This is a genomic window from Glaesserella parasuis (genome assembly GCF_002015085.1).
GTDB classification, from domain to species: Bacteria; Pseudomonadota; Gammaproteobacteria; order Enterobacterales; family Pasteurellaceae; genus Glaesserella; species Glaesserella parasuis.
The window spans coordinates 1-41,371 of sequence record NZ_MUXW01000039.1 but is presented as its reverse complement, the minus strand read 5'-3'; the positions used below and the strand labels follow the sequence as shown (position 1 = coordinate 41,371).

The 41,371-nt window shown below is 39.4% G+C and carries 45 protein-coding genes, 2 tRNA genes and 2 riboswitches; of the genes, 27 read left to right on the top strand and 20 right to left on the bottom strand.

The genetic code is table 11. The annotated features are described in order from the left end of the window. Window positions 1-18 precede the first annotated feature (18 nt). Window positions 19-234 carry a transcriptional regulator gene (locus tag B0183_RS09225; RefSeq protein ID WP_021113991.1) on the bottom strand — a complete coding sequence of 72 codons (216 nt, stop codon included), beginning with the start codon at window positions 232-234 and terminating at the stop codon, window positions 19-21. A gap of 142 nt (window positions 235-376) precedes the next feature. On the opposite strand from B0183_RS09225, the gene B0183_RS09220 reads away from it, so the two are divergent. The 3 genes from B0183_RS09220 to B0183_RS09210 all read left to right on the top strand — a co-directional run bounded on the left by B0183_RS09220 (window position 377) and on the right by B0183_RS09210 (window position 2,481). Next, window positions 377-1,045 carry an XRE family transcriptional regulator gene (locus tag B0183_RS09220; protein ID WP_021113990.1) on the top strand — a complete coding sequence of 223 codons (669 nt, stop codon included), beginning with the start codon at window positions 377-379 and terminating at the stop codon, window positions 1,043-1,045. A gap of 206 nt (window positions 1,046-1,251) precedes the next feature. After that, complete coding sequence (locus B0183_RS09215; RefSeq protein ID WP_078208699.1) at window positions 1,252-2,037, top strand: hypothetical protein; 786 nt, start codon at window positions 1,252-1,254, stop codon at window positions 2,035-2,037. Window positions 2,038-2,046: 9 nt separating this feature from the next. Beyond that, window positions 2,047-2,481 carry a hypothetical protein gene (locus B0183_RS09210; protein ID WP_021118903.1) on the top strand — a complete coding sequence of 145 codons (435 nt, stop codon included), beginning with the start codon at window positions 2,047-2,049 and terminating at the stop codon, window positions 2,479-2,481. A 28-nt stretch (window positions 2,482-2,509) separates the two neighbouring features. Here the strand turns inward: B0183_RS09210 and B0183_RS09205 are convergent, their stop codons facing one another. Next, entirely contained in the window at window positions 2,510-2,716 is a 207-nt protein-coding gene (locus B0183_RS09205) for a hypothetical protein (RefSeq protein ID WP_021112699.1), read from the bottom strand. A 383-nt stretch (window positions 2,717-3,099) separates the two neighbouring features. Beyond that, window positions 3,100-3,246 carry a hypothetical protein gene (locus B0183_RS12355; protein ID WP_021112693.1) on the bottom strand — a complete coding sequence of 49 codons (147 nt, stop codon included), beginning with the start codon at window positions 3,244-3,246 and terminating at the stop codon, window positions 3,100-3,102. A gap of 202 nt (window positions 3,247-3,448) precedes the next feature. Here B0183_RS12355 and B0183_RS09200 point away from each other — a divergent pair, with 202 nt between their 5' ends. Further along, on the top strand, window positions 3,449-3,685 hold the full coding sequence (locus tag B0183_RS09200; protein WP_021113986.1) for a hypothetical protein: 237 nt from the start codon (window positions 3,449-3,451) through the stop codon (window positions 3,683-3,685). Here B0183_RS09200 and B0183_RS09195 read toward each other — a convergent pair. From B0183_RS09195 to B0183_RS09185, 3 genes are all read right to left on the bottom strand, one after another. After that, complete coding sequence (locus B0183_RS09195) at window positions 3,682-3,948, bottom strand: CRISPR associated Cas2 family protein (RefSeq protein ID WP_021112128.1); 267 nt, start codon at window positions 3,946-3,948, stop codon at window positions 3,682-3,684. The two genes, B0183_RS09200 and B0183_RS09195, sit on opposite strands and share 4 nt — an antisense overlap. A gap of 243 nt (window positions 3,949-4,191) precedes the next feature. Next, complete coding sequence (locus B0183_RS09190; RefSeq protein ID WP_005715000.1) at window positions 4,192-4,524, bottom strand: hypothetical protein; 333 nt, start codon at window positions 4,522-4,524, stop codon at window positions 4,192-4,194. Window positions 4,525-4,633: 109 nt separating this feature from the next. Then, window positions 4,634-4,852, bottom strand: coding sequence for a hypothetical protein (locus B0183_RS09185; RefSeq protein WP_012621817.1), 219 nt, complete (start codon window positions 4,850-4,852; stop codon window positions 4,634-4,636). A gap of 567 nt (window positions 4,853-5,419) precedes the next feature. Between B0183_RS09185 and B0183_RS09180 the strand changes: the two genes are divergently transcribed. The 5 genes from B0183_RS09180 to B0183_RS09160 all read left to right on the top strand — a co-directional run bounded on the left by B0183_RS09180 (window position 5,420) and on the right by B0183_RS09160 (window position 8,223). Beyond that, the gene (locus B0183_RS09180) at window positions 5,420-6,220 is read left to right on the top strand and encodes a KilA-N domain-containing protein (protein WP_078208698.1); all 801 of its coding nucleotides are present in this window, start codon (window positions 5,420-5,422) and stop codon (window positions 6,218-6,220) included. Window positions 6,221-6,424: 204 nt separating this feature from the next. Beyond that, complete coding sequence (locus B0183_RS09175) at window positions 6,425-6,640, top strand: DUF7446 family protein (protein WP_021113983.1); 216 nt, start codon at window positions 6,425-6,427, stop codon at window positions 6,638-6,640. Then, on the top strand, window positions 6,633-6,926 hold the full coding sequence (locus tag B0183_RS09170; protein ID WP_021118448.1) for a hypothetical protein: 294 nt from the start codon (window positions 6,633-6,635) through the stop codon (window positions 6,924-6,926). The genes B0183_RS09175 and B0183_RS09170 overlap by 8 nt, the downstream gene beginning before the upstream one ends. Before the next feature lie 32 nt (window positions 6,927-6,958). Next, on the top strand, window positions 6,959-7,264 hold the full coding sequence (locus B0183_RS09165; protein ID WP_078208700.1) for a helix-turn-helix domain-containing protein: 306 nt from the start codon (window positions 6,959-6,961) through the stop codon (window positions 7,262-7,264). Then, entirely contained in the window at window positions 7,168-8,223 is a 1,056-nt protein-coding gene (locus B0183_RS09160; RefSeq protein WP_021118447.1) for a tyrosine-type recombinase/integrase, read from the top strand. Before B0183_RS09165 ends, B0183_RS09160 begins: the two co-directional genes overlap by 97 nt. 31 nt (window positions 8,224-8,254) lie before the next feature. Here the strand turns inward: B0183_RS09160 and B0183_RS09155 are convergent. Both B0183_RS09155 and B0183_RS09150 read right to left on the bottom strand, forming a co-directional pair. Beyond that, window positions 8,255-8,331 (bottom strand) — tRNA-Arg (locus tag B0183_RS09155). A 39-nt stretch (window positions 8,332-8,370) separates the two neighbouring features. Then, a tRNA-Pro gene (locus tag B0183_RS09150) sits at window positions 8,371-8,447 on the bottom strand. 178 nt (window positions 8,448-8,625) lie between these two features. On the opposite strand from B0183_RS09150, the gene folD reads away from it, so the two are divergent. The 3 genes from folD (at window position 8,626) to B0183_RS12350 (ending at window position 11,194) form a co-directional block, all read left to right on the top strand. Continuing rightward, a complete protein-coding gene (gene folD / locus B0183_RS09145) occupies window positions 8,626-9,480 on the top strand; it encodes a bifunctional methylenetetrahydrofolate dehydrogenase/methenyltetrahydrofolate cyclohydrolase FolD (RefSeq protein WP_005712159.1) in 855 nt (284 codons plus the stop codon). Window positions 9,481-9,607: 127 nt separating this feature from the next. Further along, the gene (gene mltF / locus B0183_RS09140) at window positions 9,608-11,029 is read left to right on the top strand and encodes a membrane-bound lytic murein transglycosylase MltF (protein ID WP_005712157.1); all 1,422 of its coding nucleotides are present in this window, start codon (window positions 9,608-9,610) and stop codon (window positions 11,027-11,029) included. A gap of 24 nt (window positions 11,030-11,053) precedes the next feature. Continuing rightward, window positions 11,054-11,194 (top strand): hypothetical protein, encoded by a 141-nt coding sequence (locus B0183_RS12350; protein ID WP_005712155.1) that lies wholly within the window; start codon window positions 11,054-11,056, stop codon window positions 11,192-11,194. A gap of 113 nt (window positions 11,195-11,307) precedes the next feature. Here the strand turns inward: B0183_RS12350 and B0183_RS09135 are convergent, their stop codons facing one another. Further along, on the bottom strand, window positions 11,308-11,526 hold the full coding sequence (locus B0183_RS09135) for a YgjV family protein (protein ID WP_005712153.1): 219 nt from the start codon (window positions 11,524-11,526) through the stop codon (window positions 11,308-11,310). 191 nt (window positions 11,527-11,717) lie between these two features. Here B0183_RS09135 and B0183_RS09130 point away from each other — a divergent pair, with 191 nt between their 5' ends. Beyond that, the gene (locus tag B0183_RS09130; protein WP_005712151.1) at window positions 11,718-12,653 is read left to right on the top strand and encodes an ABC transporter permease; all 936 of its coding nucleotides are present in this window, start codon (window positions 11,718-11,720) and stop codon (window positions 12,651-12,653) included. Beyond that, entirely contained in the window at window positions 12,653-13,444 is a 792-nt protein-coding gene (locus tag B0183_RS09125; RefSeq protein WP_021112700.1) for an ABC transporter ATP-binding protein, read from the top strand. Before B0183_RS09130 ends, B0183_RS09125 begins: the two co-directional genes overlap by 1 nt. Before the next feature lie 111 nt (window positions 13,445-13,555). Here B0183_RS09125 and ribH read toward each other — a convergent pair whose 3' ends face one another. The 5 genes from ribH to B0183_RS09100 form a co-directional block, all read right to left on the bottom strand. After that, window positions 13,556-14,017, bottom strand: coding sequence for a 6,7-dimethyl-8-ribityllumazine synthase (ribH, locus tag B0183_RS09120; protein WP_010786211.1), 462 nt, complete (start codon window positions 14,015-14,017; stop codon window positions 13,556-13,558). 92 nt (window positions 14,018-14,109) lie between these two features. After that, a complete protein-coding gene (locus B0183_RS09115) occupies window positions 14,110-15,309 on the bottom strand; it encodes a bifunctional 3,4-dihydroxy-2-butanone-4-phosphate synthase/GTP cyclohydrolase II (RefSeq protein ID WP_021113975.1) in 1,200 nt (399 codons plus the stop codon). Between the two features lie 88 nt (window positions 15,310-15,397). Further along, entirely contained in the window at window positions 15,398-16,042 is a 645-nt protein-coding gene (gene ribE, locus B0183_RS09110) for a riboflavin synthase (RefSeq protein WP_062924292.1), read from the bottom strand. A gap of 91 nt (window positions 16,043-16,133) precedes the next feature. After that, on the bottom strand, window positions 16,134-17,237 hold the full coding sequence (ribD, locus tag B0183_RS09105) for a bifunctional diaminohydroxyphosphoribosylaminopyrimidine deaminase/5-amino-6-(5-phosphoribosylamino)uracil reductase RibD (protein ID WP_075592957.1): 1,104 nt from the start codon (window positions 17,235-17,237) through the stop codon (window positions 16,134-16,136). Between the two features lie 270 nt (window positions 17,238-17,507). Then, a riboswitch (FMN riboswitch) is annotated at window positions 17,508-17,633 on the bottom strand. A gap of 72 nt (window positions 17,634-17,705) precedes the next feature. Further along, window positions 17,706-19,580 carry a SurA N-terminal domain-containing protein gene (locus B0183_RS09100; protein ID WP_021118439.1) on the bottom strand — a complete coding sequence of 625 codons (1,875 nt, stop codon included), beginning with the start codon at window positions 19,578-19,580 and terminating at the stop codon, window positions 17,706-17,708. 182 nt (window positions 19,581-19,762) lie between these two features. On the opposite strand from B0183_RS09100, the gene B0183_RS09095 reads away from it, so the two are divergent. Together B0183_RS09095 and rpsO are read left to right on the top strand one after the other, a co-directional pair. Continuing rightward, window positions 19,763-21,082 carry a cation:proton antiporter gene (locus B0183_RS09095; protein ID WP_042905784.1) on the top strand — a complete coding sequence of 440 codons (1,320 nt, stop codon included), beginning with the start codon at window positions 19,763-19,765 and terminating at the stop codon, window positions 21,080-21,082. A gap of 131 nt (window positions 21,083-21,213) precedes the next feature. Then, on the top strand, window positions 21,214-21,483 hold the full coding sequence (rpsO, locus tag B0183_RS09090; protein ID WP_005597777.1) for a 30S ribosomal protein S15: 270 nt from the start codon (window positions 21,214-21,216) through the stop codon (window positions 21,481-21,483). A 180-nt stretch (window positions 21,484-21,663) separates the two neighbouring features. Here the strand turns inward: rpsO and B0183_RS09085 are convergent, their stop codons facing one another. Continuing rightward, on the bottom strand, window positions 21,664-23,061 hold the full coding sequence (locus B0183_RS09085) for a cytochrome-c peroxidase (protein ID WP_021113969.1): 1,398 nt from the start codon (window positions 23,059-23,061) through the stop codon (window positions 21,664-21,666). Window positions 23,062-23,687: 626 nt separating this feature from the next. On the opposite strand from B0183_RS09085, the gene B0183_RS09080 reads away from it, so the two are divergent. From B0183_RS09080 to B0183_RS09070, 3 genes are all read left to right on the top strand, one after another. Beyond that, window positions 23,688-24,713 (top strand): Fe(3+) ABC transporter substrate-binding protein, encoded by a 1,026-nt coding sequence (locus B0183_RS09080; RefSeq protein ID WP_062924293.1) that lies wholly within the window; start codon window positions 23,688-23,690, stop codon window positions 24,711-24,713. A 211-nt stretch (window positions 24,714-24,924) separates the two neighbouring features. Then, window positions 24,925-26,577 (top strand): ABC transporter permease, encoded by a 1,653-nt coding sequence (locus tag B0183_RS09075; RefSeq protein ID WP_078208697.1) that lies wholly within the window; start codon window positions 24,925-24,927, stop codon window positions 26,575-26,577. Between the two features lies 1 nt (window position 26,578). After that, window positions 26,579-27,601, top strand: a complete 1,023-nt coding sequence (locus B0183_RS09070) for an ABC transporter ATP-binding protein (RefSeq protein WP_021113966.1) — start codon at window positions 26,579-26,581, stop codon at window positions 27,599-27,601. Window positions 27,602-27,667: 66 nt separating this feature from the next. On the opposite strand, the gene B0183_RS09065 is transcribed toward B0183_RS09070, so the two are convergent. From B0183_RS09065 to B0183_RS09045, 5 genes are all read right to left on the bottom strand, one after another. Next, window positions 27,668-28,414, bottom strand: coding sequence for a TPR domain-containing protein (locus tag B0183_RS09065; protein ID WP_078208696.1), 747 nt, complete (start codon window positions 28,412-28,414; stop codon window positions 27,668-27,670). Beyond that, complete coding sequence (gene nrfF, locus B0183_RS09060) at window positions 28,407-28,799, bottom strand: heme lyase NrfEFG subunit NrfF (RefSeq protein WP_078208695.1); 393 nt, start codon at window positions 28,797-28,799, stop codon at window positions 28,407-28,409. The genes B0183_RS09065 and nrfF overlap by 8 nt, the downstream gene beginning before the upstream one ends. After that, window positions 28,796-29,332 carry a redoxin family protein gene (locus B0183_RS09055; RefSeq protein WP_035495677.1) on the bottom strand — a complete coding sequence of 179 codons (537 nt, stop codon included), beginning with the start codon at window positions 29,330-29,332 and terminating at the stop codon, window positions 28,796-28,798. The genes nrfF and B0183_RS09055 overlap by 4 nt, the downstream gene beginning before the upstream one ends. After that, window positions 29,329-31,233 carry a heme lyase CcmF/NrfE family subunit gene (locus tag B0183_RS09050; protein ID WP_078208694.1) on the bottom strand — a complete coding sequence of 635 codons (1,905 nt, stop codon included), beginning with the start codon at window positions 31,231-31,233 and terminating at the stop codon, window positions 29,329-29,331. The genes B0183_RS09055 and B0183_RS09050 overlap by 4 nt, the downstream gene beginning before the upstream one ends. Before the next feature lie 117 nt (window positions 31,234-31,350). After that, entirely contained in the window at window positions 31,351-32,877 is a 1,527-nt protein-coding gene (locus B0183_RS09045) for a Na+/H+ antiporter NhaC family protein (protein ID WP_078208693.1), read from the bottom strand. Between the two features lie 128 nt (window positions 32,878-33,005). After that, a riboswitch (Lysine riboswitch) is annotated at window positions 33,006-33,175 on the bottom strand. A 213-nt stretch (window positions 33,176-33,388) separates the two neighbouring features. Here B0183_RS09045 and B0183_RS09040 point away from each other — a divergent pair. The 8 genes from B0183_RS09040 to B0183_RS13035 all read left to right on the top strand — a co-directional run bounded on the left by B0183_RS09040 (window position 33,389) and on the right by B0183_RS13035 (window position 41,274). Continuing rightward, window positions 33,389-33,793, top strand: a complete 405-nt coding sequence (locus B0183_RS09040; protein ID WP_021109841.1) for an H-NS family histone-like protein — start codon at window positions 33,389-33,391, stop codon at window positions 33,791-33,793. Window positions 33,794-33,887: 94 nt separating this feature from the next. Then, complete coding sequence (gene purU / locus B0183_RS09035; RefSeq protein ID WP_005712106.1) at window positions 33,888-34,724, top strand: formyltetrahydrofolate deformylase; 837 nt, start codon at window positions 33,888-33,890, stop codon at window positions 34,722-34,724. Between the two features lie 80 nt (window positions 34,725-34,804). Then, window positions 34,805-35,272 (top strand): ribonuclease HI, encoded by a 468-nt coding sequence (rnhA, locus tag B0183_RS09030; protein WP_021111127.1) that lies wholly within the window; start codon window positions 34,805-34,807, stop codon window positions 35,270-35,272. A 219-nt stretch (window positions 35,273-35,491) separates the two neighbouring features. Continuing rightward, window positions 35,492-37,075 carry an ABC transporter substrate-binding protein gene (locus B0183_RS09025; protein WP_078208692.1) on the top strand — a complete coding sequence of 528 codons (1,584 nt, stop codon included), beginning with the start codon at window positions 35,492-35,494 and terminating at the stop codon, window positions 37,073-37,075. A 176-nt stretch (window positions 37,076-37,251) separates the two neighbouring features. Beyond that, window positions 37,252-38,205 carry an ABC transporter permease gene (locus B0183_RS09020; RefSeq protein WP_021111125.1) on the top strand — a complete coding sequence of 318 codons (954 nt, stop codon included), beginning with the start codon at window positions 37,252-37,254 and terminating at the stop codon, window positions 38,203-38,205. Further along, window positions 38,205-40,160 (top strand): dipeptide/oligopeptide/nickel ABC transporter permease/ATP-binding protein, encoded by a 1,956-nt coding sequence (locus B0183_RS09015; protein WP_078208691.1) that lies wholly within the window; start codon window positions 38,205-38,207, stop codon window positions 40,158-40,160. Before B0183_RS09020 ends, B0183_RS09015 begins: the two co-directional genes overlap by 1 nt. Window positions 40,161-40,163: 3 nt before the next feature. Further along, entirely contained in the window at window positions 40,164-40,970 is an 807-nt protein-coding gene (locus B0183_RS09010) for an ABC transporter ATP-binding protein (protein ID WP_016527528.1), read from the top strand. A 136-nt stretch (window positions 40,971-41,106) separates the two neighbouring features. Next, a complete protein-coding gene (locus tag B0183_RS13035; RefSeq protein ID WP_078208690.1) occupies window positions 41,107-41,274 on the top strand; it encodes a dihydrofolate reductase in 168 nt (55 codons plus the stop codon). The last annotated feature ends 97 nt before the right edge of the window (window positions 41,275-41,371 follow it).

The window sequence follows — 41,371 nt, the reverse complement described above, 5'->3', positions numbered from 1 at the left end:
CACACTCCTTTGGGTAAATTAGGTTCGTGAAAGTAAATCTGCGTAGCTCAAGTCAAAATCTTCAGCTCTTACTTTTCCGTTAGTTGCTTTTTCTAGCTTTAAAGCATGCTCTAACGAAACCTTAGAAGAGCCATTTAGCCACTTACTCACAGCGTTTTGACTCACTCCGCAAGCATTAGCAACTTTCACTTGAGAACCTAACGTTTTGATAGCTAATTCAATGTTCTCATTCATAAAAACAACCCTGTTGTTAATTTTTATCTTGGCTAAGGTATTATATTATAGCTTTGGTTGTTTTAATGCAAGAATTTTATAGCTTTATGTTTTTGGTGATTTAAAACTTTGGTTTTAAAATGAGATAAAACTAGGAGTATTTATGAACACACTTTCTGAGAGATTAAAATTCGCTAGAACTCAAGCAAACTACACTCAAGTTAAGCTTGCTGAAGAAGTTGGTGTATCTCAAAACACCATTCAGAAAATTGAAAAAGGCGGAGAAACTAAATACGTCAACCAGTTGGCAAAAGCTTTGAAAGTTAATCCAGAATGGTTGCAATTCGGTATTGGTGAAATGGCTGCAAAAACAAGTGATGATGTAGATGTCATTGACAAGGATAAAGATTATAGCGACACACACATTAGTATTGATATGTATGACATTAAATTATCAGCAGGTAATGGAAAACCTGTGATTGAATGGGTTCCTCGAAAATCAGATGAACCACTTTTATTTCGTGAAGCTTGGTTCAAAGTAAAACGTTTATCTCCTAAAAACTGCAAGGCAATGTATGTTCGTGGGCATAGCATGGCTCCCGTATTAGAAGATTGGGATACTGTTATTGTTGATATTTCTGATACAGAAATTGCGGATGGTGAGGTTTATGCGGTTGTTTACAATAAGCATTTCTACATTAAACAAATTATTAGAACAGGCAAAGGCATTCAACTTGTGAGTTTTAATCCTGAGTACGATCCTATTGATGTAATGGATGATGATCTAAACAACTTACAAATCATCGGTAGAAAAGTTTGGCGTGGCGGTTGAGCATAGAAGCTACTTGTAGCAGCAGTTGAATTTTATTGGGTAACAGAAACGTGGTTTGGTGGTTTAAGTAGGTATCTTTTATACTATATTAAGGAAATAATAAATGTCTCAACTAAAAAAAACATACATTTAATATCCGTTACTATGCAAATAAATATGAAAAATATAATTTTCGTGATTTAGTAAACCATTTTAAAGAAGATTCAATGCCAGTAGTAACTATAGGTAACTACGCTCGAAGGGTATGTATTTACTCTGATAATTCTCAATTCGAAAACTCTATTTCCGGCTATTTCAGCACTTATAGGGACGATATTCTACATAAAGGAAATAAGCGAACAGGGAAAGAATCACTTATTGATTTAGATGAAGATGAATCTATTATTGAGAGAAATCATTTTATTCTCTTTTATGGCGAAAAAGAAGAAATCCTACTATATCAAAATAGTTCTTTATTTGGTAAAGTTAAACATCTAAATTCCTATTTAACTCACCTGACTAAATATCTATCATTAGATACTAAATTTAGTGATATTTCAATGTTAGAAATTGGGGCTGAAGAATTTATCAATGGTAAACAACACCCACCCCTTAAGCAACTTGAGTACAAGCTAGCAAGACCTAAACGCAAAACACCTAGAGAAGGTGAAGATCCTTGGATTCAAGAGCAATTTGATGAAATGACAAATCTTGGTGTAAATGTTCAAAAAGTTGTTTTATCTAATTATACCAAAACAGGCTTGCTTTCAAGCACATGGGAAACCATTAAGATTTTATTAGGTCATGATAAAACGAGAGCCTTAAAAATCACCTTATTGAATGCTGAGCAACCAATAGACTTACTGCATAATGTTCTGAAAGATCGATTTTCTTTAATTGCTCCATCAAGAAAAGAAGAGGACATTAACCAAATATTTACTAAAATGCGAGGCTTAAAACAACAGCGTAGTAATATACTAAAAGACTATTTAGATGAACCTCACGAAGAGTAGGAGATAATTATGCACATAAAACACTGGAAGAAAATTGCCTTTTTAGCCAGTGTCATAATGCATTATAGCCTATGGCACTTTAATGTATTAAAACTTTTTGAAGTCAATGAGCTTAGAGATTTGCTAAGTGATTTATTTACATCATCAGCAACCTTAATCGGTTTTATCTTTGCGATAATTGCTATATTAGTAACAATTAGTGAGCATTCTCTTATCAAAGTGATGAGAGAGAATGGTATGTATGCCCAAATAATGCAACATTTGAAATATTTAATCAGTGGATTTAGCATTTCTATGCTATTTAGTTATGTTGGGACATTCTTATCTGGTAAATGGTTAATATATTGTTTATTATTTACTTCGTTTGTTTTTATGTACAGTATGATTATGTTAGTTACTGATATGTTTAGAAGATTAACTCTAACCTTCACAAATCTAAAATAGTCAAACCGCCCACCGTGGCGGTTTTCTTTTATCCCCTACCCCATTTATGCATAAATTTCTTGTCAAACTCGAACTGCTCTTGGAATTTAGGCATAATCAGCTTTTCAACAAGAATTAACATCTGCTCTTCACTGAGTTTTAATTCTTTGTAGATAGGGTTTTGCTCTAAAAATTCATCAATAAATTGCTGTATGGCAATGCCAAATTCCTCTTTATTAGTCAGTTGCTTTTTCATAAATCCCCCTTTCTTAGATTCTCTTATTGTACTCTCTTAATTTGGATAAATCTTGCACCAAAAGGGCAACATTTTGCCCATTTACAATTCTACAAGCGGTCACATTCCATCATTTTTTTGCAAAAAACATCTTCCTGACACCAAGAAAATGATTAAAAAACAAGCAATCAAACACATACCGAAAAATTTTTTCCTATTTAAAAACAACCGCTTAACAACAAAAGCTATAAATAACTATAAGATAAAACAACTTTAGCTATTTACATAATACAACCAAAGCTATATTATACAGCCATCAAAACGAGCTACGGCTCAATGCTCTTTAAAAATTCAGACAAAAACACCTCAAGCGGTCAATAAGTGCAGTTGCTTAAACTAGCGGATTAAAAGCCCCGCTGGCTGATTGAACGTTTAGTCTTATGTGAAAAACTGCCGTGACGGCAGATTGGCAACAGAACCATTGAGGTGACGACTAACCCACTATCGCCAAGTTTGCCAGTGAGTGGAACGGATAGTGGGGACAGAACCACATTTTTTGGTCTGTTTTTTAGTTGGTGAACAATGAAAAAGCAACAGACAGCAAACGTTAGCTAAAAACGTGACAGCTCGGAGAGACGGCATCTAGCCATTCAAAACCGCTCTTATTCCCACAGCCACATATCAGCCTAGTTACCTGATATGCGTTACTAGAGAGCGGTTTTGAATGGCAACAAACAAAAGAGGTTAAACAAAATGAACACAGAAAACTACTCAAAAGCGGAAAGTATAACAAGCTCAACCGTTAATTCCGTGCAAAAACACCAAATTATAGAAGCGGTTCTAAGTTCCATCAAAATTACTCCGTATTATGACGGTTTGGAACTAAAGGCTTGCAAAGCCATTTCTGCGATCAACAAATACAGTGATGCTGAAGTAATAAGTGAAATTATCAACAATGAAACGGGAGAACGATTTCTAAAATCTGATTAATTTTCCCACAAGTCTGAAATTTTATTTATGGCTCTCATTGTTGCAAAATCGTTATTCGAGCAATCAAAAACACCCAACCTATCGTCTGTATCAATAAACTGATTTAAATAATCCCTGCATTGCGTTGCAGTGTGTGTTTTTGAACGCACATACCATACAGATTCAAACACTTTTGCATAAGTACCATAGCTTTTAATTGCATCATAGAGTTTTTGGTAGTCACGACTTTTTCGTAAATCATAGGTAATGATGAGATTAGGCATACTTATTCCTTATTTTGTGTTTGTGGTATAGAAATAATACAGCTCGCTCAAAATAAAATCAATTTCCTTTGCGTGTTTGTGGTGAATACCAAAGGCGAGTTCCCGATCTCGTCAAAATCGGACTGAACAAAAGTGTACACGGTAAGCACTTAAAACACCCGTAATCATAATGATGATCCGTTAGCCCACTGTAACAGGTGGGTGTTTTTCAATAAAGGAATAAAAATGACCTTAAAAAAATGTTTACTTCTCCTGTTGCTTATCAACCTTAACCCTATTGGCTTGTGGTTGAATAGCTTTGCATTTAACAATTTTTTCAATGATCAACCCCATTATATCCAAGAAGATAAAAAAGCCTTGCCAGAATGCAGTAGCAGCAGTCAAATAGAATAAATAAACAAGAGCATAAGAAGGTAATGCTGGCAATGGACGTGCTTCTAAGCCGTATTTAAAGCTTAAAGGCAAGTACAACCAACAAAGAATAAACGATAAGCACCAAGTCGTAATACGCATAATAATATGGTCGAAATGTTCTTTTAAGAGAGAAAAAAGAGATGCAATCAACGCTTCCCACATACTGAAATCTCCTTTTGTTGATGAATATAAATTGAGCACTTACATTCTAGCACAACTCAAGGGGATTTCAGTCTGTGGGATTGACACCACCCAAAATCAAAAAAGGGCATTACGCCCCTTTCTGATTAAATAACTCAACCGCTTGCACAATCACCTGCGTTTGTGAAATACCGTGTTGCTCGGCAAGGCGTTCAATAAGCTCAATCGTTTCTTGATGAAGTTTAAAGCCTTTGAGCTTAACACCACGCTTAGCTTCGCTTCTTGCTTGCAGTTCCTGAAGAGTTAAACCAGATTTTGGGCGACCACGAGAGCGTTTTTCAGTTTGCATAGAAATTCCTTGTTGATCTTTTAAGCCAAAAGGCTTATAGTTGGAGCCGTCAGGGGGACATCCGACCTTCCCCCTTCAGGAGTTACCTTAAACTACAGTACCTGAACAACAGGTTAGTAATACTACGGTAACTAGGATTAGAACTCTGAAAATCTTCATATCCTAGCTCCATTTAGTAGCCCAGTGAAAGCTGGGCTTCTCATTTTCAGAACCATTCCGAAAACAAACATATTTTAGGTTAAACTAAATAAATAATCAAGACCTTATTCAAGGTTAAACTAAAATAATTGATATTTTTATGTTTGACAACCGCCCCCCTTCGGATTAAGATAACCGCACAACAATTCTTCTAGCGGCAATCCGCACCCGATAGCATAGCGGTTTTTTTATGCCTAAAATTTGCAAAATCCTTAAAACCCCAGATCTGGGGTTTTCAATGGACGGGTCGAGAGAGCCAAATACAATACCTGAAAGGGAAATAAGCTCCGCCGTCTAGAAGCGGTTGTTGAAGCCCGTTCAACCCTACAAAAGTTGAACGAATACAAACAAACTTCTAGGGGCATAAAAATGTCAAATTTAACTATTCTTAAAACTTCAATCGGTCAATTAGACAACTTATTCAATCTAAAAGATCTACATCGTGTCAGCGGAAATGAAGCTAAACACGAGCCATATCGTTTCGTTCGCTTAGATACCACAAAAGAATTGATCGAAGAAATCCAAAAAGAAGATCCAACAACGCAACCACTTAAAACCCTACGAGGCACACAAGGCGGAACATACGCCTGCGAAGAACTCGCCCTCGCTTACGCAATGTGGATCAGCCCAAAATTCCACTTGGTCGTATTAAGAGCGTTTCTCGCAATGCATAAAGGCGAATTGCAAAATTCTGCACAAATCGCACCGCTTACAATTACCCCTGAGCAACAACGAGCTATACAGGAAGCGGTACAACAGGCTCACTATCGAACAGGATTACACTGGCAAGAAATCTACTCTCGGCTCAAAAGCACTTTTAACGTAGCGAAGTATGACCAACTACCGCAAACAATGTTTGAACACGTTATCAACTTCTTAAACACACTCGGCAATCAATACCGCCCGATTGACCGCAGTAAAAAAGACATCACCATTGCAGGTTTAGATGCAGAACAAATTGCCAAATACCTAGTAAGAGCCAGAGCCTTTGCAAAAGAAGTCGAAGTATTTCATCGTAAACTGTACGAAGATTTAGGCATTTCTCGCTATGTTAAAAACGATATTGCAGGAAAAGCCTACGACATCGCACACGAATTTAACGTATGGCTTGACCCTTTTATTGAACAAGTCTTACCCCAGCTTAATCAACAACGATTAGCAAGATTTTAACCACAACCCAACACCGACCGCACATTGCAAAAATCGTGCGGCGGTTCCCCACACCCAAATTAAGAGAAAATGACGATGAAATACGTAAAAATCCTACTATTTTTAACCGCTTTCTACCTCGTAGCCGACCACCTCGAGTTATACAACGACTGCGACGGCTACATCTGCGAAACCCGAAAATAACCCACTTATAGGAGAAAAACAATGAAAGAAATTAAATTAGGTGTATCACCATTGACTAATCAAATCTATGCTGGGCATCTCGAAAAAAATGGGCTTTATTGGAAAGAAAAGCAAGATGTAACGTTAATGGCATTATATTGTGTTGCTCAACATTGTATTGAACGTAATGAACCTGTTATTTTGTTAGAACACAATAAACCAAAATATGAAATAACAGTGAGAGTAATCAATGACTAAAACCGTCAGCGTAAACCACCGCACTTTTCAAACGCTCGCCATACAGTCATTACGCTACTGTATGGGGCGTAGAACCTTTGCCGTGAAAGATTGCGTAGAGCTTATTCGTGGACACTGGCAAGATCTTACTAAACACGCCAAAGACATCATCATTCGAGATTTAGATGAGGCTCTACAATCCCACGAAGACGACCTAAGAGACAATAGAGGATATTGCTACTTAGGCGACCAGTGCGACTACCAAAAATGGAAAAACCTAAGAGAATGGATCAACGAACAAGCCTAGCGAAAGCTAGGTTTTTTATTTTGGTAAAAAGTATGACACACATAGAACATTTAACAATTAACCAAGTTGCCAAAGAGTTAAATTGCCACCCAAACACCGTCCGCCAACATTTAGCAGATTGGGGATTTTTTAAAATGGCAGGATCTAGAATTTGGAGGGTTAAACGATCAGATCTTGACCGAGTGAAAAAACAAGCGAATAATGACCGTGGGGTATCTCTGTCGGTCGAGGAGAAAAGAAAATGTCGATCTACAGACGAAAAGCAAACGGTCCGTGGTGGGTTGATATCACAACCCCAAACGGCAAGAGAATTAAGAGAAGCACTCGCACGCTTGTAAAACGTGAAGCACAACAGTATCACGACAAACTCAAGCAAGAAATGTGGGCAGAAGATAAGCTCGAAACAAAGAGAAAATATATCTTCGAAGATGCCTTATTGCATTATGTCCGTTCAGCCGAAGAATTAAAGGATAAAGCCACGAAAAAGCGACACGCAGAGTACTGGCTATCTAAATTCGCAGGTCGAGAACTCAGCTCTTTAACAGCACAAGAAATTATCTTAAATATCCCCAAAAAGAATGCCAATACTAAACAGGCGTTATCTCATAGTACGCAAAATAAGTATGTTAAATCTTTACTAAGGGTATTAAATATTGCCTATAAGCTCGGTATGCTGGATTCTGTGCCATATGTGGAGAAAAAGAAAGAGCCACCAATTAGAGTGCGTTGGATCACGAAACAGCAAGCAAAACAGCTCATAGATAAATTGAGTTCCGACTGGATGAAGTCTATCTGCAAATTTGCTTTGATGACAGGAGCAAGACGGACAGAAATTTTAACAATGACTTGGGATAAGATAGATTTTGAAAGGAAAGTAGCAATCGTGACTAATGATGTTGCAAAGTCAGGTAAGGCACGATCGCTATTATTAAACCAAGAAGCCATAAAACTTCTTGAATCTATCCGCCACCGCCATTCTAAATATGTATTTGTGGGCAGAAACGGTAATCCTTTACAGGATATTAACCGAAAAGCATTTAATTTATCTACAAAAAAATGCTTATTATCTGATTTCCACTTTCACGATCTCCGCCACACTTGGGCGAGTTGGCACGTTCAAGCAGGAACACCACTTTTCACATTAAAAGAATTAGGCGGCTGGGAAACCTTAGAAATGGTTAAAAAGTATGCTCATTTAAATGCAGAACACTTATTGGAACACGCAAACAAGGTCGAAATTTACGGTACATTTACGGAACATTCGCAAAATGAGCCCAGATTAAGATTAGTTGCATAGCTTATAAGTGATTGATTTTAAAAGAATATAATGGCACGCCCTAAAGGATTCGAACCTTTGACCCACGCCTTAGAAGGGCGTTGCTCTATCCAGCTGAGCTAAGGGCGCATTGCACTATGATAAGACAGTAGTTTGAAAACGATAGAATGGTCGGCGAGATAGGATTTGAACCTACGACCCACTGGTCCCAAACCAGTTGCGCTACCAAGCTGCGCTACTCGCCGTCTTGTCCTGAAAAGTGCGTGCTATTATAAAAATTTTATTATTAAGGTCAATAAGTTTTTAAGTAATTGCAATTAAATGTTCGTTCTTTAAACATCTTCAAGATTAATGCTTACTAAAAAGCAATTTTTTTGAGAGAATACCGAATGTATACTGTCAATTACATAGGGAAAATTAGTCATGTCCGCACAAATTATTTCGGGTAATAAACTTGCACAACAAATTAAAACTCAAATTTTTGAACACATTGCGTCTTACGTGCAACAAGGATACCGTGCTCCTGGTTTAGCCGTCATTCTCGTTGGCTCAGATCCCGCTTCACAGGTATATGTTGGGAGTAAACGTAAAACGTGTGCGGAATTAGGAATTTATTCTGAATCTTATGATTTACCTGCAGACACAACGGAAACACAACTGCTCTCTTTAATCAACAAATTAAACAATGATGAAAAAATTGATGGTATTTTAGTTCAGCTCCCTCTTCCCGAGCATGTTGATACAACAAAAATCATTGAAGCCATCTCTCCAGATAAAGATGTCGATGGTTTTCATCCCTATAATGTTGGGCGTTTATGCCAACGTATTCCAACATTAAGAGCTTGTACCCCTTATGGTGTAATGAAGCTCTTAGAAACAACAGGGGAGAATCTTTATGGAAAACATGCCGTTATCGTTGGAGCATCCAATATTGTTGGGCGTCCAATGGCATTGGAACTATTACTAGGAGGCTGTACTGTCACTGTCACTCATCGTTTTACAAAGAATCTAGAAAATCATGTACGCCAAGCCGATTTATTAGTAGTCGCAGTTGGAAAGCCTAATTTAATTCCTGGGGAATGGATTAAAGAAAATGCCATAGTGATTGATGTGGGCATTAATCGTATTGAGGGAAAATTGGTAGGAGATGTTGAATATGAAGTGGCTTCCCAAAAGGCAAAATTCATTACTCCAGTACCAGGTGGTGTTGGACCAATGACCGTTGCTATGTTAATGCAAAATACGCTTCTAGCTTATCAACGACATATCAACCCCTAATTCCTCTTTTCAAACTGGGAATACTGGTTAAACTAAATTGATTTATTAAGAATATATTCATATTGAACTCATAATAGATTTGCTAAACTACAGCACTCTGTTGAGAGTGAAGGTTAGAGAGGAGAAATTGAAAGGCTTAGCTATCAGAATTGCATGTGGGATTGCATTATTGCTGTGGGCATGGGATATGGTATTTCCTTGGCAACAAGCAATGCAGGCAGAAGAAAATCGTTATACGCAGATCCAACAACGTAAAATACTGAAGGTGGGAATGATTAATCACCCCATCTCTTATTTTGAGGGAGCAGAAGGAACCGCAGGGATAGAATATGAGCTTGCTAAAGCGTTTTCTGAATATTTAGGTGTCGGGTTAGAAGTTAAAAACTACAATAATAGCGAACAATTATTTAATGGTTTGAAACTCAATGAAATTGATATTGCCGCTGCAGGATTGCTATATCAATTAGAAAATGCAGATAAATTCCAAATTGGTCCAAGTTATTATTCTGCCTCATGGCAGATTGTGTATAAAAAAGGAAGTCAGCGCCCTTACAGCATTGGTGATTTAAAAGATGAATTACTAATCCCTGCAGGTTCAGCTGTTATTCCAATTTTAACAACATTGCAAGAACAGTACCCCTCATTGAAATGGAAAGTAACAGACAATTTCACTCAAGAGGAATTATTAATACAAGTAGCCGATGGCAAAATTCCTTATACTGTAGCCGTGTCTATTGATGTCTCAGCTGCACAACATATTAAACCTGATGTTGCCGTTGGATTTGATTTAACCGATGAGGAGCCTGTTGTATGGTATTTACAAAATAGCGGGTATAGTGAACTGCAAGCTGCCGTATTAAGTTTTATGGATAATGCGAATGAAACAGGCTTAATAGCAAGAATTGAGGAAAAATATTTCAATTATTTAAATCGCTTTGACTATGTGGATAGCCAAAGCTATTTAAAAGCTATCGACACTGTTTTGCCTAAATATTTACATTTATTTGAAAAATACCGAGGAATATTAGAATGGCAGATGCTTGCGGCCATTGCTTATCAAGAGTCTCATTGGGATCCTACGGCAACATCACCAACAGGGGTGAGAGGCATAATGATGCTCACTAAAGATACCGCAGAAAGGATGAATGTGACAGATCGTATTAATCCTGAACAAAGTATTAAAGCTGGCTCAGAATATCTACATTTATTAATGAATCAGCTACCTCAAAGTATTGCATCGGAAGATCGTATTTGGTTTAGCTTGGCGGCATATAATATGGGAATGGGACATTTGATTGATGTGCGGCGTTTAACTAAACAACTTGGAGGAAATCCAGATAATTGGCTTGATGTAAAGAAAAATTTGCCTCTACTTGCTAAAAAACATTACTATACTCAACTAAAATACGGATATGCCCGTGGATTTGAAGCCTTTCAATATGTAGAAAATATCCGACGTTATTACAATAGCTTGATCAATCATCAGAGAGTGAAAGAGCAAGAAACATCAAACTCAAATAACACACAGGAAATCATAAAAATCAATTAAAAATAGAGTAAATAAGGAGTATTTATGATAAAACGTAAATTGAAACAGCGTGTTAAACGCTTAACCATCAGTAAATATCGCCGAATTTTGCAAGCTCATCGTTTAAAATCTTGCATCGCACAACGGCGCCGCATTGGCTTTGTGATATTAGGTCAGCAACATTGAAAATATAGAACTCTAGAAGAGCTCTACATGAATGACTCTTTACTATACATAAATAGGCATCTGATTACTTATGAAATCAAATGCCTATTATTTAGCAATTCTAAATGAACTCTTTATTTGGAACAGCGACTCTTCCAAATATAATACCCATTCACACACACCACAAAGATATTTAATCCTGTTACAGGGAATGAATTAATCAAAATACCATAAATCACGAAACATACAGCACCAAGTGCATTCACTAAACGAAGTTTTACTACGTCTTTTAATAAGAAAGAACCTGCGACTAAAATCATTGCAACATAGCCTAAAATTTCAATTGCGTTCATTGTATTTGTATCCTCTATTATTTGAAAAATCTATTGCTTATTTTACCGCTTATTTTTTCTCTTGTCGGCAACCCCTTGAAAAGCAAAGGTTTGCGTGAAAAAAATTTACAAAAATCTATTTTTTACTGTTTTTTTATCTGAAATAGCGTACAATGCAAAACATTGTTGTACTAGTAAAGTAGTATTTAAAGATGGATACCTTACTTCAATTTTTAACGACTTATTTCACCAATGTCACTTGGATCGGAGCTTTAGAGTTAGGCTTGATTTATGCCCTCGTTGCTCTAGGGGTGCTGATTTCGTACAAAATTCTAGATTTCCCAGACTTAACCGCTGATGGCTCTTTTCCTTTAGGTGGCGGTGTTTGTGTGCTTTGCATTTTGCATCATATCGATCCTTGGATCGCCACGTTGTGCGGAATGTTGGCTGGTGCTGTTGCAGGTATGATTACAGCAAGTCTGCATATTGGTTTTAAAATCGAAAAATTGTTAGCCAGCATTTTGATGATGATTGCACTTTATTCGATCAATTTACGAATTATGGGATCGCCTAATGTTTCTTTGCTGGGCGAAGCGACGATTTATGATGCGATAACTGCTCAAGATGATGTTCAATTAGCAATGGTGCGACTGTTAATGGCAATTTTTGTGGTGATTATTGCGAAGTTGATTTTCGATCTTTTCTTTGCGACACAAATTGGTTTAGCTGTGCGTGCTACAGGGACAAATCCCCGTATGGCAAAAGCTCAAGGTATTGCAATTAATAAGATGACCTTGCTTGGTATGGCTATCTCTAATGGATTGATCGCATTAGCAGGCTCGCTTTATGTACAGAGTAACGGTGGCTTTGATATTTCGATTGGGGTCGGTACTATCGTGATCGGATTGGCTGCAGTGATTATCGGTGAAGCGATTTTCTCTGCAAAACGTATTATTTGTCTAACTGCTGCGGTAATTATTGGCTCTATTCTTTATCGCTTTTTCATTGCATTAGCCTTAAATAATGAAACGCTGAGTGGTATCGGTTTTGGGCCTCAAGATCTTAATTTAATCACAGCATTATTAGTTGTAGCGGTTCTTACGTTACCTAAATTCAAGCACAAATTCACTGCAAAAAGAGGTCGATAATGATTGAGTTGAATAATCTATTTATTACGTTCAATAAAGGCACTGTGATTGAAAATCCTGTACTACGAGGATTGAGCCTGAATGTTGCCGAAGGGGAATTTGTATCGGTAATTGGCAGTAATGGGGCAGGAAAATCGACCTTACTTAATGCCATCAGTGGCGATTATCCAATAGATAGCGGTGAGATTTTTATTCAAGGTAAAGAAGTCAGTAAATTGACTAGCTGGCAAAGAGCTAACCAAGTTGCCCGTGTTTTCCAAGATCCAATGGCAGGAACTTGCGAAGCCTTAACCATTGAAGAAAATATGGCTTTAGCCTATCAACGAGGTCAAAAACGAGGGTTAGATTTTGCACTGAACCGCCAAGTCAGAGAGCTGTTCAAAGAGAAATTATCCTTACTTGGATTAGGCTTGGAGAATCGTCTGACTGACCAAATGGGCAGATTATCAGGGGGGCAACGCCAAGCGGTTAGTTTATTAATGGCATCGTTGCAACCTTCAAATATTTTACTGCTTGATGAACATACTGCAGCACTTGACCCGAAAACGACCGCTTTCGTGTTAGAATTAACGAATAAAATTGTTAGAGAGCAAAAACTCACTACGTTAATGGTGACGCACTCAATGCGACAAGCCCTAGATTATGGGGATAGAACTGTAATGTTGCATCAAGGTCAGGTGGCTTTTGATGTGGCGGGCGATGCCCGCAAGAAGATGGATGTACCAGATTTATTGCGTCTATTTGAGCAAAGTCGCCACGAGAAGTTGAGTGATGATGGGTTGTTGTTATAAACTCTTTTTATATGGCGAAGGTAAATTGTATTATCCAAAGTAGTTTATTGTGTTATTTGACGATCGCCATAATGTGACCATAAAAGGAGAAGGCTCTAGTGAATAAAAATATCAAAGTCCCTTCAACACATTCACCATCTCAATCGCACCTAACGCACATTCAGAGCCTTTATTGCCTGCTTTTGTGCCTGCACGTTCGATAGCTTGTTCGATATTTTCAGTGGTTAATACACCAAAAATCACTGGAACACCTGTTTGTAAACTCACTGCCCCAATGCCTTTTGCTGCTTCGTTACACACATAATCATAATGCGTAGTCGATCCACGGATTACTGTACCTAAGCAGATCACCGCATCATACTTACCGCTTTCCGCCATTTTTTTCGCGACCAACGGAATTTCAAATGCGCCTGGTACCCAAGCGGTATCAATATCGCTTTCGCTTGCACCGTGACGAACGAGTGTGTCAATCGCACCGCTTAACAGTTTATCGTTGATAAAATCGTTAAATCTCGCACACACAATGCCGAATTTTAACTCTGTTGCCACTAAATTACCTGTGATAATTGCCATTTTTGCTTTTCCTTATATTGAATGTAAATTGATATAAAACTGTCGTAGGGACACACTGCGTGTGTCCGTAAAATGAATGTTATTTAACAAGTTTAGAAATTAAACAGATGTCTCATTTTAACTTGTTTAACTTTAAGGTATTCCAAATCGTGTTTATTCGGTTCAACCATAATCGGCTCTCGTGCCACGATATTTAAGCCAACTTGCTGTAACCCCTCGATTTTCGCTGGGTTATTGGTTAGCAAGCGGATTGTTTTTACGCCTAAACTGCGAAACATCTGTGCACCGATATGGTATTCACGTTCATCTTCACCGAAGCCAAGAGCTAAATTTGCCTCGACGGTGTCCATTCCTTTATCTTGCAACTCATAAGCACGCAGTTTATTGATTAAGCCAATGCCTCGCCCCTCTTGACGTAAATAGAGCAACACGCCTCTACCCTCTTGCTCAATTTGGCTCATTGCAGCGGCAAATTGCTGACCGCAGTCGCAACGTTGTGAACCAAAGGCATCGCCGGTTAAACATTCAGAGTGAATACGGCACAGCACCTCTTCGCCATTGCCAATATCCCCTTTCACTAAGGCAACGTGTTCTTTGCCTGTGATTTTCTCGATAAAACTATGTGCGGTAAAGTCGCCATATTTGGTAGGCATTTTGACCACAGAAATCTGCTCAATTAAACAATCTTTTGCTCGGCGGTATTCTTGAAGCTGGGCGATTGTGATAAACGGCATATTGTGTTTTGTGGCAAAGGCTTGTAGTTCAGGCATTTTCATCATTGTGCCGTCGTCCGCCATAATCTCACAACACAGCCCTGCCTGTTTAAGCCCTGCTAAACGAGCCAGATCCACCGTTGCTTCTGTGTGTCCGTTACGCACCAACACGCCACCGTCTTTTGCAAGCAGGGGGAACATATGCCCTGGACGGCGAAAATCACTTGGTTTGGCGTTGTCGTCCACCACTTTCAGTGCAGTAAGCGAACGCTCAAAAGCCGAAATGCCCGTGCCTGTATCAATGTGATCGATAGCAACGGTAAAGGCAGTTTCGTGGTTATCGGTGTTGTAAGAAACCATCTGCGGTAAGTCGAGCTTTTTGGCTATCGCCGTTGAAATTGGCATACAAATCAAGCCCTTACCATAAGTTGCCATAAAGTTGATATTTTCAGGAGTGGCAAATTCCGCCGCACAGATAAAATCCCCTTCGTTTTCTCTGTCTTCGTCATCGCTGACGATAATAATTTTGCCTTGGCGTAATGCGTCTAAGGCTTGTTCTACGCTTGAAAATTGAAACATTTGCTTTCCTTTTCGTTTAATACTGTAGGGACACACTGAGTGTGTCCGTTATTCATTCATTTTGTGGACACACACAGTGTGTCCCTACTTAAAATCCAGCCCGCTTTAAAAATTCTTCTGTAATATTGCTCTGTGGCTCACTCTGTTTCGGCGACAGCAATTTTTCCACATATTTTCCAATCACATCATTCTCTAAATTCACGATACTGCCGACCTTTTTTGTGCCTAAATTCGTTTCGCTTAAGGTATGTGGAATAATCGACACTCGGAAGCTATTTTCATCACAATCGACCACAGTCAGACTTATCCCATCAATCGTAATCGAGCCTTTTTCAATGATGTAACGCATCAGCTTTGCTGTTGTTTTGATCTGACACCAGACTGAATTATTCGCAGGGGTAATGCTGACAATTTCACCTGTGCCATCAATATGCCCCGACACAATATGTCCACCGAAACGCCCGTTTGCCGACATTGCACGTTCAAGATTAACGGGGCTGTTCGGCTGTAATTCGCCTAATGATGTACGGGCGAGGGTTTCCGACATTACATCTGCAGAAAAATGGTTTGTGCCAAATTCGGTTACGGTTAAACAGACACCATTGACCGCAATGCTGTCACCTAAATGCATATCCGCAAAAATTTTGCTTCCCGTAATAGTTAAAACGGCAAATTCTCCTTGTTTGTGGATTTTGGCAACTTTGCCGACTTCTTCAATAATGCCTGTGAACATAATACATCCTTTGTAGGGACACACTGCGTGTGTCCGTTATTCATTCATTTTGCGGACACACGCAGTGTGTCCCTACCTTAAAAATTGGCTGTTACGGACACACACAGTGTGTCCCTACTTCATAATCAATCAGCAGATCTTCTCCAATTTGGCTGATCTTTGCATTTTTCAATTGCACCGCATTTGCCAACATACCGATCCCTTCGCCACCGATTGGCGTTTTGGCGGTTACGCCACCGACTAATTTCGGGGAGATATAGCAATGCACACGGTTTACAATGCCAGCGTTTAACGCACTAAAATTTAAACTTGAACCGCCTTCCAACAATAAACTGTCAATCCCTTGTTCACCAAGTTTTTGCAAAAGATCGGCTAAATCGACCCGCTTGTCTTTTGCTTTACAAATCAACACGTCCACCCCAAGCGGTTGGAATTGGGCGATTTTTTGCAAGTCATCTGAAACCGTCGCAATAATCGTGCGATAGGTTTTGGCAGTTTGGACTAATTGACAATCTAATGGCGTACGCAACTGGCTATCGCATACAATCCGCACTGGCTGTTTGGCATTCGGCATACGGATATTGAGCATCGGGTTATCCGCCAGCACCGTATCAACCCCAACCATAATAGCACTGTATTGATGTCGGGTACATTGCACATTAGCTCTGGCTTGTTCCCCTGTGATCCATTTGGACTCGCCTGTTGCAGTGGCAATTTTACCGTCTGCGGTCATCGCATATTTCATCAACACATAAGGGCGTTTGGTTTGAATATAGTGAAAAAAAATAGGATTTAACGCATCACATTCGGCTTTCATCACATTTTCAATCACCTCAATCCCAGCTTGACGAAGTTGTGCCACGCCTTTGCCTGCCACAAGGGGATTGGGATCACTTGAGCCGATAACAACAGTTTTAATCCCTCGTTCAATCAACAAATTTGAACAAGGCGGTGTCCGCCCGTGATGACAGCAAGGCTCAAGGGTGACGTAAGCCGTTGCTCCGCTTACATCTTCCTGACAATGTAAAATCGCATTGCGTTCAGCGTGCCATTCGCCGTAGAGTTGGTGATAACCTTCCGCAACAATGTTGCCGTCCTTGACAATCACACAACCAACCAACGGATTAGGATTTGTCCAGCCACGACCAAGTTCAGCCAGTTCAATGGCACGAGTCATAAAAATAGAGTGTGTCATTTGGTTTTTTGAATTACAAATTGAAGGGCAAGGAAGAAAGGCAACACCCTCCCGTTTAAGGGAGTGAGACCGCTTTGAGCAAAGTAACAGCTTTACGAAAAGCAGAGAGAGGCGTGTTTATTGTAAGCCCTCTCCTTCCGCAAATTCTACCGAATTTGCTCCACCCTCTCCCGCTTGCGGGAGAAGGAAAAATAAAAGCCTTGAAATCTCACGATCTCAAGTCGTTAAAAGCATAAGAAAAGCACTCGAAAATGTTCAAGTGTAGATATTCTAGCTCTTCTTCCATCCAGACTATTACTGTCGGTACTGGAATTTCACCGGTTCCTGCTTTGGCTTTCGCCGCCGCTCGCAGACTTTACTGCCGATCGGGAATTTCACCCTGCCCTGAAGATTAAAAAATTTTCGCGAATTTTGCGGAAATTTATAGGTAAAGTCAATTACAAATTTTTAACAAAACTCACATTTATATTATTTGCTGCTTTCGAGTTGGTCAAGGAAGTCTTGATTTACTTCTATTTTTGCACGTTCACGTAAATCTTTGAGTAAATCATTACGTAACACAACTCGCTCTGCTTGGTTAAACTGTGCTTGTAAAGGTTTAAACTCGTCAGCCGAACCATCGCTCACTTTATCTAAAGCGATAATAACCACGTCACCATTCGCATTACGAGCGGTCTGATATGTTGGTTTTTCTGCGGGTTTTGTTATTGAAAAGACTGCTTGTGCTAAAGTTGGTTCAGTAATTTGAGCTTGTGCAAAGACAAGTTCTTCAACTGCACCAAATGCGACTTCTACTTTTTCGCCTTTATTTAATGCTGTAATTTGTGTAGCCGCTTTCTCTTCTAAGGCTTTAACTGCTTTTTGTTGTTTTACTGCCTGTTCAACCGCTGATTTTGCTTCGTCAAAAGTTTGTACATTTTCAGCTTGATATTGACTTACGCGAACAAACATGGTTTTAGTATTTGTTGCATCGCTCACATCAATAGCTTCTGAATTTTGCCCATTTTGACGAACTTCACTATCAAATAAAACACGTAAGACTTTCTCATTATTGAGTTCAGCAGGTACAGTTTCACGTGTGAAAGCCTCTGTTTTATGAACTAGAACATTCGCTACTTTTGCAGCAGCTTCAAGTGAGCCACTATTTTCAAACGCTACGTTTGCCATTTCACGGGTTATGTTCGAATATTCCGTTAAAAGTAATTCATTATGAATTGTATCGGTAATTTGATCTTTTACTTTTTCTAATGGCACTACAGTTTCCGTATTACGCTCTAACACTTTTATAACATGAAAAGCATTATCTACTTTGATTGGTTGGCTTGTTTTGCCGATATTCAATGCATTTGCCGCACTCTCAAAGGCTTTCGGAAATACGCCCGCTTTCGCCCAACCTAAATCCCCGCCTTGAGCAGCAGATAATTTATCTTGCGATTTTGATTTTGCTAATTGTGCAAAATCTTCTCCTTTAGCGAGCGCTTGTACGATTTCATTTGCTTCCGCTTCAGTTGCTACTTGAATATGTGCGATTTTCGCTTCGCCTTTTGTCGTATATTTAGCTTTGTTTGTTTGATAATAAGTGTCAATTTGTTCGTTAGTGACTTGAATTTTATTAGACAAATCCTTTGGTTCAACAGAAATATATTCTACTGTCAATTTTTCTGGATTAACAAAATTCGCTTTATTTGCTTCGTAATAGGCTTGCATATCCTCTACAGAAGCAGTTTGATTTGCTGCTTCTTTTGCAATTGAATAGGTCGCTAAACGTACTTGGCGTTTTTGTAAAAGTAATTTCGCTAATAGTTCTTGTTGTGCTGGAACTGTAAAACTACTATTTACAATAGCCTCTTGAATTTGCGCAAATAACATACCTTCGTAAACAATTGCAGCATAACCATCTGCCGTTAAACCATTATTTCGTAATGCTTGCTGATACAAATTATTATTAAATTTACCATCTTGTTGGAAAGCTGGGCTGTTTACAATTTCTGATTTAATTTGATCGGCACTAATGTCAATTTTAAGGCTCTTAGCATATTGACGAAGAAGTTCATCATCAACTAAACCATTTAAAATACTATCGTGGAACTGTTTGACATAAACAGGATTATCCATTAAATCCCAAAAACGCTCGCCTAATTGAGCATTTAGGATATTCTGTTGCTGATTTTTTGCTCGATCAAATGCTTGTTGAGAAATTTCTTCTCCATTGACTTTGGCGACGGAATTGTCTGTAGCCATCAACCCGCCACCAATACCGCCTAATACAAACGAAAGAGAAATTAAGGCTAAAACAACTTTAAATAAGGGACCACTGGTTCTCTCATGCATTTTTTCGATCATTTTATTATTCCTAAATTATAAAAAATTGCCTTCAATTATACTGTAAAGCCATAAATTCTCAAACCTTTCCTTGCTATGCACGGTTCTTTATACAACTTTAGACTTTGCAATTTAAGTAAAAATTTGGTTTAATTTGCCAGTTTTCTACTCTTCAAATTAACTTATTTTTATAAGGATACCACATGGGTATTTATGCTTATATCTGCTTTCTGTCCGCTCTCTCCATTTTATTAGGCTTTGTGACTCATAAAATCAGCGACAAAATTCAGTCTACTATTGCTATTACTGCTGCGGCAATGATTGGCTCCCTCTTACTGCTTTTACTAGGAACTTTCGGTTGGTTTAACCTTGGTGCAGTAGCAACAGAAGTTATGGAGCAGATCGACTTCAAGAGCTTCTTACTTAACGGGATTTTAGGGTTCCTACTCTTTGCAGGCTCACTAGGGATTAAGCTCCCTGTTCTTAAAGATCAAAAATGGGAAATTACCATTTTTGCGTTATTCTCAACCTTAGCTTCAACCTTGATTATCGGTTTCTTCGTCTATGGCGTAGCCAACTTAATTGGGCTACAAATTGGCTTGATTTACTGTATCGTTTTTGGTGCATTAATCTCTCCTACTGACCCAATTGCGGTACTTGCAATTATTAAAAATTTACGCGCACCGAAACGCTTATCTATGCAAGTAGAGGGTGAATCGCTTTTCAATGACGGCGTTGGTTTGGTCATCTTTGTCACTATTTTTGCAGTCGCATTTGGTGGCCAAGAAGCAAGTTTCGGCGGAATTATGAGTTTATTCCTACACGAAGCGATAGGGGGGATCTTATTTGGCTTCGTTTTAGGCTTTCTTGCACATATTTTAATTTCATCGACTGATGACGGTAGCTTAGAAATTTTATTAACTCTAACCATTCCAACTGCAGGCTTTATGTTTGCAAACAATGTGTTGCACGTTTCAGGTGCGCTGGCTATGGTTGTGGCAGGTATTATGATTGGTAACTGGACTCGCCGTTCAGGTTTTTCTGAACAGAGTCAACGTTATCTTGATCACTTTTGGGAAATGATTGACCATTTCTTAAACTCGCTACTTTTCTTCCTTATCGGTTTTGCGATCTTACTTGTCGATTTTAATATCTACGGTATTATGATGATGATTTTAGCAATTCCAATTTGCTTAGCATCTCGCTATATCAGCTTATGGTTACCGTATAAAGTGCTACAACAATTCCGTACTTACAATCCATATACCTTAAAAATCATGAGCTGGGGCGGGTTACGTGGTGGTTTGGCATTAGCAATGGCGCTGTCTATTCCTGCTAAAACTGCTTATGCAAATGGTATTGATGTTAAAGATCTAATTCTGGTGATGACATATTCTGTTGTGATGTTCTCTATTTTGGTACAAGGTACAACTATTGAGCCAATGATTCGTAAATCAAAACAAGTTGATCCGAATCGAGAAGAGTATCTACAACCACAAAGTCAATCGGATGCCAAACATTAGTTTAAGCTATTCTGAGAGAAAAGCATTGCTCTTGACAGCTTTTCTCTTTAAAATACGCAACTTCGTGTCGTAGCTGAATTAGAGATCGGCTATTGATGAATATTAACTTAACTACTTTTTAGGAGTAAAAAATGTCTCTAAGCGTAGAAGCAAAAGCAAAAATCGTTGCTGAATTTGGTCGTGATGCAAAAGATACTGGTTCTTCAGAAGTTCAGATCGCTCTTTTAACAGCACAAATTAACCACTTACAAGCACACTTTGCTGAGCACAAAAAAGATCACCACGGTCGTCGTGGCTTATTACGTATGGTTTCACGTCGTCGTAAATTATTAGACTACTTAAAACGTACTGATCTTGCTAAATACTCAGAAACTATCGCACGTTTAGGTTTACGTCGCTAATGTTTTGAAAAATTCTTGTTTGATGAAAATTAAGCAAGGAAGGTTTGTATAAATCTAAATTATTAATCAAGGGCTGAAAACAATATTATATTGATTTCAGCCCTTTTAGTTTCTTATTCTTACGATATGTCAGAGATTAATTTCTCCTATATCGTTTTTGTGACGACTTAGCAATTTATGCTAATCCTGACGAGTTAATACTTTACCTTGATATTCACCGGTTAAGGCTTCTAGGAATGAAGTAATATCGTTCAACTCTTGATCGGTTAAGGTTTTACCACTTTGATAGTGAGCCATTACTCGAACTGCTTCTTTTAAGTCCTTAACGCTACCGTCGTGCATATAAGGGGCAGTTAAAGCCACATTACGCAAGGTTGGTACTTTGAAGCGGTGCATATCGGCAGGATCTTTGGTTTGTGAGAAACGACCGTGATCGTCAGCGGTAATCGGTGTGCCACGCGCTTTGAAATAATCATCATACAAGCCCATATATTCAAAGGATTGTCCACCCATTGCCGTACCCGTATGGCAAGTGTCACATTTCGCCGATTTAAATGCTTCATAACCACGTTTTTGTGCATCATTCAAGGCATTTTGGTCGCCTTTTAAGAATTTATCGAAAGCACTGTTTGGTGTGATCAAGGTTTTCTCAAATTCTGCAATAGCATCGGTTAAAGTGTCTGCGGTTAATTCAGGATAAGCCGCTAAGAACTCTTGCATAAAAGCGTGATCTTGTTTGAATTTCGCCAGAATTTCATCAAAGCTATGCGAACCCATTTCAACAGGATTAAGCGGTGGGCCTTTTGCTTGATCGGCTAAATCTTTGGCGCGACCGTCCCAGAATTGTAAGTGGTTAAAGGCTGCGTTATATACCGTTGGGGCATTGATACCGCCTTTTTGTCCATGAATACCTGTTGATGTGGTCAATCCGTCCACACCGCCTTTATCTAACTGGTGGCAGTTACTACAAGCCACTGTGCCATCGCCTGATAAACGCCCATCGTGGTAGATTTGATCTCCTAAGGCAACTTTGCGTGGATCTGTGGTTAATGCATCAGGAATAGGTTGAACTAAGCGAGTTGGATCAACACCAGCGGTATTTTTCGGCACAAAATGTTCCGCACGCTGTTGATGGATCCAGTCAAGCACCGTTTGCTTTTCTTGCTCATCAGGACGAGAACCCCAGTGAATATGAATAAAGCTCGCAATTGGCATTGTGTCGTTGCGTAACACTGTTTCTAATTTAGCCAGATCCGCTTCAGATAATTTAGTCGGATCTTTCATTCCTTCTAACATTTTATCCAAACGGAAAAAGCGGTTGCCTGTTGCAACATCTTTCTCAACCATCGAGCCAATAACAGGAAGATTAGCATAGAAAGGTTTATCTACATTTGGTGAGTGGCAATACTGACAGCCATTTTCAAAAAAGACTTTCGCCACTTCTTGTTGTTTGCCACTAAAATTAGTTTGTGCAAGTAGTTTTGCTGCTTGGTCTTGGTCAAAGGTATGCACATACCCAACCACCCCTAAAAATCCAGCAACGCCTAAGGCAATCGCTGATAACAGTAGTTTTTTCATTGGTAACACTCCATAAAGTAAAAAGCGGATACATTATCCCTATAAAAAACTACGGTTATTTTGATCTAATTCAATAGATTTAATTTATAAATGCTATTTGAATAATCGTTAAAATCTTTCTTTCATCTCTAAATATTTTTTAGACGCTAAATTTAATGTTTATCAATTAAATCTTGATTGCATTTTGTTTCTTTTTGCACAATTAAGTTAGTTTTTAACCTATCTTAATTTACGGAATAATTTAAATGAAAAAGACAATACTCTGCTTAACATGGGCTTTACAGTCTGTTGCTCTATTAATCACGAAGGCAGTACAAAATTATACGAGCAAACATTAACTTCATTGAAAGCAAAATTATTGCTAACAAAACAGCAGGTATTATGCACAGATTTTATTGAAATGAGGTATTTGTGCACTTGATTCATAATACCGGATAATATGCTGCGACTATAGGATGCCCCAAAAAGGTTTCACTTTTCATCTTATTAAGAATGAAATTAACTACCTATTAGTAAATAAAAATAGTTCTTATTGACATAAAAATTTAAACATTTTAAACTCACACTGTTTTGTAAACGCTCGCTATTTATAGTGAGTTTATCTCTTTCTTAATGAGGACATTTTTATGAAAAAATCTCTTTCTGTGCTTGCACTTGCATTATCTTCTGTTGTTTCAACTTCTGCGTTAGCTGCAAACGAAGTCAATGTTTACTCTTACCGTCAGCCGTACTTAATTGAGCCGATGTTAAAAGACTTTGAAAAACAAACAGGTATCAAAGTAAACGTGATCTTTGCAGACAAAGGTTTAGTTGAACGTGTACAAAAAGAAGGCGAATTAAGCCCTGCGGACGTGCTTTTAACGGTAGATATTAGCCGTGTAATGCAAATTGTGAAATCTGGTTTGGCTCAAAAAGTGGACTCAAAAACTTTAGAGAAAAACATTCCTGCACAGTTCCGTGATTCAAATGGCGAATGGTTCGGTTTAACCAAACGTGCTCGTGTAATCTATACTTCTAAAGACCGTGTTGGCAAATTACCTGCTGGCTTTGATTACTTAGACTTAGCTAAACCTGAATATAAAGGTAAAGTGTGTGTTCGTTCAGGCAAAAATGCTTACAACGTTTCTCTCTTTGCTGCAATGATCGAACACTACGGTGAAGAAAAAACGAAAGCATTCTTAGAGGATTTAAAAGCAAATCTTGCACAAAAACCACAAGGTGGCGACCGTGACCAAGTTAAAGCGATCAAAGAAGGCATCTGTGATTATGCGTTAGGTAACAGCTACTACTACGGTAAAATGTTAGATGATGAGAAACAAAGATCTTGGGCTGAGTCTGCGATCATTAACTTCCCTAACGGTCAATACGGTACACACGTTAATATCAGTGGTGTTGCGCTAGCGAAACATTCACCAAATAAAGCAAATGCAATTAAATTAATTGAGTATCTCAGCGGCAACCAAGCTCAAGGTTTATATGCTAAACTTAACCACGAGTACCCAGTAAAAGCTGATGTTGCACCTTCTGATCTTGTAAAAGGTTGGGGTACTTACTCAACCGATGCATTAAAATTAGAAGACATTGCGAAAAACTATGAAAAAGCCTTGAAATTAGTTGATGAAGTTAAATTTGATGATTTCGGTGCGAAATAATTAATGCTGAAATGCCCGTGGGGACACACGCAGTGTGTCCGCTAATTACGGGTTTTATGTAAAATTTAAACGAACACACGCAGTGTGTCTGCTAATTATAGATTTTATGTAAAATTTAAACGGACACACGCAGTGTATCCCTACAATCTCCCCCCTTCCTTACAAAAAGGGGGAATTTTGTTTTTTAATGGAATGAGATTTTGATCGATTTATGATAAACCGATACCTGACTTGGCAACTTTCCGCTCTTGCAACTACGCTGTTAATCCTTCTTCCGTTGCTTGCCATTGGCTATCACGCTTTTGAAGGTGAAATGGAAAATCTCGTTCATCTTTGGGATACAATGCTAGGTACTTATCTGCTTAACTCAAGCTTGTTAGTCTTAGGCACTGTAGTCCTTGCACTTTTTTTTGCATTACCGTCCGCTTGGATTGTTGCAAATTATCAATTCTGTGGGCAAAAAACGCTTCAATGGTTACTTTGCTTGCCGTTAGCAATGCCTGCTTATTTAATCGCTTATCTTTATACCGATTTGCTCGACTATTCTGGGGCATTTCAGGAAATGTTGCGTGGTATTTTCGGTTGGCAAACACCGCACGATTATTGGTTTCCGAAAATCCGCACCCTTTACGGTGCTTGCTTTGTACTTGCCCTTGTACTCTACCCTTATATTTTCTTACTGGTTCGAGTGGCATTATTAGAACAATCCGAAAACCTCACTCACAGTGCCAGAATGTTAGGTTCATCGCCGGCGGATATTTTCCGTAAAATTACTTTCCCTTTAATTCGCCCTGCAATTGCTGTCGGTATGGCGTTAGTCGCAATGGAAACCTTAGGCGATTTCGGCACCGTGTCCTATTTTGCTGTGCCAACTTTGACTACGGCAATCTACGACTCGTGGCTCGGCTTTCAAGATCTCGGCACTGCAAGCCGTATTTCCATTTTTATGTTGCTGATGATTTTTCTGTTTATCAGCCTTGAGCAATATAGCCGTCGTAAACAAAAAAGCTATCAGCGTGGCTATGAAAAGAAAACCTCGTTCAAACAGCTCACAGGTTGGAAACTGTGGCTTGCACAAGGTTGGTGCTGGGGCTTGTTGGCGCTGGCGTTCTTTATTCCATTCGGTCGATTAATCTACTGGTCTTTCCACTATTTTGAACAGTCGTGGAATTTAGATTTTGTGCAATTTGCCTTAAATAGCTTAAAAGTCTCTATTATTGCTTCGATTATTACCGTTGCCCTTGCTATGTTACTGCATTTTGCTCATCGTCTGTCGGTCAATCGCAGATTTTGGGCGAAATCAACCCGCTTATCGTTGCAATTTTCCTCATTGGGCTATGCCATTCCAGGGACTGTACTGGCAATCGGCTTATTGTCGCCATTGACCTTTGCCGATCATCAACTACACGCCCTGCTGAAATCCTTAGATCTACCCCCTGTCGGCTTAATTTTTTCTGGTTCACTGTTTGCCTTAGTCCTTGCTTATGTAATCCGCTTTTCCGCAATGGCAATCGGCAGTCTTGAAACCTCTCTCGGCAAAATTTCGCCGTCGTTAGATATGGCAAGTCAAACAATGGGAAAAACAGGCTTATCAATGTTTAGAAGTGTGCATATCCCTTTGATTACCAAAGGAATTATTACCGCAGGCTTGATGGTCTTTATTGAAAGTATGAAAGAGTTAAATGCGTCACTGTTATTGCGACCGTTCAACTTTGATACCTTAGCGACCCACGTTTTCACCTTTACCTCAGATGAACAATTAGAGCGTGCCGCCTTGCCTGCCATCGTGTTAGTGTTGGTTGGATTAATCCCTGTTATTTGGCTGACCCGTTCGTTAATCTCTCAATCGCAAAAAGAACGTTAATATGAAATTACTTGATATTCAAAATTTGAGCTGTCAATTTGACGACAATGTGGTACTAAAATCCCTCGATCTTGCCGTAGGCGAAAATGAGATCGTCTGTCTATTAGGGGCAAGTGGTTGTGGCAAAACGACGCTACTCAAAGCGATTGCAGGTTTACTTCCGATTAGTGAAGGTAAAATCTTTCTTGCAGGGGAAGATTTGCAGAAAAAACCGATTGAACAGCGTCAAATCGGGCTGATTTTCCAAGATTACGCCCTATTTCCGCATTTAACGGTAGCACAAAATATTCAATTCGGCTTATGCAAAATGTGTAAATCCGACCAACATTGTTGCACCCAACAGATGTTGTCAGTGGTGAAACTACAAGGCTTTGAAGGACGTTTCCCACACGAACTCTCTGGCGGACAGCAACAGCGTGTCGCCATTGCCCGTGCTTTAGCTTGTGAACCTGAATTATTACTGCTCGATGAACCTTTTTCCAACATCGACAGCCAAACCCGTTATGCGATGATCCAAGAGATTAAACAGATCTTAAAAAGCCAAAAAGTCCCTGCGATTTTCGTTACCCATAGCAAAGAAGAAGCCTTTGCCTTTGCGGATAAAATTGCAGTGATGGATCAAGGTAAGATCGTACAATTCAGTACGCCAACCGAGCTCTACCACGCCCCAGTGAATGCCTTCGTTGCTGACTTTTTAGGTGGTACAAACTACCTGCCGTGCAAAGTGTTAGAAAATCACTTCCTTGAAAGCCCGATTGGTACTTATCAATTCCCTGAAATCGAGTATCCGCTTGGTGATTATCATTGGTTGCTCCGCCCTGAGCAGATTACCCTGAAAGCCGATGACAACGGGCAAGGTGTGGTGGTTGAAAAACTGTTCTTAGGGCAATTCTACCGTTATCAAATTGCAATAAACGGCACAAATGTCACCGCTTACCAAACGGCGGATTTGCCACTGGAAGCAAAAGTATCGGTAAGTTTCCAGATGAGAGAGTTGGTGTTGTTTGTTATAAAGAAAAACTAAGATTAAAAATTTAGAATCTTTTAAAATATTATTGTGATGATCAATATCAAATAGCCATAAATGGCGCTATTTCTCACGTAACATCTGCTCCGCCATTTTTATACTTTGAATGATCTCTTTACGATCTAAGGCTTCGTTCTGGTTGTCTAATACTTTTTCCCAGTAATGAATTGCCTGTTTGAAATCGTTATGTAAAAAAGCATCGGAGGCAAGCAGAAGTAGGCTAGCACTCTCTTTGTCATCAATTTGTAACGCTCGTTCAAGCCAAGCCTTTGCTTGTGGGGAAAGTCGTTGTTTATTTAAATAGTAATCGGCTGTTGCCATTGCACCTAAAATACTCGCCTTTTCGCCTAGCACGGTCTGAGCATTGTGAAAACAGGTTAAGGCTGCTTCAAAATCGTTATTGAGCGAATAAGCCTGCCCTAGTTCAAACCAGAGTTTGCCATCATTGGCATTTTGGCGAAGCTGATGTTGAAGGTTGGTAATATAGTGATCATTACGCTGTTCGCTACTTTCTTCTGCACGTTGTTGTTGAAATTGAGCAAAAGCCTGCTCCCCTTGAATAGCAAGGCTATAACGCCCTGTCTGCCAATAATAGATAATGCTAGAGACAAGGGCAATCAACAAAACAGTCACTACAAGCGGGCGTTTAAGTGGATTTTTTTGCCATTGCGATACAACTTCATTTTGTTGTTCAAATGCTTGGCGACTTGCCAATTCGGCTAAATATTCAGTACGCTCTTTCTCTGCAAAAGTATCCGCAAATCGTTCCGCTTGTTGATAATAAGTCCGATTAAGCTCGTTCCTAATCATTTTGCTTTCTCCGTGTTCGCCAAAAAATTAGGCTAAAGAGTAGAATAAGTAAGCCAACAGGCATTCCCCATAATACCCACGTTTGAGGATTAAAGGGTGGCTGATAATGGACGAAGTCTCCAAAGCGCTCTGTCATTGTTTGAATGATTTCTTGGTCGCTTTTTCCTTGATTGACCATTTCATAGACTTCTATGCGTAATTTGTAGGCTTGAGAAGCGTTGGACTCTACCAGATTTTGGTTTTGACACTGTAAACAACGCAATGATTTCGCTAGGTTAATCGCACGAATACGTTCGCTATCAGAATGAAACTGAAAGGTATCTACCATTTCTGCCTGAGCTACGAGGGCGATAAAACTGAACAGTAAAAATAAGATCCGTTTCATTTATCCTGTTCCTTCAATGCTTGCAAACGAGGCATAAAATCTTGAGCAAAATTAGGGTTGTAGCCTTTTTGTTGGTAACGAACAATGCCATTTTTATCAATGAGATAACTTGAGGGGGCAGAAGAAATTCTGAGGGTTTCCGTTAAAAAACCTTTATCCCAATCATCAATCACTAGCTCAAATGGATTTCCCCACTGAGCAAGGGCTTGCCGTGCATTTTCGGGGCGATCTGCGTAGGTCAGCCCAACAATTTTTACCCCTTGTTGTTTCATCTCAAGTAAAATCGGAAACTCTTTAATACACCAAGTACACCAACTCGCCCAAACGTTTAAAATAAAAGGCTCATTTGGTAAACTTGCTTTACTGATAACCGCTTGATTATCCAGTAAATGTTTTAAGCTAAATTCAGGCAACGGCTTACCTTGCCAATCTTCGCTTAACGACACATTGTCTTTTTCTTTTAATTGCATTACTAAAAAAAGTACAACCGCAAATAAGATAACAAGCGGTAAAAACAGCAATCCTTTTTTCATTTTTTTCTCCGATAACCAACCAATGCCAATAGGCTCGCCAAGACCATTATTGCACCGCCTAGCCATAAAATACGAACATAAGGTTTGTAGTGCAGACGAAATGCGTACTCTTTATTACCAAACTTATCGCCCATCACAATATAAATATCATCTAAACCATAATGGGCTAGCCCCACTTCTGCCATTGTCATTGTACGGACATCATAGTAACGGCGTTCGGGCAACAAGGTTGCCAATTTTTGATGATGTTGATCATAAAGATGAAACTCTGCTACTTCGGCAGTGTAGTTTGCCCCAATTTCATTGTGGTGTTTGACATATTCAAAGTGTAGCCCTGCTAATTCAGCAGACTGCGTTGGTTTTAGTCTCACGCCAACTTCATCAGCATAATAGCTATTCATCATTGCCCCAATCACACTTATCGCAAAACCAATATGAGCCAGTCGCATTGCAAGCGGTCGGATTTGCCACATAAATCGCTGATAAGGTAGATGAGTTAGTACAACCCAAATCGCGAGTGAGATAAAAAGAGTAGGTTGCCATTGCAATTGATGCACATAGACTTGTGGCAAAACTTGATAACTGAAGCCTAAACTAAGTAGCACCGCAACGGGTAATAATGCCAGTTGCCATAAGATTTGACGTTGTGGAATATGCTTCCAACGTAGCACTATTGCAAATCCCATTAGACATAACAAAATCAATGCTAAAGGGGCAAAAATCGTGTTGAAATAAGGCGCACCAACTGAAATGGATCCCCAGCCCATCGCACTGAAAATCATCGGATAAAATGTGCCAAGAATAACCACCAGCGTGGCTAATGCAAATAAGCCATTAACCAATAATAATGCCGTTTCTTTTGAAAACAGATGAAAACGAACATTGCCTTGCCATAAATTCACTCGTAAAGCGAATAGAGCCAATGCAACAAAGCTCAAGCTAAAGAACAAAATAAGCAGAGCCATTCCTCGCTCTGCGTCCACTGCAAATGCGTGAACAGAAGTAAGAACCCCAGAACGAACAATAAATGTGCCTAACAGACTTAATGCAAAGGCAAAGATGGCTAATAAAATCGTCCAATAACTAAAAATGCCTCGCTGTTCGCTAACGACTAAACTGTGTAACAGAGCAGTACCAAGTAACCACGGCATTAAAGAGGCATTTTCAACAGGGTCCCAAAACCACCAGCCCCCCCCCCAGCCAAGTTCATAATAAGCCCACCAAGCACCTAACATTATGCCTGCGGTTAGAAATCCCCAAGCTACCATTGTCCAAGGGCGGATCCAACGAGCAATAGCATAATCAAACACGCCACCAAGCAACATTGCCATTGCCATTGCAAATGTGACAGCAAAGCCTACATAGCCTAAATAAAGCAGTGGTGGGTGAAAAATTAATCCGACATCTTGCAACATAGGATTAAGATCTCGCCCCTCTGGGGAAGGGGGAAAACTACGCTCAAATGGATTAGAGACCAAGAGAATAAACAAAGCAAAGCCTAAAATAATTAAGGCGAGAGAGGCTAGGGTGCGGTAAGTAAACAAGCGGTCGATTTTGCCTGAAAAAATGCAAAATATGCCTGTCCATAATGCCAATGCCGTTAGCCAAAACAGCATTGACCCTTCGTGTCCTCCCCAAGTGGCTGCAAATTTGAAGAATGAGGGTAGTTGACTATTAGAATGAGCAGCGACATAGGCAACGCTGAAATCATCATAGATAAAAGCGTAGGCTAAACAGCCAAAACATGCTAAGGCTAATAAGGCTTGAATTAAACTAAATAGGCGATTTCCACTCAACCAAAAGGGTTGATGGCGAATTTCTCCCCATAAGGAACATAAAACCTGTAACCCTGAAATACCAGCTAATAAGACTAAACAGAAATAACCCAGTTCGGGAAGCATAATCTATCCATAAAATGTAAAAAATCGAGCTATTTTAACCGGTTGCTATAAATAAACAAAGCGAATTACGAGGATTCGCTTTGTTTTACTCATATCTTACTATAAGAGCTGATATCACTATTTTTTACGCTTGAATAGGATAACAAGAGTAACTAATACCGCTGCTGTTACTGCAAAGCTGAGGAATGCAGAGGTAGTAAAACCAATCACTAAATAACCCACTGCTGAAGCCACCGCAACGACAAGCGTATAAGGTAACTGCGAAGTAACGTGATCCATATGGTTACACTGTGCACCTGTTGAAGACAAAATGGTGGTGTCCGAAATCGGTGAACAGTGGTCACCACATACTGCACCTGCCATTACCGCAGATAAGCAAGGTAATAATAATGCGGGTTCTGCGTTGGCAGCCATAGCTGCAGCAATTGGTAACATAATACCGAATGTTCCCCAACTTGTACCTGTTGAGAATGCCATTGCTGCTCCTAATGTAAAGAGGATTGCAGGTAAAAATGCAGGGTTAATGTTGCCAGCAACAAGGGTTGATAAATACTTACCTGTTTGCATATCGCTTACGATGCCGTTAATTGTCCAAGCAAAGAATAAAATGGTGATTGCACCCATCATAGATTTTGCACCGATACCGTACGACTTCCAGTAATCACTCATTGTTACTTTACGTCCTATTGCAATCATTAAAGTCGCTACAGCTAATGCACTCAAACTTCCTACAACCAATGAAATACCTACAGTAGTATTTTCAAATGCGCCTAATACATCAAATGGTTTGCCACTTTCTGCTAGAGCTTGGTCACCCGTGTACATCATCATTGCAAGGGTTGCCAAAATTAAGGTGATGATTGGTAAAATTAAGTTCATCACACTACCACTTGCTTCGACAATTTGTTGCTCTTCAACATCTGCAGCTTGCTCAGCTTGTTGTTCAAAACGAGCCATTGAGCCTAAGTTGATTGAGAAATAAGCAGCTACAAAGACTAAAATCATTGAGAAAATAGCGTAGAAGCTCATCGCACTCATTGCCATAAATGCCCCCAATGGAGTGTAGTTTGTAATGCCGTAAGTGGTTAATAGACCTGCAATTAAAGTGATGATGTAAGCACCCCAGCTTGAAATTGGCATTAACACACACATTGGCGCTGCTGTTGAGTCAAGAATATAAGCTAATTTGGCACGAGAAACTTTGAATTTGTCTGTTACTGGACGTGCAATTGCACCTACAGTAAGGCTGTGGAAATAATCGTCGATAAAGGTAACGAACACTAACGCCGCCGCCATTAATTTTGCACCACGTTTTCCTTGAATACGTTTTTGGGCCCAATTTACAAAGGCTTGGTTACTGCCTGAAATGCTTAATAAGGCGGTGAGTACCCCTAATAAAAGTAAGAAAAGAATGATGTGTACGTTATTTGAATTTAATCCTTCTCCGCCATAAATTAACGAAGTGATATTTTTCTTCAAATGTAAAAAGGCATCAATCGGGTTGCCACTGGTAAGCATTAACGCACCGACAATAATCCCGATACTCAATGAGAGTAATACTCGACGAGTAATAATGGCAAGTACCAATGCTAATAATGCAGGCACTACAGACCACAATGAACTTGAATAATCAACTAGATTCATAAAACCTCTAAGATTGTTTTTAATAAAATAACACGTCAAACAAAGAAAGAGATCTACTGGAATAAACTTACTTTTGATGAAGCAAGGTGTTTAGGGAAGGGAACAAAAGAAAAACAGAATAAACCCAGCCTAACAGTAGCACTCCATAGCCTCCGCTATGACAGTATCGTTCCTTTCGATAACGATACCAACCAATTAAGATGACGCTTAATTGATTTCGGCGAATACGCCTTTCCTCTTTCTTCATCGTTTTCCACTCTGAAAGAATACTTATCGCATTCGCACCTCTACAATTTGTAGGACACTAATAGCTTACCTGAAGAAACGGCGGTTGCCAATAGGGGAAAGATGGATTTTGATAAATTAATATGTCAGATTTATTCTAGTTTGCTTTAAGTTATTATCAAAATATAATAAGAATTTTATTTTGTGTATTTACCTGAAATAATTATTACGATAATATAAAAAAAAGTCTAAATTGATATGAACTAGTTACATTTAGGAGAAAACAATGACTGATTTATTAAAAACGCTTTCAAATATTCGTAGCTTGCGTGTAATTGCTCGTGAAGCTTCAATTGAACAATTGGAACTTATCGCAGAGAAAATTGCACTTGTTATTGAAGAAAAACGTGAAGAAATTAAAGTTCAACAAGAAGAAAAAGCAAAACGTCTAGAAAGCCTAAATAAATACAAAGAGTTACTTGCTCAAGATGGTATTTCAGCAGAAGAACTTGCGTTATTATTAGCAGGTACAACCAAAGTAGAACGTAAAAAACGTGATCCTCGTCCAGCAAAATATAAATTCATTGATGCAAACGGTAATGAAAAAACTTGGACAGGTCAAGGCAGAACGCCTCGTGAAATTCAACAAGCATTAGAAGCGGGTAAATCATTAGCAGATTTTGCAATCTAATTTGATATGAATACAGAGAAGCCCACAAGATGTGGGTTTTCTTTTTTATGATTGATATGAATTAGCTATTTTTCTAATAAATAGAGAAAACAAAATGATTGAAAATAAAATTTTATTAACGGAATGTCCTGATGATACGGGGCTTGTCGCTAAAATCACGAATATTTGTTATAAACATCAATTAAACATTATTAAAAATAGTGAGTTTGTTGAAAGTGATACTCGCCACTTTTTTATGCGTACTGAATTACAAGGTATTTTCAACGATCAGACCCTATTAGCCGATTTAGAATTTACCTTGCCAAAAGGATCTATTTATAAACTTGTTCCGCAACAACGTAAACGTATTGTAATTTTAGTCACTAAAGAAGCACACTGTTTAGGCGATATTTTAATGAAGACCTATTATGGTGGTTTGAATGTTGAAATTGCGGCTGTGATTGGTAATCACGATACATTAAGAAGTTTAGCAGAACGTTTTGATGTGCCGTTCCATTTAGTAAGCCACGAGGGTTTAACTCGTGTAGAACACGATAAACTACTAGCGGATAAAATTGATGAGTATGCCCCAGATTATATTGTGTTAGCAAAATATATGCGCGTATTAAATCCTGAGTTTGTGGCGAAATACCCAAATCGTGTGATTAACATTCACCATTCATTTTTACCTGCCTTTATCGGTGCGAAGCCTTATCAACAAGCCTATCAGCGTGGTGTTAAAATTATTGGAGCAACCGCACACTTTATCAATAATGAGTTAGACGAAGGTCCGATTATTATGCAAAATGTGATTAATGTGGATCATACTTATACAGCAGATGCAATGATGCGTGCAGGGCGAGATGTAGAAAAAACGGTATTGAGCCGAGCATTAGAATTGGTGCTTGCTGATCGTGTTTTTGTTTATCAAAATAAAACTATCGTGTTATAATCTTCCTCTCAGCCTTCGGCAGCTCCCTCGTAAGTAGGGGGAGCATAAGAGGGATAACCTATATAAAATCATTTCATAAAATGAAACTTGTCGATATTTTCACTGATGGTTCTTGCTTGGGAAATCCAGGTAAGGGGGGCATTGGTATTTTATTGCGTTATCAAGGCAAAGAAAAACGGATAAGTCAGGGTTACTACTTGACGACAAATAATCGTATGGAACTTCTTGCCGTGATCACTGCTCTAAATGCCTTGAAAGAACCTTGTAGTGTACATTTGCATAGCGATAGCCAATATATGCAAAATGGCATTCAAAAATGGATTTTTAATTGGAAGAAAAACAACTGGAAAACCAGTAATAATACGCCCGTTAAAAATCAGGATTTGTGGATAGCTCTAGATAAAGCCATAACACGCCATCAGGTTGAATGGCAGTGGGTCAAAGGCCATTCTGGGCATAAAGAGAATGAGATTTGCGATCAATTAGCAAAGGAAGGGGCAAATAATCCCGCTTTAGAAGATGTAGGTTATCAACCTAGTCAAAGCTAGATTATGTTCTGATTTCGTGAAGTAGATCACAAATGTAAATACTCGTCTTGTCAATATATTGACATCGCCTTGATTAGTGTTATGATGTTTTCAATTCATTTTTACCTTTCATTTTGATTAATTCACTTCAAAATGAAAGGTAAATACGAAACTTTGTGGTTGTTTTATGTGTCTAGCACATAACCATTTAACAAAAACGACACTATCAAGGAGTCTAATATGACTAAACATTTTGAACACAATGAATCTCGCCGTGGCTTTATGAAATTAGTTGTAGGTGTTGGTGCTGGTTTAGCATTCTCAGGTTCAATCGGTACTTTTGCTTCTAAAGCCTATGCAGCCCCAGCAAAAGGGACGACTATTGAGGCAGGTATTGCTTATCCGATTTCAACAGGTTTTGACCCAATGAGTTCAACTGGTGCATCTTCAATGGCGGCTAATATCCACATTTTTGAAGGTTTAGTTGATCTACACCCAGCAACTCGCCAGCCATATCTAGCACTTGCAGCAAAAGAGCCAGAAAAAGTTGACGATGTAACTTATCGTGTGACTTTACGCGATGGTGCTGTTTTCCACAATGGCACACCAGTAACTACTGCAGACGTTGTTTTCTCATTTGAACGTGTATTAGATCCAAATACCAAATCACTCTTTGCTCAATTCATTCCGTTTATTCAATCAGTCAAAGCGATTGATGACAAAGTGGTTGAGTTTAAATTGAAATATCCATTTGCGTTATTCAAAGAACGTTTAACCATTATCAAAATCGTACCAAAAGCATTAATTGAAGCCCAAGGTCAATCAGTCTTTGATGCAAACCCTGTTGGTACTGGTCCATATAAATTCGTTTCAGCAGTAAAAGATGACCGTATCGTATTTGAAGCAAACCCAGCTTATACAGGTCAATATCCTGCAACTGTTGAGAAAATGACTTGGTTCTTACTCTCTGATGACGCAGCGCGTGTTGCAGCACAAGAGTCAGGTCGTGTACAAGCAATTGAAAACGTACCCTACTTAGATGCAGCTCGCTTAAAACGTAAAGCCTCTGTAGAATCTGTTCAATCATTCGGCTTAATTTTCTTAATGTTTAACTGTGAAAAAGCACCGTTTAACAACAAGAAAGTACGTCAAGCATTACAATATGCGATTGATACACAAAAATTAGTTGATGTGGTGTTCTTAGGCAACGCAAAACCAGCGACATCTTATGTTCAAGATTCTCACCCAGACTATGTGAAAGCATCAACAGTCTATGATTTCGATCCGAAAAAAGCGGCTGCATTGTTGAAAGAAGCTGGTGTAGATAAACTTGAATTTACAACACGTTCAACTGCACATAAATGGGTTGTGGACTCTGTTCAAATGATCCTTGAAGATTGGAACAAAATCCCTGGCGTGAAAGTGACAAACATCGCTTCACAATCACCATACAATGACGGTGTTGATGCTGGTAACTTTGAAGTGTTAATTGCACCAGGTGACCCATCAGTATTCGGTAACGACTTAGACTTATTATTAAGCTGGTGGTACCGTGGTGATGTATGGCCGAAAAAACGTTTCCGTTGGTCAAATACACCTGAATATGCAGAAGTTCAAAAACTTCTTGACGCTGCCGTGGCTGCGAAAACTCCAGCAGAAGCTCGTGAAATTTGGGGTAAAGCGATTAACATCATTGCTGAAGAAGCAGCACTTTATCCAATTATTCACCGTAAACTTCCAACAGCTTGGAGTAACAAAGCATTAGAGGGCTTCCAACCACTACCAACCACAGGTATGTCATTCATTGGTGTAAGCCGTAAATAATCATAATATTGCCTTCACCTTCGGGTGAAGGCGTTTAAAGTAGCATCTTACTTAAGGTTTCTTTCAAGCGGTAAGATTGTTGTAAAAGTTGCAAACCTTTTCGGTAATCTCACCGCTTTTCTTATAAAAATTATATAAACCTATCCCACTAACCTTTCTTGTAGTCGGAGAAAAAAATGGAAATCGTACTTCGTCTGTTACTACGTCGTTTAATGGCATTACCACTGATGATGCTTGGCGTAAGTGCATTAGTTTTTATCATTCTACAGTTCACCCCTGGAGATCCAGCGTCTGTTGCATTAGGTGAAAGTGCAAGTGATGCTGCGAAAGAATTGTATCGTGAACAACACGGATTGAACGATCCTGTTATCGTCCAATACTTTCGTTTCATTGGTAACGTTTTGGTACTTGACTTTGGTCTAACCACACCGCCAGAACAGCCAATCACCTCATTAATTGCTAAAGCCTTCCCTCTCACATTACAACTGACTTTCATCGGGGTCTTTTTAGCAGCAATCGTATCATTCTCTTTAGGGATTATTGCGGCACTTTACCGTGACCGTTGGGCAGACCAAGTTATTCGCTTACTCTCAGTGGCGGCGGTGGCAACCCCATCATTCTGGTTAGGTATCTTATTAATTCAATACTTCTCTCTTGAATTAGATTGGCTTCCATCAGGTGGATTTGTGCCATTTAGTGAAGACCCAACAGAGTATTTCCGTTCAATGGCATTACCATCATTAGCATTAGCAATCCCAGTATGTGCGTCATTAATTCGTGTGGTGCGTACCACAATGGTAGAAGAAATGGACAAAGATTATGTGCGTACAGCGATTGGTAATGGCGTACCTTATGCAACAGTTATTCGTCATAACGTATTGCGTAATGCCTTGATTACGCCAGTTACTGTTTTAGGCTTGCGTGTCGGCTACCTACTTGGTGGTGCAGTGGTTATCGAACAAATCTTCGACTTACCAGGAATGGGTAAATTGATTTTTAACGGTATCGTAAACCACGACTTACACCTTGTACAAGGGGTCGTATTGACTATCGCCTTTACTTTCGTCTTGGTGAATATCATTGTCGATATTCTTTACTTACTGATTAATCCAAAAATTCGGAGTTTATAATGTTTCGCCAAGGATTAGCTGATAGACTTGCTTCAGGCGGGGCAAGATTTAAAGCATTATCAACCGCCTCTAAACTCGCATTAGGATTTATTGTGCTCGTAGCATTACTAGCTATTTTAGCACCGTGGGTATCACCATACGACCCATTGCAAACCCTTCGCCCAGTTCAAGCACCAAATGCAGATTACTGGTTTGGGACAGACCGTCTTGGACGTGATATTTTATCTCGCTTAATTTACGGTGCTCAAACATCACTCTTTATCGGACTTGGTGCAGTAGCACTTGCCATTGTACTCGGCAGTATCTTAGGGGCAACTGCTGCGACCGCAGACAAGCTCGGTAACGAAGTCATTATGCGTTTTATGGACATCTTAATGGCATTCCCTGGTATTGCACTTGCAGCGGTATTACTTGCAACCTTAGGTAACGCAGTACCGATTATCATCTTAGCCATTGCGATTGTTTATACCCCACAACTTGCTCGTGTGGTGCGTGCAAACGTAGTTTCTCAATGGGAAGAAGATTATGTTCGTGCAGAACGTGTTATCGGTGGTAGCCGTACCTACATCTTAGTCAAACACGTTGTGCGCAACTCTGCCGCACCAGTGTTAGTCTTTGCAACCGTAATGGTGGCTGATGCGATTGTACTTGAAGCCTCTCTCTCTTTCTTAGGTGCAGGTGTACAACTTCCACAACCATCTTGGGGAAATATCCTGTCAGAAGGACGTAACATCGTATTAAGTGGCTTCTGGTGGGCAACAACCTTTGCAGGTTTAGCGATACTCTTAACGGTACTCTCGCTCAACATTCTCTCTGAAGGCTTAACAGATGCGTTAGTCAATCCAAAACTCAAACGTAGCCCAACCACATCAAAAGAAGACGTATCAAAACCGCTTTCAACGGATGTACAAGAAGCAATGGCAGAAAGTCTTGCATTAAAACGCTACTTACTCAAATTACACGAGAAAGAAGCTACTCGCACAGACCGTATGCAACTAAACCCAAATGCCAAACCGATTTTACAGGTAAAAAACCTCTCAATCCGTTTCCCAAATCGTTATGGCGACATTCCACTTGTTGATAATATCAGCTTTACCGTTAATGAAGGCGAAACAATGGGATTAGTGGGCGAATCTGGCTGTGGTAAATCTATCTCTGCCTTCTCAATTATGGGCTTATTACCACCGACAGCCAAAATCACAGGGGAAATTCTCTTTACCGACCGTGCAGGCAACCAACACGATCTCTTAAAAACCGATAAGCTTAACGAATTGCGTGGACACGAGATCTCAATGATCTACCAAGATGCTTTAAGTGCATTAAACCCATCAATGCGTATCAAAGACCAAATGGCACAGCTTATCAGCCGTGGAGGTAAACAATCTGCTGAAACCCTATTAAAATGGGTAAAACTCGATCCAGAGAAAACCTTAAACCGCTACCCACACGAATTATCGGGTGGTCAGCGTCAGCGTGTATTGATCGCAATGGCTCTAGCGCGTGAACCAAAATTACTTATTGCTGACGAGCCAACCACAGCTCTTGACGTAACTGTTCAAGCCGAAGTGATTAAATTGCTCAACGAATTGCGTGAAAAACTTGGCTTTGCAATGGTGTTCGTGAGCCACGATCTTGCATTAGTCGCACAAATGGCGCACCACATCACCGTAATGTACGAAGGACAAGTAGTGGAAATGGCACCGACATCATCGTTATTGTCTAACCCAACGCACGAATATACACGAGGCTTGCTCGGTTCTGTACTCTCAACAGAATGTCGTGCAGAGCGTTTATATCAAATCCCAGGTAGTGTTCCATCACCGTTTGATTTTGCGAAAGGCGACCGCTTTGCAAGCCGTTCATTACGTCCAGATGCAAATCCAAATCAACGCTTGAAACTTGTACCAGCAAGCGACAATCCGAAACACCTTTGGGCTTCACATTTGGAGGGATAAACAATGAGTATGAAACCATTAAAAGAACAGCCTATCATTGAATTAGAGAACATTGTTGTACAGTTCCCATCTCGTGATGGCACGCTGTTTAACCCAAAAAAATTCACAGCCGTAGGTGGCGTGAGCTTAGAAGTCAATGCAGGTGAAACGGTAGGTTTAGTAGGTCAATCTGGTTGCGGTAAATCTACCCTAGCAAACGTGATTATCGGCTTACAAAAACCGACATCAGGTACAGTCAAATTCAACGGCTTACAAATGAAATACGGTAGTGCAGAAGCTCGTAAACAGTTTGGTCGTCAAGTATCGGTGATCTTCCAAGACCCAGCGACAGCGTTAAACCCTCGTATGCGAGTATTGGATATTTTGAAAGACCCGATGGATATTCACAATGTACTGCAACCGCACGAACGTGAAAAACGTGTTTACGACTTACTTTCTCGTGTTGGTTTACCACGTTCCGCCGCACTTGTTGAGCCAACTCGTTTATCTGGCGGACAAAAACAACGTGTTGCGATTGCCCGTGCGTTAGCATTAAATCCAAAACTGATCGTTGCAGACGAACCAACCTCAGCACTTGACGTATCTGTTCGTGCGCAGGTGCTAAACCTGTTAGCCGATCTGAAAAAAGAGTTAAATCTTGCGATGGTGTTTATTTCTCACGATTTACAAACCGTCCGCCAAGTTTCGGATAGAATTGTGGTAATGAATGGTGGATTGATTGTTGAGCAAGGTAATGCTGCCGATGTCTTCGACACACCAAAAGAAGAGTACACCAAAATTTTATTAGATGCAGCGCCATCGTTATTATAGTTTAATTATGCGTCTATCTATGACTGTTTAAGTAGTCGTTGGTAGGCGCATTTCTTTTTATTATGAAGGAAATACATTATATGCGCTGTTATTTTCTCTTTAGTCCAAGTCTAGTGATGAACAGCGTTGCCAAATAATGGGCTTTCTGATGTTCGCTTGCACGGCAACAATGGGAATAGGCTTTTATAGTAGCAATGAAATCATGACTATTGGGGGAGGCAAGCTACTTAAACAAGCTATACCTCTCACAAATACACTTTATCTAACAGAAATTCAGACTAGAATTGATGACGATACTTTTTGAATTTCAATGAAATGGAATGGGAAGTCGTTAAAGAAAAAATGGTCTGAAGTAGATGAAAAAAATAATTGCTGCCGTGACCCTATCCCAAATTCTGTGT

What these genes read in the sequence shown, in the direction of transcription:
- B0183_RS09225 (WP_021113991.1), bottom strand. Translation starts at nt 234, where the DNA reads ATGAATGAGAACATTGAATTAGCTATCAAAACGTTAGGTTCTCAAGTG.
- B0183_RS09220 (WP_021113990.1), top strand. Translation starts at nt 377, where the DNA reads ATGAACACACTTTCTGAGAGATTAAAATTCGCTAGAACTCAAGCAAAC.
- B0183_RS09215 (WP_078208699.1), top strand. Translation starts at nt 1,252, where the DNA reads ATGCCAGTAGTAACTATAGGTAACTACGCTCGAAGGGTATGTATTTAC.
- B0183_RS09210 (WP_021118903.1), top strand. Translation starts at nt 2,047, where the DNA reads ATGCACATAAAACACTGGAAGAAAATTGCCTTTTTAGCCAGTGTCATA.
- B0183_RS09205 (WP_021112699.1), bottom strand. Translation starts at nt 2,716, where the DNA reads ATGAAAAAGCAACTGACTAATAAAGAGGAATTTGGCATTGCCATACAG.
- B0183_RS09200 (WP_021113986.1), top strand. Translation starts at nt 3,449, where the DNA reads ATGAACACAGAAAACTACTCAAAAGCGGAAAGTATAACAAGCTCAACC.
- B0183_RS09195 (WP_021112128.1), bottom strand. Translation starts at nt 3,948, where the DNA reads ATGCCTAATCTCATCATTACCTATGATTTACGAAAAAGTCGTGACTAC.
- B0183_RS09190 (WP_005715000.1), bottom strand. Translation starts at nt 4,524, where the DNA reads ATGTGGGAAGCGTTGATTGCATCTCTTTTTTCTCTCTTAAAAGAACAT.
- B0183_RS09185 (WP_012621817.1), bottom strand. Translation starts at nt 4,852, where the DNA reads ATGCAAACTGAAAAACGCTCTCGTGGTCGCCCAAAATCTGGTTTAACT.
- B0183_RS09180 (WP_078208698.1), top strand. Translation starts at nt 5,420, where the DNA reads ATGTCAAATTTAACTATTCTTAAAACTTCAATCGGTCAATTAGACAAC.
- B0183_RS09175 (WP_021113983.1), top strand. Translation starts at nt 6,425, where the DNA reads ATGAAAGAAATTAAATTAGGTGTATCACCATTGACTAATCAAATCTAT.
- B0183_RS09170 (WP_021118448.1), top strand. Translation starts at nt 6,633, where the DNA reads ATGACTAAAACCGTCAGCGTAAACCACCGCACTTTTCAAACGCTCGCC.
- B0183_RS09165 (WP_078208700.1), top strand. Translation starts at nt 6,959, where the DNA reads ATGACACACATAGAACATTTAACAATTAACCAAGTTGCCAAAGAGTTA.
- B0183_RS09160 (WP_021118447.1), top strand. Translation starts at nt 7,168, where the DNA reads ATGTCGATCTACAGACGAAAAGCAAACGGTCCGTGGTGGGTTGATATC.
- folD (WP_005712159.1), top strand. Translation starts at nt 8,626, where the DNA reads ATGTCCGCACAAATTATTTCGGGTAATAAACTTGCACAACAAATTAAA.
- B0183_RS12350 (WP_005712155.1), top strand. Translation starts at nt 11,054, where the DNA reads ATGATAAAACGTAAATTGAAACAGCGTGTTAAACGCTTAACCATCAGT.
- B0183_RS09135 (WP_005712153.1), bottom strand. Translation starts at nt 11,526, where the DNA reads ATGAACGCAATTGAAATTTTAGGCTATGTTGCAATGATTTTAGTCGCA.
- B0183_RS09130 (WP_005712151.1), top strand. Translation starts at nt 11,718, where the DNA reads ATGGATACCTTACTTCAATTTTTAACGACTTATTTCACCAATGTCACT.
- B0183_RS09125 (WP_021112700.1), top strand. Translation starts at nt 12,653, where the DNA reads ATGATTGAGTTGAATAATCTATTTATTACGTTCAATAAAGGCACTGTG.
- ribH (WP_010786211.1), bottom strand. Translation starts at nt 14,017, where the DNA reads ATGGCAATTATCACAGGTAATTTAGTGGCAACAGAGTTAAAATTCGGC.
- B0183_RS09115 (WP_021113975.1), bottom strand. Translation starts at nt 15,309, where the DNA reads ATGTTTCAATTTTCAAGCGTAGAACAAGCCTTAGACGCATTACGCCAA.
- ribE (WP_062924292.1), bottom strand. Translation starts at nt 16,042, where the DNA reads ATGTTCACAGGCATTATTGAAGAAGTCGGCAAAGTTGCCAAAATCCAC.
- ribD (WP_075592957.1), bottom strand. Translation starts at nt 17,237, where the DNA reads ATGACACACTCTATTTTTATGACTCGTGCCATTGAACTGGCTGAACTT.
- B0183_RS09100 (WP_021118439.1), bottom strand. Translation starts at nt 19,580, where the DNA reads ATGATCGAAAAAATGCATGAGAGAACCAGTGGTCCCTTATTTAAAGTT.
- B0183_RS09095 (WP_042905784.1), top strand. Translation starts at nt 19,763, where the DNA reads ATGGGTATTTATGCTTATATCTGCTTTCTGTCCGCTCTCTCCATTTTA.
- rpsO (WP_005597777.1), top strand. Translation starts at nt 21,214, where the DNA reads ATGTCTCTAAGCGTAGAAGCAAAAGCAAAAATCGTTGCTGAATTTGGT.
- B0183_RS09085 (WP_021113969.1), bottom strand. Translation starts at nt 23,061, where the DNA reads ATGAAAAAACTACTGTTATCAGCGATTGCCTTAGGCGTTGCTGGATTT.
- B0183_RS09080 (WP_062924293.1), top strand. Translation starts at nt 23,688, where the DNA reads ATGAAAAAATCTCTTTCTGTGCTTGCACTTGCATTATCTTCTGTTGTT.
- B0183_RS09075 (WP_078208697.1), top strand. Translation starts at nt 24,925, where the DNA reads ATGATAAACCGATACCTGACTTGGCAACTTTCCGCTCTTGCAACTACG.
- B0183_RS09070 (WP_021113966.1), top strand. Translation starts at nt 26,579, where the DNA reads ATGAAATTACTTGATATTCAAAATTTGAGCTGTCAATTTGACGACAAT.
- B0183_RS09065 (WP_078208696.1), bottom strand. Translation starts at nt 28,414, where the DNA reads ATGATTAGGAACGAGCTTAATCGGACTTATTATCAACAAGCGGAACGA.
- nrfF (WP_078208695.1), bottom strand. Translation starts at nt 28,799, where the DNA reads ATGAAACGGATCTTATTTTTACTGTTCAGTTTTATCGCCCTCGTAGCT.
- B0183_RS09055 (WP_035495677.1), bottom strand. Translation starts at nt 29,332, where the DNA reads ATGAAAAAAGGATTGCTGTTTTTACCGCTTGTTATCTTATTTGCGGTT.
- B0183_RS09050 (WP_078208694.1), bottom strand. Translation starts at nt 31,233, where the DNA reads ATGCTTCCCGAACTGGGTTATTTCTGTTTAGTCTTATTAGCTGGTATT.
- B0183_RS09045 (WP_078208693.1), bottom strand. Translation starts at nt 32,877, where the DNA reads ATGAATCTAGTTGATTATTCAAGTTCATTGTGGTCTGTAGTGCCTGCA.
- B0183_RS09040 (WP_021109841.1), top strand. Translation starts at nt 33,389, where the DNA reads ATGACTGATTTATTAAAAACGCTTTCAAATATTCGTAGCTTGCGTGTA.
- purU (WP_005712106.1), top strand. Translation starts at nt 33,888, where the DNA reads ATGATTGAAAATAAAATTTTATTAACGGAATGTCCTGATGATACGGGG.
- rnhA (WP_021111127.1), top strand. Translation starts at nt 34,805, where the DNA reads ATGAAACTTGTCGATATTTTCACTGATGGTTCTTGCTTGGGAAATCCA.
- B0183_RS09025 (WP_078208692.1), top strand. Translation starts at nt 35,492, where the DNA reads ATGACTAAACATTTTGAACACAATGAATCTCGCCGTGGCTTTATGAAA.
- B0183_RS09020 (WP_021111125.1), top strand. Translation starts at nt 37,252, where the DNA reads ATGGAAATCGTACTTCGTCTGTTACTACGTCGTTTAATGGCATTACCA.
- B0183_RS09015 (WP_078208691.1), top strand. Translation starts at nt 38,205, where the DNA reads ATGTTTCGCCAAGGATTAGCTGATAGACTTGCTTCAGGCGGGGCAAGA.
- B0183_RS09010 (WP_016527528.1), top strand. Translation starts at nt 40,164, where the DNA reads ATGAGTATGAAACCATTAAAAGAACAGCCTATCATTGAATTAGAGAAC.
- B0183_RS13035 (WP_078208690.1), top strand. Translation starts at nt 41,107, where the DNA reads ATGGGCTTTCTGATGTTCGCTTGCACGGCAACAATGGGAATAGGCTTT.